Raw genomic sequence first — 56,977 nt, 5'->3', positions numbered from 1 at the left:
TGTACTGGCGCTCGGTGGTCGTCCGCAGCCCGAAGCCGCCGAAGGGCTACCTGGGCTCGCTGGCCCGGGCCACGGCGGAGGGGCTGAAGGCGCTCGGAGGCGGGGCGGATCGTCGGTGAGCTGCTCCTCACCCGCGAGCGACCGACGAGGGCCGATAATGCCGACCGGAGCAGGCGGCCCGGCAGGCGGACCGCCGGATGACGGCGGGCCGGGTCCGCCATGACCGCGGGAGGGTGGGCATGAGACGGACGTGGACGGGGCCCGTGCTGCTGTTGATCGCCGGGGCGGGCGCCGCGACCGGGCCGCTCGTCCAGGGGCGTCCGGGGACGGCTGCCGTGCTGCTGCTGGTGTTCGTGCTGCTGGCGGGGCTGAACTCGCCGCTGCTGTTCCCCAGGCCGATCGGCGCGCTGGAGGCGCAGCGGCGCAGTGCCGTCGACGGGCGGCCAGTCGTGTTCTGGCGGCCGGGCTGCACCTACTGCATGCGGCTGCGCATCCGGCTGGGCCGCAGGGCCCGGCGGTTGTACTGGGTCGACATCTGGCGGGACGAGGCCGGGGCGGAAGTGGTGCGAGGGATCAACGACGGCAACGAGACCGTGCCCACCCTGCTCGTGGCGGGCCGGGCCCACACCAATCCGGACCCGGCGTGGGTGCGCGAACAGCTCTCCTCGTCCCGGTGATCCGGAGATCTCCGGTCCGGTGACCGGGTGACCCGGCGTCGGCGCCCTCCGTGACGGCGTCGGAGGGCGCGCCCGGGGTCAGTCCCGCGCGGCCTCCGGGTGGAGCCGTACCCAGCCCGCCCACGCCGACGTGATCATGTCCTCGACGTCGTACTTGGCCTTCCAGTCCAGCTCGACGGCGGCGCGGTCGGCCGAGGCGACGACGCGGGCCGGGTCGCCGGGGCGGCGGGGGGTGACCGTCGGGGGCTGGTCGTGACCGGTGAGGGCGTTGATGCGGTCGATCATCTCGCGGACGGAGACGCCCTCGCCCCTGCCGATGTTGAGGGTGAGGCTGCGGCCGGGGGACGACTGCAGGGCGCGGGCCGCGGCCACGTGGGCCTCGGCCAGGTCGACGACGTGGATGTAGTCGCGCACGCAGGTGCCGTCCGGCGTCGCGTAGTCGTCGCCGAAGATCCGGGGGGCGGCGGACTCCGTCAGCTTCTCGAAGACCATCGGGACGAGGTTGAAGACGCCGGTGTCGGCCAGCTCCGGGCTCGCAGCGCCCGCGACGTTGAAGTAGCGGAGGGAAGCCGTGGCGAGGCCCGCCGCCTTGCCGGTGGCCCGGACCAGCCACTCGCCGGCCAGCTTGGTCTCGCCGTACGGCGACATGGGCACGCACGGCGTCTCCTCGGTCACGAGGTCGACGTCGGGCATGCCGTACACGGCGGCGGAGGAGGAGAACACGAAGGACGGGACCTCGGCCTTCGTGACCGCGTCGAGCAGGACGCGCAGGCCCTCGACGTTCTGCCGGTAGTAGTGCAGCGGCAGGTCCACCGACTCGCCGACCTGCTTCTTGGCGGCCAGGTGGACGACGCCGGTGACGGAGTGGTCGGCCAGGGCGCGCGCGACCCGCTCGCCGTCCAGGACCGAGCCCACCACCAGGGGAACGCCGTCGGGCACGCGGTCGGCGATGCCGGTGGACAGGTCGTCGTAGACGACGGCCTTCTCGCCCGCCTCGGTCATCGCCCTTACGACGTGCGCCCCGATGTATCCGGCGCCGCCGGTGATCAGCCAGGTCATTGCGGCCGTCCCCTTCGTTCGGTGGTCCTTGGTGCCCATGATCCGTCATCCCGGTGCCCGCCGGCACCGGCACCCGTCAGGACGGTGCGGGGGCCGGCTCGGTGCCGTACGCGTCCAGGGCGGCCGTGAGCCGGTCGAGACGGGCGCGCAGATCCTGGACCTCGGTGAGGTCGAGGCCGGTCGCCGCGGCGATCCGGCGCGGCACCCCGACGGCCCGCTCGCGCAGCGCCGTGCCCTCACCGGTCAGCCGCACCTCCACCGACCGCTCGTCGCGCGCGCTGCGCTCCCGCCGGACGAGGCCGGCCGCCTCCAGCCGCTTGAGCAGGGGCGACAGGGTGCCGGAGTCGAGACGGAGGTGCTCGCCGAGCCTCTTCACCGGCAGCTCGCCGTGCTCCCACAGCACCAGCATCACCAGGTACTGCGGGTACGTGAGACCCAGCTCCTTGAGGACCACGCGGTAGACGCCGCCGAAGGCGCGCGACGCGGCGTTCAGGGAGAAGCAGATCTGCTGGTCCAGGCGGAGCCAGTCGGTTGCGGGCGTGGTCATGTGTCCAAGGGTAGCGGACGGAATTTGCGCACAACTTAGTTGTGCACAATTGAATTGCGTGCTCTAATTGTGGGCACCGGGGGCCGCCGGTTCCCCGAGCCGGCCAGGCCCCGCAAGCCCGCACCAGAAAAGGACGGTCTCCCCATGGACGCGCTCTACACCGCCGCCGCCACCGCCACCCACGGCCGTGACGGCCGTACCGTCAGCTCCGACGGCAAGCTCGACCTCGCGCTCGGCGTCCCCGTCGAGATGGGCGGCAACGGGCAGGGCACCAACCCCGAGCAGCTGTTCGCCGCCGGTTACGCCGCCTGCTTCGGCAGCGCGCTGGGCGTGGTCGGCCGGGCGGCGAAGGTCGACGTCAGCGACGCCGCGGTGACCGCCGAGGTCGGCATCGGCAAGCAGGGCGAGGGCTTCGCGCTCGCCGTCACCCTCCGGGTCGAGCTGCCCGAGGGCCTGGACGAGGAGACCGGCCGCAAGCTGGTCGAGCAGGCCCACCAGGTCTGCCCCTACTCCAACGCCACCCGCGGCAACATCCCGGTCGACCTCGTCGTCGAGTAGTCCGCGGGGAGTGCTCAGCCGACCCGCGCCAGCACTTCGCCCGTCCGTTCGCTCCACGCCACCACCACCGCCTCCCGGGGCACCAGGTGCCAGCGGGTCAGCAGCAGCCAGCGGACGTGGTAGCGGCGGACGACGGCGGCACGCGCGGCGCGGGTCGAGTCCGGCGCGAGATACGCCCTGACGTCGGCCGCCCGCCGCCCGCGCTCCCGCTCGTCCAGCGACGGGTCCGGCCAGGCGGGCGCCGCGAGGTTCGGGCCGTACCCGGCGATGGCGTGCCCGGCGTAGTAGCCGTCGGTGATCACGACCTCGCCGGGGCCGATGTGCCGGGCGGCCCACTCGTACGTCGGCCACCGCGGCGGCTGCTCGAATCCGACCGGGTCGAGGGCGCGCGGCACCACCGCCCCCGCGTGCACCGTGAGGAAACCGAGCAGCGCACCGGCCGTCGCGGTCCAGCCCAGCACCGCCCGCCACCGCCCCCACGGCCGGGGCGCCGCCAGCTCCACCGCCAGGGCGAACTGCAGAGGCACCAGCGTGAGCCCGAGGATCCTGCCGTAGGTGTAGTGGCCGCTCAACCAGCCGTACGCCACCACCGCGCAGTCCAGCGCGAACATCAGCACCAGCGGGTCCCGGCGCGAGCGGCGTCCGCGCGCCCACAGCGCCGGCAGGCCGAGCAGCGCCAGCCAGAACTCCCCGGGCAGGTGGAGGTACAGGACCCGGTGCATCGCGTCCACGCTGTCGTCGCCGGCCAGCGCGAACACGTCGAAGTACGGCCAGGCCGCCGCCGCTCCCACCGCCACGGCGCCGGTCAGTGCCCAGCGCCCCACGACCGGCCCGCGCCACCCGCGCTGCCATCCGGCCACCAGCGCCACCGCGCCGAGCACCGCCGCCACCGAGGTGATCGGGTGGACGAGGAGGATCAGGCCGTACAGGGCGCCGAGGCCCGCGTACCCGGGCAGGCCGCGCAGCCCGCTCGGCCCCACGTACCGCACCCGGCGCGCGTCCCTCGCCCGCGCTCCCGTCAGCGCCCAGGCCCAGAAGGTGAGCCCGATCGCGAACGTCGACGGGTAGCCGAGGTTGCCCGTCATCGACATCAGCCCGAGGTAGCCGCTCCACCAGGCCCGCTCGGTGCCCCACAGCAGCGTCATCGCGCCCAGCGCGAGGACCGGGGCCCACGGCCGCGGGGTCAGCACCCGGACGAAGCGGTTCAGGCCGGTCAGCAGCACCAGCAGGTTCAGCGGCCCGGCGAGCCGCACCACCTCCCAGCCGCCCAGCCCCGTCAGCCGGGCGAACGCGCCCTCGGCCACCGCGTACGGCGAGTAGTACGCGCTGCCCGCGCCCGGCAGGTCGGCCATCGGGTGGCGGGGGTGGAGCAGGCCGGCCTTCAGGCGCTCGACGACGGCCGCGTGCTGGCCGGCGTCGCAGCACAGCGGCACCGCCCAGTACGCCAGCGTCATCACGAGGAAGAAGCAGAAACCGGCGGCCTGGTACGGGGTGGGACGCCAGGTGCGGCCGCCGCGCAGCGCCGTCGCGCCGCGAGCGGGCCGCCGGACGAGGACGCCGGCGCTCACAGGACGGTCAAGGAAAAGGGCATTCGGGGCATTTGCCGTATGTTCCCGATGGGGTCCGGCCCATGACCCCAAGTCACCTCAACGGGTGACGCTCAGCCGACCGCCCCCGCCCGCTCCGGCTGCCCCTGCGCCGGCAACGGCACCCGGCCGCCCCGCACCACCGGCTCCAGCAGCAGCGGCACCCCCACCACCGGCAGCAGCCACGCCAGCACGATCAGCCGCTCGCCCCAGATGTTGATGTCCGGATGCCCGGCCTGCGTCAGTACCCCGGTGAACGCCGCCGCGACCAGGAAACCGCCGACCGCGCCCCCGCGCCGCAGCGCACCCCACGCCCCGGCGGCCAGCGCCGCCGCGAACAGCGGCTGCCAGGCCTGCCGGCGCAGCCACTCCACCCAGAAGTTGCCCTGCAGCTGCCAGAACTCCGGCCACGGACGCGCACGGTCGGGACGGGCGTAGTGGTCGGTGAGCAGGTCCTGGAGGCTGTCCGCCTCGGAGGGGTAGTGCAGCAGCCGCGCCAGCAGCAGGGTGCCGGCCACGCCCGCCAGGCCCACGGCGGCGAGCGCCAGCACCTCGCGGGGCGCCGGACCGCCCGGCCGCCGGCGGCGTCGCCGGTGCCGGCGCAGGCCGATCACCCCGCCCGCCGCCGCCAGACCGAGGCCCAGGAAGAGCGCCTGGGAGTGCTTGACCGCGAACAGGGCGAGCAGCGAACCGGCGACCAGCGCGAGCCCGGTCCGCGGCCGCCCCGCCCGCAGCACCAGCGCGCAGCCCCAGACCGCCGCCAGGGTCAGCGCCATCAGCAGGCCCTCGGTCATCGGGCGCATCGCCGTCGTCCCGCACGGCAGCACGTAGTACAGCGCCTGCCCGGCCAGCGCGAGCGGCGCCGGCACCGCCAGGGCCCGCAGGATCAGGAAGACCAGGACGCCGCCCACGCCCGCGATCACCACCCCCGCCGCCCACAGGCCCCACGTCACCCCGAAGGCCAGGACGAACGGCACCAGGAACGCCGGGTAACCCGGGCGCGCCTCGAAGATCGCCATGAAGCGCTCCGACATGTACGGCACGGTGTGCCCGCCGGTCTGCCCGGCCGCCAGCCGCGGCTCGACCGCCGCCCACTCCTGCGCGCGGCACTCGGCCGTCACCTCGGCGGTGGGATCGGGGCGGTGGAAGCGGACCACGTGCACGCTCTGGTTGCGGCGGGCCTGCTCCGCCCGGCTCGCGCACACGTACTCGATGGTGGCCGTCGCCGCCCCGCGCTTGCTCTCACCGGCCAGGCTCAGCGCGTACGACAGGTAGTTCCTGGTGTCGGGGGTGTCCCGGCCGGTGACGTTCGCCAGCTGGAGCGCGGCGAACACGGCGACCAGCACCAGCCCGCCCGCGACCGGGCCGCGGGGTCTCATGTGGAGGGCAGCAGGTCGCGTCCGGACGGGACGCCCCGGGCGCCGGGGACGCCCGACGGTTCCGGGCCGGGCATCGGCTCGCCGAGGAGCAGCGTCCGCACCACCCGCTCGGCGGCCCGGCCGTCCTCGTACTCGCAGTACCGGGCCCGGAAGGCCGCCCGCAGCCGGGCCGCCTCCTCGTCCCGCCACGCCCCGGACGCCAGCAGCCACGCCAGCTCCCGGTAGGAACGCGAGACGTGACCGGGTGCCTCCTCGGTGACGTCGAAGTACGCGCCGCGGGTCGCCGTGTACGGGCCCCAGTCGTCGGCGTGGATCACGACCGGGCGGTCCAGGAGGGCGTAGTCGAACATCAGGGCGGAGTAGTCGGTGATCAGCAGGTCCGAGGCGAGCATCAGGTCCTCGACGTGCGGCTCGTCCGTCGCGTCGACCACCACGCCCCGCCGGTGCAGCTCCGACAGGCCCAGGCCGCGGGCCGGGCCGGTGGCGAGGGAGGGGTGCAGGCGGACCAGCAGGGTGTGGTCCTCGCCGAGGTCGGCGGCGAGCCGGGCCACGTCGAGGCGTTCGACGAGCCCGCCGCGCCGGTACTCGCGGCGGGTCGGCGCGTACAGCACGACGGTGTGGCCGTCGGGGACGCCGAGCCGCTCGCGGACCCGGCGGCCGTCCTCGGGACCGGCGTCGACCAGCACGTCGTTGCGCGGGCTGCCGGTGCGCGCGGACGCGAAGTGGCAGGGGTAGGCCCGCTCCCAGATCCGCTCCGCGTACCGGCCCGCGACCAGGCTGTGGTCCCAGCGGTCGGCCCGGCGCAGCATCTGCGGCACGTCCAGGCCGTGCCGGGCGCCGGGCCTGCCCAGCAGGTCGACGCCCATGTACTTGAGCGGGGTGCCCTGGTGGGTGTGGATGTGGACGCTGCCCTCCCGTTTCGCCACCGTGCCGGGCCAGTTGACGTTGTTGACGAGGAACGCCGCCCGCTCGGTCACCCGCCGGTAGGCGGCGCTGCCCAGGAGCACGTGCTCGGTGCCCGGCGGCAGCAGCGCGGGGTCGGCCGCGCACTCCTCGTCGCGCACCACCCACACCCCGCGCAGGTGCGGGGCCAGTTCCCGGGCCGCGCGGTGGATGGCCGCCGGGTCGCCCAGCACCCCACGGTGGGAGAACGCCGAGTACACGACGAGGTCCGGGTCGAGAGGACGGCGCACGTGCACGGCGCTCGCGGCCCGGCGAAGCCGCCCGGCGGCCGCGCCGCGCGCCTGCCGCGTCCGGCGCTCCAGCTCCCGGGCGGCCCGCCCGGACTGCCGGCGCAGCAGGTAGGCGGCGTACGGCCCCTCCAGCACCCGGAGTTCGGCGGGAACCGTGGCGCCCTTCGGCCGGTACGCGCGGAACATCCGGGCGGTGCGGTGGAAGAACTCGGCCCGGTCGGACGGCGGCAGCCGGTCCGGCTTGGACAGGATGTCCAGGCAGTGCTCGCCCATCTTGGCGTGCAGGAACGGCCGCCACCGGCTCGCCAGTTCCGGGCGGGCGTCGAGGAAGGCGAAGACCCGCTCGTACTGCGCGTGGACGTCGAAGTGCTTGCGGCTGGTGGTCGACAGGATGTTGCCCTGGCGGCGCTGCCGGTAGTTCAGGCAGATGCGGTCGAGCGCCGCGATCCGCTCCGCGCTGAACATGACCGGGAAGGTCCAGGGCGTGTCCTCGTAGTAGCCGGGCGGGAAGGTGAAGCCCTCCCGCTCCACGAAGTCGCGCCGGTAGACCTTGTTCCACACCACCATCAGCAGGTCGAGGATCTCGGGGTGCCCGGCCGCCGTGAACGTGCCGCCGCCCGCCTCCGCGAGCACCCGGGCCAGGACGTTGCGCCGGGTGCCGCCCCACCAGTAGGTGCGCGCGTAGTCGAAGACCAGCACGTCCGGATCGTCCGTCTCCGCGAGCCGGTCGGCCATGGCGCGCAGGGCGCCCGGGGTGAGGGTGTCGTCGCTGTCGAGGAAGAAGAGGTAGTCGCCCCTGGCGTGCGGCATCCCGGCGTTGCGGGCCCGGCCCAGGCCGACGTTCTCCTCCAGGTGCAGCACGCGCACCCGGTCGTCGCGGGCCGCGTACTCGTCCAGGATCGCCCCCGAACCGTCCGGGGAGCAGTCGTCCACGGCGATCACCTCGATGTCCCGGAAGCACTGGTCCAGGACCGAGTCGAGGCACTCGCGCAGGAAGCCCTGCACCTTGAAGCAGGGGACGATGACGCTGAAGCGGGGCACGGCGGGGTCAGCTCCTTACGAGGGTGGCGGCGGCGGGGGCCGGGACGCGCCGGGCGAGCGGGACCACGGGCGGCAGCGCCTCGGGCGGCTCGCCGAGCAGCACCCGGCGTACGACGCGCTCGGCGGCCCGGCCGTCGTCGAACTCGCAGAACCGTTCCCGGAAGGCCGCCCGCAGCGCCGTCGACTCGGCGTCCGCGTAGGTGCCGTCGGCGAAGAGGCGGGCCAGCTCCAGCGGCGTGCGCGCCACCGGTCCCGGCGGGGCCGCCATGAGGTCGAAGTAGACGCCCCGGGTCTCCCGGTAGACGTCCCAGTCGTCGGCGTACACGACGATCGGGCGGTCCAGGTTGGCGTAGTCGAACATGATGGAGGAGTAGTCGGTGACCAGGGCGTCCGCGGCCAGGCACACGTCCTCCGAGGAGCGGTGCGCGGTCACGTCGACGATCCGGCCGGTGCGGGCCCGCCGCCCGCCCCAGTCGTAGAAGTAGTGGGCGCGCAGCAGCACCACCACGTCCTCGCCGGCCGCCTCGCAGAACGCCTCCAGGTCCAGGCCGCCCGCGCCGAACCCGCTCTCGTAGTCCCGGTGGGTGGGCGCGTACAGGACCGCCGTCTTTCCCTCCGGGACGCCCAGTTCGCGCCGGACGCGGGCCACGTCCTCGGCGGTGGCCGTGCAGTAGACGTCGTTGCGCGGGTAGCCGTACTCCAGGTGCTCGTAGGAGCCGGGGAAGGCGCGCTCCCACATCTGGGTGGAGTGCCGGTTGGCGGACAGGTTGTAGTCCCAGCGGTCCACCCGGCCCAGGAGCTTGGTGAAGCTTCCGGTGGCCGCCGCCACCACCGGGTACGGCGACTGGTCCACGCCCATCGTCTTCAGCGGCGTGCCGTGCTGCGTCTGCAGGTGCACGCTGCCGGGGCGCTTGACGACGCCCTCGGCGAAGTTGGCGTTGTTCACCAGGTACGTGGCGCGGGCCAGCACCTCCCAGTACCGGTGGCTGCCGATGACGGCGTGCTCGACGCCCTCCGGCACGGTGTGCGCCTGGTCCGGCTCGACCAGGAACACCGACCTGAGGTGCGGGGCGAGTTCGCGGGCCCTGGCGTGGATCGCGGCGGGGTTGCAGGCGTAGCCGCGGCCCCAGTAGGCGCAGTACACGACGAGGTTCGGATCCAGCGGGCGGCGCAGATGGCGGCGGTAGCGCAGCCGGGTGCGCAGCCCGCGCGGCCACGGCAGGCGGCGCAGGACACCGGCCGCGGCCCGGTTGGCGGCGCGCAGGGCGCGGAAGCCGGTGTACGAGCCCGACGCCAGCAGCCGGTGCTGCACGCCGAGCCGCCCGCCCGGCGGCCGGAAGCCCGCGGGGCGGTGGCGCCGGTAGAGGCGGCTCGCCCGGCGGTAGAAGGCGCGGCGCCCCCGCCGGGGCAGGCGCCGGGGATGGGCGGCCGTCTTCAGGACCGCCGCGAAGAGCTGTTCGAACAGCGGACCGAGCCGCTGGACCGGCACACCTCGCTCGACGGCGTACGTGAGCGCCAGTTCGGCCTGGTCGAGCAGGTCCGCGTGGTGCTCGCCGGGCAGGTTCAGCCGGTTGCCCTGGCGTCGCACCCGGTGCCGCACGACCACGGAGCGCAGTACCGCCACGCGCTCGGCGCGCACCGCGACCCGGGCGCCGAAGCCGACGTCCGTGAAGTGCCCGTCGGTGAAGTCCAGCCCGCGCTCGGCGAGGAAGGTGCGGCGGTGCACCGCGCTCCACGCGGGCAGGTGCACGCCGGTCAGGTGCGGGGCGCGGTCGGGGGCGAAGGCGCCGTCCGGGGCCTTCGCCAGCAGCGGGGCGGCCGGGTTGGTGGTCTCGCCCTCCCACCAGGGCACGCGCTCGTGCTCGAAGTACAGGACGTCGACGCCGCCGGTGTCCGCTAGGCGCGCGTCGAGGTCCGCCAGCGCGCCCGGCACGAGGACGTCGTCGCCGTCGAGGAACAGCAGGTACGCGCCGGTCGCCGCCCGCATCCCGGCGTTGCGCGCGCCGGCCAGCCCGGCCGAGGGCGGCGAGTGCACGGGCGTCACCCGGGAGTCCCGCCCGGCGTGCTCCCCGGCGACGTCCGCGGCGGCGCAGTCCGGACCGTCGCAGACCGGGATCAGCTCGAAGTCGCCGAAGGACTGGCCGAGGACGGAGTCCAGTGCCTGGGAGAGCCGCCCCGCGACCCCATGGGACGGGACGATGATGCTGAAGCGGGGCATACTGCTCTTTCTCTTCTTTCGTGGTCCCTGCAGGTCGCGACGGCGGGCCCGGCCGCCCCGTCGGCCGCCACGTGGGCGGCCGGGTCGGAGTGGGCCGCGACGAACTGCGGGGCATGGGAACTCCCGTTGGGCAAACGGTGGTCAGAGGCTGTCGGTGACGGTGCGCGGCCCCGCGGGTTGCGGCACCGTGGTCAGCGGGGTGCGGACGAGGGCGGCCGCGGCCGAGGGGGCGGGGCGGCGTTCGGCGAGCGGCACGACCGGCGGCAGTCCGCTCTCGCCGAGGACGACCCGGTGTACGACGCGGTCGGCGGCGCGGCCGTCGTCGTACGGGCAGAACCGCTCGCGGAAGGCGGCCCGCAGCCGCGTGGACCGGGCCCCGCGCCAGTCGCCGCCCGCGAAGACGCCGATCAGCTCGTCCTCGTCGCGCGCGATGAGGCCCGGCGGGAAGGAACGCAGGTCGACGTAGGTGCCGCGGACCGCCTCGTACGCCTCCGGCTCGTCGGCGTGGAGCACGATCGGGCGGTCCAGGGCCGCGTAGTCGAACATCAGGGACGAGTAGTCGGTGACCAGGGCGTCCGAGGCCAGGCACAGCGTCTCCACGTGCGGGTGGTCGCCGACGTCCAGCACCCGGCCGCCGGAGGCCGTGAACGCCCCGCCGTGGGCGGGGTGGGCGCGGGCCAGCACCGTGAAGCGCGGGCCGAGACGGCGCACGACCCGCTCCAGGTCCAGGGCGGCGCGCTGGGTGCGCCGGTAGTCGCGGTGGGTGGGCGCGTACAGGATCGCGACCGTGCCCTCGGGGATGCCGAGGGTCTCGCGCAGGCGGGCCACGTCCGCCGCCGTCGCCCGCTGGAGGACGTCGGTGCGCGGCTGCCCGTACTCCAGGGTGGTCCAGCCGCCGGGGTGGACGCGTTCCCAGGTCAGGGTGGAGTGGCGGTTGGCGGAGACCACGTAGTCCCAGGTGCCGGCCTCCCGCAGCAGCCGGGCGAAGTCGGTGCCGCGGGCGGCGCCCGGGCGCTCCTGGAGGTCAAGGCCCATGTGCTTGAGCGGCGTGCCGGCCTGCGTCTGCACCAGGATTTGGCCCCGGCGCCGGACCAGACCGGGTTCGAAGGCCGCGTCGCACACCAGGTAGCGGGAGCGGGCCAGGGCCTTCCAGTGGGCGGCCGTGCCGGGGGTCAGGCGGCGCGTGTCCGGCGGGACGGTGTGGTGGTGTGCGGGGTCGGCGGCCCACGCCGTGCGCACGTGCGGGGCGAGGCGGCGGAACGCCTCCTCCAGCGCGCCCGGGTCGCGTCCGTACCCCCGGTTCCCCTCGACGGCGAAGACGGCGCGGTCGGCGCGCAGCGGCAGGCAGCGCTGGACGCGGTAGTGCAGGCGGAGGGCGCCGGTCCGCGCGGTGCGCAGGAGGGCCCGCGTGACCTTCGCCGTACGGCGGCGCAGGGCCGACGCGAGGCGCAGGGTGGCGTAGGTGCGGCGCAGGCCCAGGCGGAGCAGGGCGTGGCGCAGGCGGACGGGCAGCGGGGCGGGGGCGCCGGGGACCCGGTGGCGGCGGCAGTGGACGCGGGCCCGGCGCAGGAACTCGGCGCGCAGGGAGCGCGGGACGCGGTCGGGGTGGGTGTACACCGTCGTCAGGTGGTCGGCCATGCGGCGGTACAGGAGCGGCCGCCAGCGGGCCAGCTCCGCGGCGGACTCCGGGTGCGTCTCCACGCGCGCGTCCAGGAACGCGAAGACGCGGTCGTACTGCGTGAACACGTCCAGGTGCCGTTCGCTCGGCGTGCCGAGGATGCTCCCCCGCAGGCGCTGCCGGTAGTGCACGCAGACCCGGTCCAGGGTGGCGACGGACCCCGCCGTCATCAGGACCGGGTACGTCCACGGGGTGTCCTCGTAGTGGCCCGGCGGGAAGACGAGACCCTCGCGCTCGGCGAACTCCCGCCGCACCGCCTTGTTCCAGGCCACCATCAGCAGCCGCAGCAGCCCCGGCCGGTCGGCGAGCCGGAACGGCGCCGGGCCCTGCTCGGTGAGGTGCGCGGCGGCCTGGTTGCGGACCGTCTCGCCGGTCCAGTACGTGCGCGCGTAGTCGTAGACCAGGACGTCCGGCTCCCCGGTCTCCTTGAGCCGGTCCGCGATGCCCCGCAGCGCGTGCGGGGTGAGGGTGTCGTCGCCGTCGAGGAAGACCAGGTAGTCGCCGCCCGCCCGTTCCATCCCGGCGTTGCGGGCGGGCCCCAGGCCCTCGTTGCGCGGCAGGCCGAGGACGCGGACGCGCGGGTCGAGGGCCGCGAACTCGTCGGCGATCGCGCCGCAGGCGTCCGGCGAGCAGTCGTCGACCACGATCACCTCGAAGTCCGGGTACGACTGGGCCAGCACCGACTCCAGGCACGCGTGCAGGTACGCCTGCACCTGGTACGCGGGGACGATGACACTGAACCGGGGCACGGGGACATCCATGGGTCGGCGGGATCGGCGCGGGCGTTCTGCCCGGCAACGGCCCCCGGAGCGACTTGGTTACGGTCCCCGAGGCATTCGGGGGACGTTGTGCCCGTACGGATGAGGGGGCGCACCGGTGACCGGTACGCCCCCTCAAGGGTGGTGCCGCGGCGGTTACTTGACGGCGCCCGCCATGACGCCGGAGACGAACTGCCGCTGGAACGCGAAGAACACGGCCAGCGGGATCACCATGGAGATGAACGCTCCCGGTGCCAGCACGTCGATGTTGTTGCCGAACTGCCGTACCTGCGTCTGCAGGGCGACCGTGATCGGCTGGCTCCCGGAGTCCGAGAAGATCAGCGCGACCAGCATGTCGTTCCACACCCACAGGAACTGGAAGATGCCGAGGCTCGCGATCGCGGGCCCGCCGAGCGGCATCACCACCCGTGCGAACAGCCGCAGTTCGCCCGCGCCGTCCAGCCGGGCCGCCTCCAGCAGCTCCCTCGGGATCTCCGCGAAGAAGTTCCGCAGCAGGAACACCGCGAAGGGCAGGCCGAAGCCGACGTGGAAGAGGATCACGCCGAGGATCGAGCCGAACAGGCCGATCTTGCCGAAGAGTTCGGCGATCGGGATGAGGGCGACCTGCACGGGCACGACGAGCAGGCCGACCACGGCCAGGAACCACCAGTCGCGGCCCGGGAAGTCCATCCACGCGAAGGCGTATCCGGCCAGCGCCCCGATGACCACGACCAGCACGGTCGCGGGCACGGTGATCAGCGCGGTGTTGAGGAGGGAGGAGGTGATGTCGCCGTTCTTCAGCAGCTCCTCGTAGCTCTGGAAGGTCAGCTGGGACGGCTCGGTGAAGACCTTCCACCAGCCGCTCGCCGCCATGTCCTGGGGCGTGCGCAGCGAGGACAGCAGCAGCCCGATCGTCGGGACCAGCCAGAACAGGCCCACCACGATCAGGAACACCCGGACGAGCCCGCCGCTGACGGCCTCGGCGAGCCGGGACCCGAGCGACTGCTTCGCCCTGACGCTCCTGCCGGGCGCCGCGGCGGTGGTCCCGGTCCCGGGGCCGGGCCCCGGTCCGGTTCCGGTGAGGGAACCCGCGTCCGCGGTCATCGCCGCACCTCCCGCCTCAGTCGCCGTACGTTGAACCACATCACCGGGATCACCAGGAGCAGCAGGAACACCGCGATGGCGCTGGCGATGCCCGGCTGGTCGGAGGCGAATCCCTTGCGGTACAGCTCCAGTGCGAGCACGTTCGCGTCGTCCTGGGAGGAGCCCGGGGCGATGATGAAGACCAGGTCGAAGACCTTCAGCACGTTGATCATCAGGGTGACGACGACCACCGCGAGGACCGGTGCGAGCAGCGGCACCGTGACCCGTCTGAAGACCTGCCACTCGTTGGCGCCGTCCACCCGGGCGGCCTCCAGGAGCTCACGGGGCACGCCCGCCAGCCCGGCCGCGATCAGCACCATCGCGAAGCCCGCCCACATCCATACGTACGATCCGATGATCGCCGGGGTGACGAGGGAGGGGCCGAGCCAGTTCAGGCCGTTGTACGGCTCCTTGAAGTTGTCCGCGGGCAGTCTGAGCAGCGCCCCGTCGGCCGCGGCGGGCAGCGTGAAGGTGCCGTCCCCGGCCGCCCTGGTCGACGCGACGACCTTGCCGTCCTTGACCGCCTCGATCTTCATTCCGGCATAGCCCAGCTCGGCCGCGTCGACGGCGCCGAGCTTGCCGACGCCCTTGCCGCGGGTGAAGTCCTGCCAGGTGGTGCCGGTGACCTTGCCGTCCTCGGGCTCGGCGGCCACGGCGTTCTTCGCGGCGTCGGGCATCAGGTCGGGGGCGACGCCCACGAGGGGCAGGACGACGGGGGTGCCCGCGCCGACCGGCTGCTTCGTGATGAACGCGCCGCCGCCGGCCGCCTCCAGCGGCGAGTCCCGGCCCGGGTGCGCCTTCGGGAACGCGGACGACTCGGCGAACGTGTCGTGCACCCCCACCCACACCGCGTTGGCGACGCCCTTGTCCGGGTCCTGGTCGTACACCAGGCGGAAGATGATGCCGGCCGCGAGCATGGAGATCGCCATCGGCATGAAGACGACCAGCTTGAACGCCGTTCCCCAGCGGATGCGTTCGGTCAGCACCGCGAAGATCAGACCGAGCGCGGTGGCGACCGTCGGCGCGAACACCACCCAGATGATGTTGTTCTTCAGGGCGGTGCGGATGCCGTCGTCGGTGAACAGCGCCTCGTAGTTGTCGAACCCGGCGAAGGAGTCGCCGGACTGGTCGTAGAAGCTGCGGATCAGCGAGTACCCGATCGGGTAGACCACGAGCGCGCCGAGCAGCACCAGGGCGGGCAGCAGGAACAGCGCCGCCACGGACCTGCGGGTGCCGGTCACGCTCTTGCGCGACTTGGGTGACTTGGGGGCGGCGGGGCCCGGTGAGGCTCCCGCCGCCGTGGCCGACGTCATCGCGTCAGCCTCCGTAGGCGGCGGCCGCGTCCGCCTCCAGCTTCGCCTGGGCGCCCGCGACGTCCTTCGGGTTCTTCAGGAAGTCCTGCAGCGTCTTCCACTCGCCCTTGCCGGGGGTGCCGCCGAAGGCCTGCGGGGCCTGGTCCGACATGTCGAAGCGGAAGTCGTCACCGGCCGCGACCAGCGCCTCGGCGATCTTCTTCTGCACCTCGTTCGGGTAGGCCGATGCGTCGAGGCCCTTGTTCGGCGAGAGGAAGCCGCCGAGCTTCGCCTGGATCTCCGCCGCGTCCGGCGAGGCCAGCCAGGTGGCCAGCGCCTGCGCCGCCTTGGAGTCCTTGAGGACCACGGCCGCGTCGCCGCCGGACACCACCGGCGCGGTGTCGCCGACCGCCGGGAACGGGAACGCCTTCGCGTCCGTGCCGACCTTCGCCTCGGTCTCACCGATGTTGACCTGGACGAAGTCCCCCTCGTAGACCATGCCCGCCTTGGGCTGGTCGCCGCCGGTGAAGGTCTGCGTCACCGAGGCCGGGAACTCCGTCTGGAGCGCCCCGGAAGCGCCGCCCGCGACGAAGTCCTTCTTGCCCCAGACCTGGGCGAGGGTGGTCAGTGCCTGCTTGACGGACGGGTCCGTCCACTTGATCTCGTGCTTGGCGAGCCGGTCGTACTTCTCCGGGCCCGCCTGCGAGAGGTAGACGTTCTCGAACCAGTCGGTGAGCGTCCAGCCGTCCGCGCCGCCGACGGAGAACGGCGTGACACCCGAGTCGTAGACCGTCTGGGCCGTGTCGAGCAGCTCGTCCCAGGTCTTGGGCTCGGCGGCGCCCGCGTTCTCGAAGACCTGCGCGTTGTACCAGATCAGCGACTTGTTGGCGGCCTTGTAGTACACGCCGTACTGCTTGCCGTCGACCTTGCCTATGTCCTGCCAGCCCTGCGAGTAGTTCTCGCCGAGCTCCTTGGTGGCCTCGGCGCCCAGCGGCTTGGCCCAGCCCTTGTCGACGGCCTGCTTGATGGCGCCGGGCTGGGGGAGCAGCGCCACGTCCGGCGGGGCGCCGCCCGCGATCTTCGAGCCGAGGAAGTTGATGATCGGGTCCTGGGCGGGCACGAAGGTCACCTTGACGCCGGTGCGCTTCTCGAACTCGGCGAGGACCTTCTTGAAGTTGTCCTGCTCGGCGCCGGTCCAGACGGCGGCGACCTCCAGGCTCTCTCCGTCCAGTTTCGGGAGGGTGACGGAGGAGGCCGGCTCCTTCCCGCCGTCGGCCTTGTCGCCGTCGCCCTTGTCGTCATCGCCGCCGCCGCACGCGGTGAGCGAGAGCGCGAGCGCTCCCGCGGCGAGGGTGGCGGAAAGCCTCGTGGCCCTCTTGACGGTTCTGCGTGTCCGGATGGTGCTGCTCGTGCGCATCACTGCCCCGTTCTTCGTTCCTCGTCGAACGCTCGGCGCTGTCCCGTGGGCTCTGGTGTACGCCAGGGGGATGACAGCGGCAAGGGCGCGTCCGTGGTCAACGGGGGGATCGTGACCGCGTCGTGACCGTGATCAGAAACCCGGAGTGGGCGCGGGCGGCGCGGGTGCGGCTGCCCCCGGCGCCCCGATTCACGCCTTGGCCACTGCGATCTCGCGTGCCCGTACGGACAGCTCCCGTACACTCCGGGTCTCGGCGTACGGCGTCAGGTCCTTCCGCTGGCCGCGACCCGGTGCGGGCTGACCGTGCCGCGGAGCGTCATCACGAACGATTCTGACGCGGCCCGCAGCTTCGCGAAGGACGTGACCGGACCGCTGATCTGCAAGCCCGTCCTCGGTGGCCGACTCGATGTCGGCGGGGAACGGCGCCTGATGGTGGCCACGCACCGCGTAGACCCGGCCGACTTCGACGAAAGCATTCGCGCCACCGCGCACTACTTCCAGGAAGACATCCCGAAGGCGTACGAGGTGCGGCTGGTCGCCGTCGGCGGACAGGTCTTCGGCGGCAAGCTGATCACCACGAGCGAGGCTGCCGGTACTGACTGGCGCACCGACTACGACCACATCGAGTACGACACCGTGGACGTTCCCGGCGACATCGCCACCGCAGTCCGTCGGTTCCTCGCCCACTACGGCATCGCCTTTGGTTCCTTCGACTTCGCCGTGACTCCTGCGGGACAGTGGGTGTTGGTGTTCTTCGAGAACAACCCATGCGGCACCTGGAGTTGGGTCGAGAACCGTACTGGCCTTCCGATCGCCGCGGCGCACGCGGAGTACCTGATGGGAGACACCGCATGACCTGGCCCGACGACGGCGCCTCCGCCGCGGCCCGCCACCAGATGGCCGCTGACCTCGCCCGCGGTGGCGAGAGCGATTGGATCGACGCGTTCACCGCCGTCCCCCGGCATGTCTTCGTGCCCCGCTTCTACCGTCAGGACGCCGCCGGAGCCTGGCAGTCAGTAACCTGGGAAGACCCCGGCTACCTGGAGACGGTCTACCGTGACGACGCGCTGACGACACAGCTCGACGATCACGGCGTACCCACCAGCTCATCGAGCCAGCCGTCGATCATGCTGCGCATGCTCGAGGCCTTGGACGTCGACGGCGGGGACCAGGTGCTCGCACCGGCACCGGCACCGGCTACAACGCGGCCTTGCTCTCCCGTCGGCTCGGTGCTTCGAACGTGACCAGTGTCGACATCGACACCGGACTCGTTGAGGCTGCAGCGCGGCACCTGGACACAGTGGGCCTCCGGCCGACCGTAGTAGCCGGCGGCGGGTCGCGGGGCTGTCCCAGCAGAGCGCCGTACGGCCGGGTCATCGTCGTCCCGCTCGGGTACGGACTTGTCCGAGTGACAGTCACAGGCCCGGGTCACGCGGTCGGCAGCTTCCTCGACACTCCGGCGTTCTTCATGGCCCGACGTGCCGATGGAGAACCTCCGCAGTTCGAAGAGGTCGCCCGACAACCGACGACCATCAGCCGAGTGCCACTCACAGACCTGCTCGGACGGCTCAAGTTCCCCGCATCGGTGGCCCTGCCCGGATACCACTCGTGCTCCTGGAACAACGCCGAGGGAGAACTCGAAACAGTGGGACTCTGGACACCTGACGGCTCAACGGCCACCGCGCACGTGTCCGGAGCCGTGCGCCAGTGCGGCCCCCAACGGCTGTGGGACACCGTCGAGGCCCTGGCAGAAGTCTTCGACGGCGAACCGGCCCGCGAGGACTTCCGGCTGACCATCACCCCTACTCGACAGGTCATGTCCTACAAGGGCCCACACGGGCCCAGCTGGGAACTCCCGCCTTCTCCGTAGCCCGGGTGGTCCATGTGGGCCTGCCGTCCGGCGTGGAGGTCAGGCGTCGGGGTCGACGTCGGGGTGCGTGAACCGCACGGGCTTGCCCAGCGACCGGGCGTAGGTGATTTCGGCTCGGGTGCTGTCTCCGATGTAGGGGCCGACCACGAGCACCTCATCAGCGAGCCTGATCTTCGCTCGGTGCAGATCGTCGAGTCGAGCCTTCAGCGCCTCGGCCTCGGCGGGAACGGACCAGAGTTGGTGCGGTGACTTCATGTCGCAGCCCGGCTTGACGACAATCCTTCCGGCGCTGGTCTCCCGCAGATCGGCCTCGGTCATCTCGGTCATGAAACGGGTGGAGCCGCAGATCACGATGATACGCGGGAGGCCCAACTGCTGTTTCGCTTCGGCGAGTTTCTGCTCGGGAGTGAGCGGCGGCGGGTATGGCACTGGTTCCTCCGTGTTCCATCCGGAGAGGGTCGCCGCCTTCTGGTGCGAGGTCCTGGGCTTCGAGGCGATCGACCGGAGCGAGGGCAGGGTCGAGATCGGCTCCTGAGTGCCGACCGTCGAGGATGTCCGGGCCCGCCAGATGCCGTCCACCCCGCAGTTCATCCGGGTGCCCGAGGGAAAGACCGTGAAGAACCGGCTTCACCTCGACGTCAGCCCGATCGACGGCAGCACCGAGGACGAGGTCAACAGATTGCCCGGCCTCGGCGCCACCAAGACGGACGTGGGCCGGGGTGCGGACCGGAACTGGGTGGTCATGGCAGACCCCGAGGGCAACGAGTTCTGCGTCCTGCGCACCCTGGCACCGCAGAACCAGGCCGCGAGCGGACAGCCGTACCGCCTGCCCGCCCCGTCCCATCGCCGGACCCGCGCGAAACCGGACGCGGGTCACAGGAGCGACGGGACCTCCGCCGCCGAGACCTCGCGGGCCGCCCGCTCCAGGGCGCTGGCCAGCAGGGCCAAGTCGGTCGGGCCGTTGCCCAGTTCGCGGACCGGGCGGCGGGTGGGCGGGTCGCCCATGCGGTGCCACTCCAGGGGGACCACCGTGGGGCGCAGGGTCGCCGTGCGCGGGATGCGGCCCGTGACGCGGCCGCCCTGGAAGGCGGTGGTGCGTCCGTCGGGGTGGGTCAACCGGCCGCGTCCGGGCATCGGTTCGTCCGGGCCCGGCACGGGTGTGTCCAGGGTGACGCGCAGAGTCGCGCGCAGGGCGGGCTCCGTGCTCTCCGTACGGCCGCCGGGAGCGGTGGCGGCCACCAGGTGGACGCCGAGCCGCTCGCCCTCCCGCGCGACGGCCTCCAGGGCGCGCATCACCGACCCCGCGGCGGGGCGCCCCGGGGAACCGAGCGGGGGAGTGACCAGGGCGTCGAGGTCGTCGACGACCACGACCAGGCGAGGGAGGGGAGGAACGGGTCCTGTGCGGCGTTCGGCGGCGGGCCGCAGGCGCAGGGTGGAGCTGGGCGGGGACTCGACGTCACCGGAGCCGGAGACCGGCGCGGGCCCCGCCGGTGTCGGCGTGCGCTGGGCGACCAGGCGGCCCGAGACCTCGCGGCCGGTGTGCCACTCGGCGAAGTCCGACCGTCCGAGCAGCTCGGCGCGGCGCTTCAGCTCGGCGCTCAGGGACTGGGCGAACTCCCGCATGCGCACCGGGTCGTTGGCGGTGAGGTGGGTGGTGACGTGCGGTACGTCCGTGCACACGCGCAGACCCTCGCCGTGGGCGCCGCCGGAACTCACGCTGTCGCGGCCGTCCATGAGGACGATGCCGAGCCGGTCGGGGCGTTCGGCCGAGGCGAGCGAGGCGACGAGCGCCCGCAGCAGCTCGGTGCGGCCGCTGCCGGGCGGGCCCTCGATCAGCAGGTGCGGCCCCTCGGCGACCAGGTCGGCCGGGACGGGACCGCGCGGACCGGCGCCCAGCACCGCCTGCGCGCGTCCCCCGAGGGACGCCGTGTCGTCGGCCGCGGCGGCCCAGCGGGCCATCAGGGAGGCGGGGGTGGCGCGGGCCAGGCCCAGTTCGTCCAGGAGCCGGGCCGTCTGGGGGAGCGGTGCGGACACGCGCGCGTGGTGCTCGCCGCCGCCCGCGGCGGTGTCCGCGCGCAGCGGGGCCAGGGCGCGCGCGAAGCGCTCGGCCCAGGGCAGGGAGACGGCGTCCAGCGTGCCGAGGGTGCCGTGCCCGACCGGTCCTGCGGGAGCGGCCGGGGCGCTCGTCTCCGGGTCCGTGCCCGCGTTCGTGCCGGTACGGGCGACGCGCAGCAGCCGCAGGGTCGTCGCCACGTCGCCGCTGAGCAGCGCCACGGCACCGCACTCCCGGAACACCGGAGCCACCGCGCAGGCGGCCTCGTACGTCCGCGCCACCGGGGACGTCGGGGAGGCGGCGGCCGTCTCGGCGAGGCACACGACGTGGACACCGGCGCGCGGCCCCTCCAGGGCCAGCCGCGTCACCGCCTCGCGCACGTCGGCACCGCCGGGGTCCCCGTCCACGACGACCACGGTGTACGGGCCGGTGCAGCCGCCGGCCGGGTCGGTCCCTTCGCCGGGGCGCGCCCAGGAGGGCTGCCGCCGGGCGGACCCGGCTGCCGTGTCCGGGTGGCCGGCCGAGTCCTGGGGGTGTGCTCCGGACCGGGCCGCGTCCGCGAGGCGGTCGTCCAGGCGGCGCAGGAGTTCGTCGGCGCGGGCCGTGGCCTGTTCGCGGTCGTGGGCGAGCAGCAGGCGGCAGTCCTGGCTGTGTCCCGGGCGCACCTGGGGCAGCCAGCCGAGCCAGGACCACTCGGCGGTCCGCTCGGCGAGCGGACGGGAGCGGTCCGCGCTGATCAGAACGATCTCCAGGGTGTCGGCGGAGTGCAGCGCGGCGAGCTGGGCCAGCACCGAGCGGGCCAGCCCGGTGAGCCGGTCCCGCGGGCCCGCGAGGCCGAGTGCGCCGACCTCGCGCAGGTCGGCGGTGACCGGCACCGCCGGCAGCGGGGCGTCACCGCCCGGCGCCAGCCGGTCGGCCGTACCGAGCCGCACGGTGAGCGCCTCCGGGTGCCCCGGGCCGCGCTCCCACAGCCGGGGGCCCGGCCCCAGCGCCGTCAGCAGCAGCGAGGCGGGGTCCGGCCAGGTCTCGGGGGCGTGCGAGGTGCCGGCCGGGGCCGCCGGTGCCGGTCCGGTCACCGCGTCGTCGTACGGGTGGGCGCCGGACGCGTCGGTCTCCGGAGCACCGCCCCGGCCGCCGGCCAGCCGCCGTGCCCACGCCCCTATCCCACCGCGCCTGCGCACTTCCTGCGGCACGTCGGTGCCGCGCAGGGGAGTCCCCTTGCGGCCGGTCCGTGCGCCCGGTGCGGTACCGGTGCCGCTTCCGGTGCGGTCGTCCGGCGCGGCGCCGCCTCCCCGGCCGCGAGTGCCGACGGAACGGCGGTCCGTCTCCCCGGCCGCGCCCGTACGGGAACCGCGCGCACCGGAGGGGGCAGCACCGGCCCCGCCGACGCCGTACCCGCGCGGTGCGGCGGAACCGGGGCCGTGCGTGTCCCGCTCGGGCGTGCCGGCGCGGGGCGTGCCCTCGGCCGGGGTGCCCGCGCCGTACCCGCCCGGCGCGGAAGCGTCCCGGCCGTGCCCGTCCCCGCCCGGCGTGCCCGGTGGGGGAGTGCGGTGCCCCGCCGCGCGGTGTCCGCCGGTCGCGTACGACCCCGCGCCCTGCGCGCCGCCGTGCGTCTCGCCCACGGCGGGGGACTGCCGGGGCAGGCCCGCCGTGGGGCCGGTGCCGTGGCTCTCGATGCGGGGCGCGCCGCCCTGCCCGGGGACCTGCGGCGACTCGGCGGGCGCCGCGTCCGCGCCGTACGGCGAGGTGCCGTACGCGTGGTGGGTCCGCCCCCCGGGCGCGGTGGTGCCGTCGGGCCCCGTGCCCCGGGTGCCGTGGGCGGTGGCGTCCGGCGCGGCGCCCGGCCCGCCGCCCGCCCGCGCGGCTCCGGACGGACCCGTCGCGCGGGAGCGGTCGCACGCACCGCCGGGTCCCCCCGCGCCGTCGGTCACGCGCGCGTGGACCACCGCGTCTCCGTCGCCCGCTTCGGGCGCCCGGTACCCGGACAGCCGTACGTGTCCCTCCCCGTCCGGCGTCGTCGCCACCCGCACCTCCGCCGCCGGCGGCACCGGCACGAGCCGCAGGGCCGACTCGCCGATCCGCAGCAGCGCGCCCGGCGCGAAGCGGACCGGGCGCTCGCCGACGCGGACGCCGTCAAGGGTGGTGCCGTTGGTGGAGCCGAGGTCGGCGACCGAGACGCGGGCGTCGGGACCGACGGTCACCGCGCAGTGCATGCGGGAGACGTCCGGGTCGTCGAGCGCGACGTCGGCGTCGGCGGAGCGGCCGAGCCGGATCTGGCCGCCGTGCAGGAGGTGGACGCCGCCCGCGTCGGGACCCGCGACCACGTGGAGCTGGGCGGGGACGTCCGCCGGCTCGGTGTGCGGGTCGGGCTCGCCCGGGGCGCCGAGGCAGAGCACGGCACCGTCGATCAGCGGGGGCTCGCCCAGGGTGCTGCGCTGGGCGTCGAGGCGCTGCGCACCCGCGTACAGCACCACCTGGCCGGAGCCCGCGCCCTCGCCGGGGAGTGTGGCGGCCAGCGCGGAGGCGACCGCGGCCAGGGCCGTGCCGGCCGGCGCGGTGACGAGCACGTCACAACGCGCGGCGCGGCCCCCCACCCAAGCGTTCGGAGCAGCCGAGTCGGCGGGAGCAGCCGGGGCATGCGGGCCCAGCGGGTCTACGACGGTCAGCCGGATCTGCATCGCCGTAAGCGGTCCCTTCGCGCGGGCGCCCGCACACCGGGACGGAAGCCGCCACCACGGTCCCCCACCGCGGACTTCCCCCACCGTCACACGAGCACGTCGGCCAGTACTGCAGGCATCCTCGCACCTGCCACTGACAACGCGCCCGCCGCCCGCCGCCAAATGATCTTGATTGGTCGGCTCTGCCCCCAAAAATGCCTGACGAGTGCGCTGCGGATGATCGAATGCCGTCCGCTTGAGATCGGTCACGTTCGGGCATCGGCAACCAAGGGACCGGGTCGCGCGTCTTTCCTTCGAACGTGGTCCGGAGGCGGCATTACAGTTGGGTCCGACTGGGACCGACCGATTCTGCGACAGTGGGTCCGAACAGCCAGCAAGCAACTAGGAGCGCATGACGTGCGGCCGGTAGGCAGCAAGTACCTCCTCGAGGAGCCCCTCGGCCGCGGCGCCACGGGCACCGTCTGGCGGGCCCGCCAGCGCGAGACCGCGGGCGCCGAGGCGGCCGTGGCCGGACAGCCCGGCGAGACCGTCGCGATCAAGGTCCTCAAGGAGGAGCTGGCGAGCGACGCCGACATCGTGATGCGCTTCCTGCGCGAACGGTCCGTCCTGCTCCGGCTCACCCACCCCAACATCGTCCGGGTCCGCGACCTGGTCGTCGAGGGCGAGCTGCTGGCCCTCGTCATGGACCTCGTCGACGGCCCCGACCTCCACCGGTACCTGCGCGAAAACGGGCCGCTCACCCCGGTTGCCGCGGCCCTGCTCACCGCGCAGATCGCCGACGCCCTCGCCGCCAGCCACGCCGACGGCGTCGTCCACCGCGACCTGAAGCCGGCCAACGTCCTGCTGAAGCAGACCGGCGGCGAGATGCACCCGATGCTCACCGACTTCGGCATCGCCCGCCTCGCCGACTCGCCCGGCCTCACCCGCACCCACGAGTTCGTCGGCACGCCCGCGTACGTCGCGCCGGAGTCCGCCGAGGGCCGCCCGCAGACCTCCGCCGTCGACGTGTACGGCGCCGGCATCCTGCTGTACGAGCTGGTCACCGGCCGTCCCCCGTTCGGCGGCGGCTCGGCCCTCGAAGTGCTGCACCAGCACCTGAGCGCCGAACCGCGCCGCCCCTCCACCGTCCCCGACCCGCTGTGGACGGTCATCGAGCGCTGCCTGCGCAAGAACCCCGACGAACGCCCCAGCGCCGAGAACCTCGCGCGCGGTCTGCGCGTCGTCGCCGAGGGCATCGGTGTGCACGCGAACAGCGCGCAGATCGGCGCTGCCGAGAGCGTGGGCGCCCTCCTCGCTCCCGACCCGGCGCCCGCGCAGGTCCCCGGCGACCCCGGCGCCGCCTACGACCCGAACGGCGCGACCAGCGTCCTGCCGCACACCGGAGGGCCGGCGGGCGCCGCCGACCCCACCGCCGTACTCCCGCACACCGGGGCCGCCGACCCGACCGCGGTCATGCCTCCGGTGCCGCCGGGACAGCCCGGCGCCGCTGGACCGGGCGGACCCGAGGACCCGCACCCCTGGCAGAACCAGCTGCGCGCCGCCCGCGACCGCAACGAGCAGACGCAGGTCCAGTACCTCGACCCCAACCAGGACCCGCTGCGCCGCCGCCCCCAGCGGCAGGTCTCCCGCCCGCAGCAGCAGCCGCGCCAGGCCCCCCAGGGCCCGCCGCCCCAGCAGCCCGGTTACGGCTACCCGCAGCAGCAGCAACCGCAGCGCTACGCCACCCCGCAGCCCCAGCAGCCGCAGCGGTACGCCCCGCCGCCCGTGCCCGAACCGCAGCAGCCCCGGCGCGAGCCCAGGCCGCCGCGGCAGCGCAGCGCCAACCCCATGCGCATCCCGGGCCTCGGCTGCCTCAAGGGATGCCTGTTCACGATCGTCATCCTGTTCGTGGCCGGGTGGCTGATCTGGGAGCTGAGCCCGCTCAAGGACTGGATCGGCACCGGCCAGGGCTACTGGGACCAGCTCACCGACTGGTTCACCACCGTGACCGACTGGATCGGGGACCTGGGCGGCTCCGGACAAGGCTGAGTCCGGAGACTTGTCGACATCCGGAGGGTGATTTCCGCCTCCGCGGTGAAGGCCGGCTCCTCGGGCGCGTACTTTTAGGCGCAACACGCGTCGGTAGGAGCAGTCTTGGCACGGAAGATCGGCAGCCGGTACACCGCCCACCAGATCCTCGGGCGGGGCAGCGCCGGCACGGTGTGGCTGGGCGAGGGTCCCGAGGGGCCCGTCGCGATCAAGCTGCTGCGCGAGGACCTGGCGTCCGACCAGGAGCTCGTCTCCCGCTTCGTGCAGGAGCGCACCGCCCTGCTCGGGCTGGAGCACCCGCACGTCGTCTCCGTGCGCGACCTGGTGGTCGACGGCAACGACCTCGCGCTGGTCATGGACCTGGTCCGCGGCACCGACCTGCGCACCCGGCTGGACCGGGAGCGGCGCCTGGCACCCGAGGCCGCGGCGGCCGTCGTCGCCGACGTCGCCGACGGACTGGCCGCCGCGCACGCCGCCGGGGTCGTGCACCGCGACGTCAAGCCCGAGAACGTACTGCTCGACATGCAGGGCCCGCTCGGTCCCGGCGGCGCGCACCCGGCGCTGCTGACGGACTTCGGGGTGGCCAAGCTCATCGACACCCCCCGCCGCACCCGCGCCACGAAGATCATCGGCACGCCCGACTACCTGGCCCCGGAGATCGTCGAGGGCCTGCCCCCGCGCGCGGCGGTCGACATCTACGCGCTGGCCACGGTCCTCTACGAGCTGCTCGCCGGCTTCACGCCGTTCGGCGGCGGCCACCCCGGCGCGGTGCTGCGCCGCCACGTGACCGAGACCGTCGTCCCGCTCCCCGGCATCCCCGACGAGCTGTGGCAGCTCCTCGTCCAGTGCCTCGCCAAGGCCCCGGCCTCCCGGCTGCGCGCCTCCGAGCTGAGCACCCGGCTGCGCGAGCTGCTGCCGATGCTCGCCGGAATGGGCCCGCTGGACGTGGACGAGCCCGACGCCGAGCAGCAGGAGGACGACCCCGACGAGTCCCCGGCGTCCCCGGCCGCCCCCGCGTCCGGCGACGCCGGGGAGCCCGTACGGCGCCGGGGGGCGGTGCCCCTGGTGCCGGGGGCCAAGCCTGCCGACTCCAACCGCGACACCCACACGTCGATGCGCGTCCCCGCCCCGGACGAGCTGGCCGGCGGCGCCCGCGGCACCGCCCGCGCCCCGCGCGCGGCGGGCGCCCCGCGTCCCGGATCGGCCCGCAACCGTGCCGCCGCGCGGCGGCGCCGGATCGCGGTGGGAGCGGGCGCGGTCGCCCTGGTGGCGGCGATCGGCGTCGGTACCTGGCTGGCCACGGGCGGCGACGAGGACGGCACCGGACCCCAGGACACACGGAACTCGGCACCGGCCTCTCCCTGAGGCCCGGACCGCCCCCGGCGCCCCTGCCCGCACCCGCAGGGCATGGACCGCGGGCCGGAGCCGTTACGCTGGATGCGTGGCAGTCGTCGATGTATCCGAAGAGCTGAAGTCCCTCTCCTCGACCATGGAGTCGATCGAGGCCGTCCTGGACCTCGACAAGTTGAGGGCAGACATCGCCGTGCTCGAGGAGCAGGCGGCAGCGCCCTCGCTGTGGGACGACCCGGAGGCGGCGCAGAAGATCACCAGCAGGCTCTCGCACCTCCAGGCCGAGGTCAGGAAGGCCGAGGCGCTGCGCGGCCGGATCGACGATCTCGGTGTGCTCTTCGAGATGGCCGAGGAGGAGGACGACCCGGACACCCGTGCCGAGGCCGAGTCCGAGCTCACGGCCGTCCGCAAGGCGCTGGACGAGATGGAGGTCCGCACCCTGCTCTCGGGCGAGTACGACGCGCGTGAGGCGCTCGTCAACATCCGCGCCGAGGCGGGTGGCGTGGACGCCGCCGACTTCGCCGAGAAGCTCCAGCGCATGTACCTGCGCTGGGCCGAGCAGCACGGCTACAAGACCGAGATCTACGAGACGTCGTACGCGGAGGAGGCCGGCATCAAGTCGACCACCTTCGCCGTGCAGTCGCCGTACGCCTACGGCACCCTCTCCGTCGAGCAGGGCACGCACCGGCTGGTGCGCATCTCGCCCTTCGACAACCAGGGGCGCCGCCAGACCTCCTTCGCGGGCGTCGAGATCCTCCCCGTGGTCGAGCAGACCGACCACATCGAGATCGACGAGTCCGAGCTGCGCGTGGACGTGTACCGCTCCTCCGGTCCCGGCGGCCAGGGCGTGAACACCACCGACTCGGCGGTGCGCCTCACCCACATCCCCACCGGCATCGTCGTCTCCTGCCAGAACGAGCGCTCCCAGATCCAGAACAAGGCCACCGCCATGAACGTCCTCCAGGCCAAGCTCCTGGAGCGGCGCCGCCAGGAGGAGCAGGCCAAGATGGATGCCCTCAAGGGCGACGGGGGCAACTCCTGGGGCAACCAGATGCGTTCGTACGTGCTGCACCCTTACCAGATGGTCAAGGACCTGCGCACGGAGCACGAAGTGGGCAACCCCGAGGCCGTGTTCAACGGCGAGATCGACGGTTTCCTCGAGGCCGGCATTCGCTGGCGCAAGCAGCAGGAGAAGTAACGCCAGGCGGAATCGCCGCTTTGTCGACAAGGCAACTGCCGTCCCTCGGGCGGCAGTTGCCTTTTGTCTGCCCGCTGTTCGCCGGTGATGTCTGGGTTTTGCATCACACTCACACGCTTTGTGTCCGGCATACATCCCGTACCTGGACATCGCGTACGCAATGGCCTTGACGTTGCTTTGAACATTCGGAATGGTGAGGCGCGGCATGCGTATTTCTGGGGCGCATGTGAACCGGGGGGCTTGAGCACACATGCAGCCGCCCCCCGTCGATCACGGCCCCCGAGTGCGGCCTCACCGACTAATCGGCTACTGGGGGTAGCAACTACATGACGAAGAAGACGCGCATCCGTGTCGCGCGCATCGCGGCCGGCGCCGTGATCGCGGCCGGCGCCTCGCTGACCGCCGCGGGTGCCGCATCGGCGCTCGAGATTGGCGTCAGCGCGGGCTCCAGCGGCAGCGGTATCGGCCTCGGCGTGAGCGTCCAGGGAGACGACGACCCGACGGACGACCCCACCATCCCGACGGACCCGAACGACCCGACGGACGACCCGACGGATCCGACCGATCCCACGGACGACCCCACCATCCCGACGGACCCGACGGATCCCACGGACCCGACCGATCCCACGGATCCGACGGACCCCACCGATCCCACGGACCCGACCGACCCGGGGACGACCGACCCGACCGACCCGGGCACCACTGACCCGACGAACCCGACCGACCCGGGCAACGGCGGCGGCAACGGTGGCGGCGGCAACGGCGGGGGCGACAACACCTCCCCCGACGGTGGTGGCAACGACAACGTCGCCCAGGACCAGGGCTCCTCGGCCCTGACCGACACCGGCGAGCAGGCCCCGGCCTCCGACACCTCTGCCCAGGGCAACGGTGAGGAGCTCGCCGAGACCGGCGCCGCGGAGACCACGTTCCTGCTGGTCGGCGCCGCGACGATGATCGCCGGCGGCATCGGCTTCCGCTTCCTGCCGCGTCTGATGAACGGCCGCGGCGGGGCTGCTGCCTGACGGTAGTCGTCCGCGTACGCACCGCGCACGCAGACGAAGGGGCCCGGAGCGTCACCGCTCCGGGCCCCTTCCGCGTCTTCAGGGTCCGCGTCGTCCCCGCGAGTCCGTGTCCTGGGGGCGCTGAGGGCCGCTCCAGGCCCGTCAGGCGGCCCGCTGGGCCAGCAGGGCCACCGCCGCGACCAGCACCGCCAGCAGCGCGACCAGCGCCACCGGGTTCAGTCCCGCGAAGAAGTTGCTCTCCTGCTGCAGCCGCTCGCGATTGGCCCGGCACACCGGGCACCTGCCCTCACTCACGGGCGCCGCGCAGTTCGCGCACACCAACCGGTCGTACGTCATGCGCTCGCCCTCCTTGCCACCGGCTCCCTCTGAACAACGCCCGCGACGGTACGAACGTTCCCCTTCCACTGTGCCAGGTTCCATGGGGCCCCGCGCGCCCTCCCGTGGGGACAAAACACGCAACTGATACGCAACCCCGACCGGTGACTGCGGTCGGCTCCCCGGTTCGCGTATGGTCACGCACATCTACCCCCGGCGACCCGTGGTGCATCCGTGATCCGATTCGACAACGTCTCCAAGGTCTACCCCAAACAGAGCCACCCAGCCCTCAGGGATGTCTCCCTGGAGGTCGAGAAGGGCGAGTTCGTCTTCCTCGTGGGATCCTCCGGTTCGGGAAAGTCCACCTTCCTGCGGCTGATCCTCCGCGAGGAGCGGTGCAGCCACGGACAGGTGCATGTGCTGGGCAAGGACCTCGCCCGCCTGTCCAACTGGAAGGTGCCGCAGATGCGGCGCCAGCTGGGGACGGTGTTCCAGGACTTCCGCCTGCTGCCGAACAAGACGGTCGGCGAGAACGTCGCCTTCGCGCAGGAGGTCATCGGCAAGTCCCGCGGGGAGATCCGCAAGTCCGTGCCGCAGGTCCTCGACCTCGTCGGACTCGGCGGCAAGGAGGACCGCAGGCCCGGCGAGCTGTCCGGCGGTGAGCAGCAGCGCGTCGCCATCGCCCGCGCCTTCGTCAACCGGCCCAAGCTGCTGATCGCCGACGAACCCACGGGCAACCTCGACCCGCAGACCTCCGTCGGCATCATGAAGCTGCTCGACCGCATCAACCGGACGGGCACCACCGTGGTGATGGCCACGCACGACCAGAACATCGTGGACCAGATGCGCAAGCGCGTCATCGAGCTGGAGAAGGGCCGCCTCGTCCGGGACCAGGCACGCGGTGTCTACGGCTACCAGCACTGACGACGAGGAACGAAAGGCTTAACGAGACGCCATGCGCGCCCAGTTCGTAGTCTCGGAGATCGGTGTCGGTCTTCGCCGCAACCTGACGATGACCTTCGCGGTGATCGTATCGGTCGCCCTGTCCCTGGCCCTGTTCGGCGGTTCGCTGCTGATGAGCGACCAGGTCAACAACATGAAGGGCTACTGGTACGACAAGGTCAACGTCTCGGTCTTCCTCTGCAACAAGAGCGACGCGGAGTCCGATCCCAACTGCGCCAAGGGCGCGGTGACCGAGGACCAGAAGAAGCAGATCATGTCCGACCTCGACGAGATGACCGTCGTCGACAAGGTCACGTACGAGTCGCAGGACGAGGCGTACAAGCACTACAAGGAGCAGTTCGGCGACTCGCCGCTGGCCAGCTCCCTCACGCCGGACCAGATGCAGGAGTCCTACCGGATCAAGCTCAAGGACCCGGAGAAGTACCAGGTCATCGCGACCGCCTTCGACGGCCGTGAGGGCGTGCAGTCCGTGCAGGACCAGAAGGGCATCCTGGACAACCTCTTCGGCCTCCTCAACGGCATGAACTGGGCCGCCCGCGCGGTGATGGCCCTCATGCTCGTCGTCGCCCTGATGCTGATCGTCAACACCGTGCGCGTCTCGGCGTTCAGCCGGCGCCGCGAGACCGGCATCATGCGCCTGGTCGGCGCGTCGGGCTTCTACATCCAGGCGCCGTTCATCATGGAGGCGGCGGTCGCCGGACTCATCGGCGGTGGTGTCGCCTGCGGATTCCTGGTGATCGCCAGGTACTTCATCATCGATCACGGACTGGCGCTGTCCGAGAAGCTGAACCTGATCAACTTCATCGGCTGGGACGCCGTCCTGACGAAGCTGCCGCTGATCCTGGCCACGAGTCTGCTGATGCCCGCGTTGGCGGCGTTCTTCGCGTTGCGCAAGTACCTGAAGGTGTGACACATACCAAGGGGGTCGCACGGTCAAGCGACCGTGCGGCCCCTGTGCGTTGTCCTAGACTCACCGGCATGTCAGGTCGTGACCTGTTCTGTCAGCCCCGTCGCGCACGCCACGGGGCCGCCCTGACCTTGGTGTTCGCGAGCGTGCTCGTCGCGGGCGGGGCCACCGGGTCGCTCCCCGGCACGGACCGCAAGTCCGAGCCCGGCGCCGCCCGTTCGGCCTCCCAGGCCGGCCGGCAGGCACCGCACGACGACGTCGCCCGCGCGGCGGCCGAGGCCATGGCCGACGGCAAGTCCCCCGTGGAGGCCGCCGAACGCGCGGTCAGCCGCAGCGGGGACCGCTGGGGCGCCATCTACTCACAGGGCGAGTACGAGGAGTTGGAGGACGCCCTCGACGGCCGGTACACCGGCGTCGGGCTCTCCGCGCGCCGGGAGCGGGACGGCCGTATCGAGGTGACCCGGGTGCGCACCGGCTCGCCCGCCGCCGACGCCGGAATCCGCGAGGGTGACCGCCTGCGCAGCGTGGACGGCGAGCGGGTCGACGGGCGGCCCGTCACCGAGGTCGTCTCCATACTCCGCGGCGACACCGAGCGGGAGCCCGCAGGCACCGCCGTCCGGCTGGGCCTGGAGCGCGGCACGCGCGCGTGGACCGAGACCGTGCGACGCGCCAGGCTGTCCACGGACCCCGTGAGCGTCCGCACGCTCGCCGACGGCCTCACCGTCGTCAAGGTCACCTCCTTCACCAAGGGCGTCGGCGCACAGGTGCGCGGGGCCGCGGCGCGGGTGCCGTCCGGCGCCGGCCTCGTCCTCGACCTGCGCGGCAACTCCGGCGGCCTGGTCACCGAGGCCGTGACCGCGGCCTCCGCCTTCCTCGACGGCGGCCTGGTCGCCACGTACGACGTCGACGGCGACCAGCGGGCCCTGCACGCCGAACCCGGCGGCGACACCACCAGACCCCTGGTCGCGCTCGTCGACGGTGGCACGATGAGCGCCGCCGAGCTGCTCACCGGGGCCCTCCAGGACCGCGGCCGGGCGGTCGTCGTGGGCTCCCGCACCTTCGGCAAGGGCTCGGTGCAGATGCCGAGCAGGCTGCCCGGCGGCTCGGTGGCCGAGCTGACCGTGGGCCACTACCGCACCCCGTCCGGCCGCGGCGTCGACGGCACGGGCATCACGCCCGACCTGGAGGCCGACCCGACGGACCCGGCCGCCCTCGAGCGGGCCCGGACGGTGCTGAGCGGGCTGGGGCGCGAGGCGGACGACCCCGCGTAATCGGCTTTCCGAAGGACCCCTCCGTAGTGCCAAAATGGACCGCACTATGGCTAAGGAAAAAGGGCGCAAGCTGATCGCGCAGAACAAGAAGGCGCGGCACGACTACCAGATCCTCGACACCTACGAGGCCGGCCTCGTGCTGTCGGGTACCGAGGTGAAGTCGCTGCGCCAGGGGCGGGCCTCGCTGGTCGACGGCTTCGTGCAGTTGGACGGTCACGAAGCGTGGCTGCACAACGTGCACGTGCCGGAGTACAGCCAGGGCACCTGGACCAACCACAGCGCTCGACGCAAGCGGAAGCTGCTGCTGCACCGCGTGGAGATCGACAAGCTGGAGTCGAAGTCCCAGGAGACCGGTCACACGATCGTGCCGCTGGCCCTCTACTTCAAGGACGGGCGGGCCAAGGTCGAGATCGCGCTGGCGCGCGGCAAGAAGGAGTACGACAAGCGGCAGACCCTCCGGGAGAAGCAGGACCGTCGCGAGGCGGAGCGGACGATCTCCGCGATCCGGCGCAAGCAGCGGGCCTGAGCCGCGGGAATAGGCTGGCACGTGCGTGCGTTGGTCACGTACGATGGCAAGCGCACCTCACAGCAGGTGTGACTGTGATTGAAAAATCAACATGGGGATGATCGGTTTCGACAGCGGCTGTCGAAGCAGGGGAAGCGTGTCGAGGAAGCGGCCATGATCTCGTAAACCACAGGCCGAAAAAAATAATCGCCAACACCAAGCGCGATTCCTCCCAGCAGGCCTTCGCCCTCGCTGCCTGATCTCAGGTAGCGAAGCGAGCCTCCTACTAAGGGAGTGTCAGCCCGGGGCTGTTCCCGACCCGGATCCTGGCATCAGCTAGGGGACTAAACCTTGATCCCGGTCACGGGGTGAAGAGGGAAACCAAACAGTGACTGGGCCCGTCGGAGACTTGTTCGCGTGATCTCCGGGGCCGAGAAAATCGAAGCGGACTGCACACGGAGAAGCCCTGGTTCCGCACCGTTGGACGCGGGTTCGATTCCCGCCATCTCCACGAGGTCGAGGGCGACGTGTGCTCGCGGTAAGCGCGAGCACACGTCACCCTCGACGTTTTTGCGCGGCTTCGCCGCGCGCCGCGGGGGCTCCGCCACCCGCACCCCCTTTACAGAGGGAAACCCCCTGGGTCACCGGCCACGTGCCGGCGGCCCGGGGGGTTTTCGCGTTCTACGGTGTCCGGCGGGTGGGCAGGAGGGCGAGGAGCAGGGCCAGTGCCGCCGCCGTGACCGGTACGCCGTAGGCGGCGGTGGGGGAGAGGTGCTCCACCGTCCAGCCGCCCGCCGCGCTGCCGCAGGCGATGCCGCCGAGCAGGCCGGTCACCGCGAGGGTCATGCCCTCGTTCAGGCGGCCCTCCGGGGTGCGGTGCTGGACCAGGGTCATCGTGGTGACCATCGTCGGGGCCGTCGCCATCCCGCCGATCAGGAGGGTGAGCGCCAGCAGGGGCAGCGAGCCGCTGAGGGAGGCCGCGAGCAGCGGCAGCGTCAGCAGGGCCGTCATCGCGGCCACGCACCACGGCAGGCGGTGCTCGGCGGGTCCGGCGGGCTTGACGGCGCCGTAGAGCAGACCCGCGGCGCAGGAACCGGCCGCCTGCAGGGCGAGGACCGCACCGGCCGCCGCGCGGTGGCCCTGTGCGTCCGCGAACGCGATGGTGGTGACCTCCATGGCGCCGAAGACGCCGCCCATCGCCAGGCACACCACCAGCAGCGACGGGATGCCCGGGGCCCGGAAGGGCGCCTTCGCCGTGGGGCGCGGGCGGGCCGGCGGCTCGGTCGAACGCCGGGCGGTGAACAGCAGCATGCCGGTCACCAGCAGCACCATGCCCACGAGCGTGCCCGCCTCGGGGAACAACGCGGTGCACAGGAACGCCGCGAGGACCGGGCCGAGCATGAAGCACAGTTCGTCCGTGGCCTGCTCGAAGGAGTTCGCGGTGTGCAGCGCGTCCGCGTCGCCCCTCAGCAGGTGGGACCAGCGGGCGCGGGCCATGCCGCCGGTGTTGGGCGTCGTCGCGGTCGCGGCGTAGGCGGCGAACAGGGTCCAGGCGGGGGCCCCGTACCGGACGCACAGCAGCAGGGCGACCGAGCCCAGCGCGGCGAACAGGGTGGCGGGCACGGCCACCCGGGCCTGGCCGTACCGGTCCACGAGCCGCGCGGTCCACGGGGCGACCAGCGCCGTGGCCGCCAGCCCGGTCGCCGTGACCGCGCCGGCGAGGGCGTACGAACCACGGGTCCCGGCGATCATCACGACCGCACTCACGCTGAACATGCCCATCGGCAGCCGGGCGACGAGAGTCCCGATCGTGAAGGCCCGGGCGCCGGGTGTGGAGAGGAGGCGCCGGTACGGCCCGGGTGGCCGGCGCCGGATGCGGGGGCGGAAGTCGGCCGCGACCACGGTGTCGGCGGTGACGGCCAGGAAGGGGGCGGGCGGAGCGGGGCGGGAGGGGCGCGGTGGGGTCGGCGTCGGCATGCGTCCACCGTCGCCCGGCGGTGATCAGGGGGTCCAACACCTGCTCCGTGGCCATTCACGCACCCTCGTTGTAAATTCGCCGGATGCCCGCACCCGCCCACCTCGACCCCCGCCTCCTGCGCGCCTTCGTCGCCGTCGCCGAGGAGCTGCACTTCACCCGTGCCGCCGCCCGTCTCTACGTCGCCCAGCAGGCGCTCAGCAGGGACGTGCGACGCCTGGAGCGTGAGCTGGGCGCCGAACTGTTCGTCCGGACCACCCGGCAGGTGACGCCGACGGCGGACGGCGAGCGGCTGCTCCCGCACGCCCGCCGGGTCCTCCAGGCGCAGGACGACCTGCTCGCCGCCTTCGGACAGGCCCGCCCACTGCTGGTGGACCTCAACTCCCCCGGGCTGGCCACCGGCCGTCTCGTCCTGGAGCGGGCCCGTGCGCTCGCGCCCGAGCAGGAGCTGATGGCGCGTTACGAGAGCGGGCTGACCCACGCGGCCGGCGAACTGGTCGCGGGCCGTCTCGACGCTTCCTTCGGCCGGTTCGCGGGCCTCCCGGCGGCGCTGCGGGCGGGGCTCGGCCACCAGCCGGTGCGCTACGAGCCCATGGCGGTCGTGCTGCCCGAGGACCATCCGCTGGCCCGGCTGGCCCGGGTGCCGCTCTCCGCGCTCGCCGGGGAGAGCGTGTACGCGGGGGCCGGCAACCCGCGCACGACGGAGTGGACCGACCTCGCGCACCGCCTGTTCGAAGGACGCGGCATCCATGTGGCGCCCCCCGCACCGCTGGCGGTCGGTGACGAGGAGTTCCAGCGCATCATGGACAAGACGCGCAACCCGGTCCTGGCCGTGCAGAGCTTTCCGGCCATGCCTTCGACCGTGGTGCGCCCGCTCGTCGACCCTGTGCCGCTGTCGCCGGTGTCACTCGTGTGGCGAAAGGGACTGGTGCATCCGGCGCTCGACGCGCTGCGCCGGGCTGCGTCCCAGGTCGCGACCGAAAAGGGTTGGCTCGGGGCCCTCGGCGGAGGGTGGATTCCGGCCGCCGACGCCGCTGTGATGTCCGTCCACAAGTGACACGCGACAACCACACATCCTCCGCGTGCGCTACATTCTTTGCCTGAGCACGGTGTGATACAGGGGGCGCTCGAACCTGGTGGGGGCCGGTTCGGCCGACGAGTGCTCGGAGTCGTATGCGCACCCGGAAGTGTCCGTGGGGGGAAGTGCGCGCGCGTGAAGAATTGGCAAAAAGACGCCCAACCGGAGTGGCCCGAGGTCGAGTCCGGGGCTCGTGATCTCTCGGAGGCAGGACGACATGCTGACGCCACCGAGGTGTTGCCCTCGACCCGGGTCCACCCGCAGGCCGGGGGGTCTCCGATGAGCGCGAGGGAGCCCGGTGGGGCCGAGGGGTCCACCGGATCCGGCCACACCGGTTCCTCCGGGCCGACGGATTCCTCCGGGTTCGCCGGGGCCGCGTCGGGTCCGGGGTGGTTCGGGGAATCCAGTGAGGGCCCGAGCGGCCACGGGGGTCCCGCCGCGGACCGGACGGAGGTCCTCGGTGCCCGAATAGGAGGCCACGGCCGCCGCGTTCCGGGCCAGGACCCGTCGGCCCAGGGCCGGATAACGTGGGGCACGACCGGCCCGGCCGGGGCGAACCCCGGCGCCGCCGCCCCGGACAACGTTCCGAACGCCGCCGCCGCGCAGGGGCCCGACCTGTTCGGCAAGGCTCCCTACGCCGCCCAGGCGCCCGGCGCCGGCGTTGGCACTGGCCACGCCCACGGCACCGGCAACGCCCCGGACCCCGACCGGACGGACGTCCTTCCGTCGGCCGGTCCCACCCGTGCCTTCACCGCAGCCGCGGCCACATCCCCGCCCGGCCCCGCCACCGCCGCGCTCCGCGACCCCTGGCAGGAACTGCCGGACACGGGCGGCGACGCGGGCACCGATGCCGCCGGTCACACCCACGACCCGCACGAGGTGACGGTCCAGCTCGACGCCGTCCACCTCGGCGACGGCATGGTCCTGCGGGCCGACGGCGGACACCGCAAGAGCAGCCCGGAGCCCTCCGAAGGACCCGTCTTCGTCGACGCGTCGGGCCGCCGCAGCCGCCTGTACCGCCGCATCGGCATCCTCGTCGGCATCGCCTGCGCGGTCTACGCCGTCGTCATCGTCTCCACGCTGCTCTCCGGCAACTCCGACGCGCCCTGGATGCCCGTACCGGGCCAGGAGGAGGGCGCACCGGCCGGGCAGGTCGACACCACCCCGCTGCCCTCGCAGTCGGCGCAGCCCTCCGGCACCGGCGCCGCCGTGCCGCAGACCAGCCCCTCGGCCGACGCCGGAGCGGCGACCGCACCGGGAGCCGAGGCACCCGCGCCCGGCACGTCCGGCACGACGGGCGGCACCGCGGTGCAGCCCGGCACGAGCGCCGGGCCCCGGTCCTCGGCGTCCGGGACCGGCCGGGACCCGGGCGGTTCCGGCGCGACCGGCCCCGACCCGGCCCAGTCGACGCCGGCCTCGCAGCCCGCCACCACCGACCCGTCGACCCCGGCGGGCGGCGGTGGGGACACCCCCGTCGGCCCGACCGAGCCCACCGGCGGCGCCACCACGGGCCCCGCCCCGGGCGAGGGCGGTGCCAACGCCAACGGTGCGGGCGACCCCGACCCCGTCGCGGGTCCGGCCGGCGCACCCGTCGTGGTCGCCGACCCCGCCGACACCTCCACGTCCGCTTCCCTGTCCCCGGAGAACACCCTCTGATGGCATCCCGCACCCGCCGTCACGGGGCCGCGCGCAGCGTCCGTGAGGGCTCCCGCCGTCGCCTGCCGTTGCGCCTGCTGCTTCCGCTGCTCGTCCTGGTCGCCCTGGTGGCGATGCTGATGCTGCGCGGATACGTCCACAGCGAGATCCTCGCCGACCACCGCGTCCAGCCGCCCGCCGCGACCACCCACGTACCCGAGAAGATCCTCGAGGGCGGCCCGGTCATCGACGCGCGCGGCGGCCGCGCCGACAGCCTCAGCGTGCCCGACCACCGGCTCGTCCTCACCTTCGACGACGGCCCGGACCCGACCTGGACGCCGCGCGTCCTCGACGTGCTGAAGAAGCACGACGCGCACGCGGTCTTCTTCGTCACCGGCACCATGGCCTCCCGCTACCCCGACCTCGTCAAGCGCATGGTCGACGAGGGTCACGAAGTGGGCCTGCACACCTTCAACCACCCCGACCTCTCCTTCCAGTCCAAGAAGCGCATCGACTGGGAGCTGTCGCAGAACCAGCTGGCCATCACCGGCGCGGCCGGCGTGCGCACCTCGCTGTTCCGCCCGCCGTACTCCTCCTTCGCCGACGCCATGGACAACAAGTCCTGGCCGGTCACCGAGTACATAGGCAGCCGCGGCTACCTCGTCGTCGTCAACAACACCGACAGCGAGGACTGGCAGAAGCCCGGCGTCCACGAGATCATCCGGCGGGCCACACCGCACGGCGGCAAGGGCGCCATCGTCCTGATGCACGACTCCGGCGGCGACCGCCACCAGACCGTGCGGGCGCTGGACAAGTTCCTGCCCGACCTGAAGAAGAAGGGCTACGAGTTCGACAACCTCACCGAGGCCCTGGACGCGCCCAGCGCCATGACCCCGGTGACCGGCGCCGAACTGTGGAAGGGCAAGGCGTGGGTCTTCCTGGTCCAGGCCTCGGAGAAGCTCACCGACGGCCTGGTGGTGGGCCTGGCGATCATCGGCACGCTGGTCATCGGACGCTTCGTCCTGATGCTGCTCCTGTCCGGCGTCCACGCCCGCCGGGTGCGCCGCAGACGCTTCCGCTGGGGACCGGCCGTCACCGAACCGGTGACGGTGCTGGTCCCGGCGTACAACGAGGCCAAGTGCATCGAGAACACGGTCCGTTCCCTGATGGAGAGCGACCACCCGATCGAGATCATCGTCATCGACGACGGCTCCAGTGACGGCACCGCCCGGATCGTGGAAGGGCTCGGCCTGCCCAACGTGCGGGTGATCCGGCAGCTCAACGCGGGCAAGCCGGCCGCGCTCAACCGGGGCCTCGCCAACGCCCGTTACGACATCGTCGTGATGATGGACGGCGACACCGTCTTCGAACCCTCCACCGTCCGCGAACTCGTCCAGCCCTTCGGCGACCCGAAGGTGGGCGCCGTCGCGGGCAACGCGAAGGTCGGCAACAAGGACAGCCTCATCGGCGCCTGGCAGCACATCGAGTACGTGATGGGCTTCAACCTGGACCGCCGGATGTACGACGTCCTCGGCTGCATGCCGACCATCCCCGGCGCGGTCGGCGCCTTCCGCCGCTCCGCCCTGGAGCCCTTCGGCGGCATGAGCGACGACACGCTCGCCGAGGACACCGACGTCACCATGGCGCTGCACCGCGCCGGCTGGCGGGTCGTCTACGCCGAGAACGCCCGCGCCTGGACCGAGGCCCCGGAGTCCGTCAGCCAGCTGTGGTCCCAGCGCTACCGCTGGTCGTACGGCACCATGCAGGCCATCTGGAAGCACCGCCGCGCGGTGATCGAGAAGGGCCCCTCGGGCCGTTTCGGCCGCGTGGGCCTGCCCTTCGTCTCCCTGTTCATGGTCGTGGCCCCGCTGCTGGCCCCGCTGATCGACGTCTTCCTGCTCTACGGCCTCGTCTTCGGCCCGACCGGCAAGACGGTCGTGGCGTGGCTGGGCGTCCTCGCCATCCAGGCGGTGTGCGCGGCGTACGCCTTCCGGCTCGACCGGGAGAAGCTGACCCCGCTCATCTCGCTGCCCCTCCAGCAGATCCTGTACCGCCAGATCATGTACGTGGTGCTGCTCCAGTCCTGGATCACGGCGCTCACCGGCGGCCGGCTGCGCTGGCAGAAGCTGCGGCGCAGCGGCGGTGTGTCCGCGCCGCCGCCCGGTGCCGACGGCGTGCCGCCCCAGCGGCGCTCCGGTGCCATGGACGGGAGGCGGCCGGTCGGATGACCACCCCGTCGTTCGATCCGGCGCGGCCGACTCCCGCCGCGCACGTCCCGCCCCCAGCGCCCGCCCCGGCCGCCTCCGCGCCGGCCGCCACCCGGAGAGCCCCGAACGTGACCGCACCACCACCCTCGTATCCGCCCTTCGGCGCGGATCCGGCCGCCCCGTTCGCGCCGCCCGCCCCGGTCGAACCGGCCGTGCCCCGGCAGAAGCAGGCGCGGCGCGGACCCGTCCGCGACCGGTACTTCGACCTGCTGCGGGCGGTGGCCCTCTTCCGCGTGGTCCTCTACCACCTGATGGGCTGGGCCTGGCTGCCCGTGGTGTTCCCGTCCATGGGCGTCATGTTCGCCCTCGCGGGCAACCTGATGGCCCGTTCCCTCAAGCGCCCGGCCGTCCAGGTCGTCCGCAGCCGCATGCGCCGCCTGCTGCCGCCGCTGTGGCTGCTGGGCGTCGTGGGCGTGACCGGCATGGTGCTGCAGGGCTGGGGACCGAACGAGGACGGGCACCCCGGCTGGTGGTGGTTCCACCTCCTCTACTGGATCCTGCCGCTGAGCGACCCGCCGTTCGCCGAGAGCGTGCCGGGCATCCACGGCATCCTGGGCGAGGACTGGGCCGCGGAACTCGGCGGGCCGCTGTGGTACATCCGCGCCTACCTCTGGTACGTGCTGCTCTCCCCGGTCCTGCTGCGCGCGCTGCGTTCCCTGCCGTGGCTGACGATCATCGCGCCGCTCGCCCTGTCGGCCGCCTTCCAGTTCGGCTACCTCGAACTGCCGGGCGAGCGCTTCCCGTCCGCGCTCACGGACTTCAGCACCTTCGGCGCCTGCTGGATCCTCGGCATGGCCCACCAGGAAGGCGTACTGAAACGGCTGCCGCGCTACGTGGTGCCCTCGGTCGCCCCGGTGATCGCCGCACTGGGGCTGTGGTACGCCTTCAGGGAGGGCTTCAAGACCGGGTACGACCTGGACTCCATCCCCTTCGCGCAGGCCGTCTGGTCCTTCGCGACGGTGCTGCTGCTCCTGCACGTCAGCCCGTCGTGGTCCGAGTGGCCGCGCCGGCTGCGCCGCTGGGACCGGCTGATCACCCTGCTCAACTCGCGCGCCGTGACGATCTACCTGTGGCACAACGTCTGCATCCTGATCGCGGCCACGCTGTGGGACCAGCTGTGGGGCTTCGACGTCGTCTACGAGAACGTCCCGTGGCTGCTGGAGAGCCCCTGGCCGGTCCTGGTCCTCGCCTGGCTGCTCATCGGGAGCTGCATCGTCTGGTTCGGCTGGATGGAGGACGTGGCGGCCAAGCGCAGGCCGCAGCTGTGGCCGGACGGCAAGCGCCCGGCACAGAAGAAGCCCAGGGCCCGCGCGGCGCACCGGAGTTGACATCGCGGCGGAGGCGGCCTCCGCACCGGGGCTGACGTGTGTCGGCCCTCCGTGCGAGACTGCCCCGGTTGCGGGAGTGAACAGGGTGGCGTGAGCCGATCAGGGGGAGCAGCGGGATGAGCAAGCGGCAGACGCAGAAGATGCTGCAGTTGATGGCGAGCGGGGAGCCGGTCCAGCTCACCAGCCGGATGTCCTCGGTGAAGAAGCTCGCCAAGCTCGCCTTCGTCGCCCAGCAGTTCGGGTACGAGTACGCCGACGTCCGCCAGAGCGGCGGGAACAATGCCGCGCTCACCATGCTGCTGGTCCCCGACCCCGCCCCGCAGGCCCGCACCCGGGCCGCGCAGAACTGGGCGCAGTACCCGAACGCCGGCGACGGCGTGTCCCTGCCGCCGCTGGTGCCGGACGCCTTCGAACTCCTGAAGGCCCGGATCAACTTCGACCTCACCGGCAAGAACGCCCAGAAGAACATGGGCTACGGCGCGCTCGGCGGCACCGTCGCGTGTGTGGTCCTCGCCTACCGCGAGGGCGGTTCGTCCGACGACTTCGTCCTCTCCGGGATCATCTGGCTGGTCCTCATGGCGGCCCTGGGCATCGGCTTCCTCGTCACCCGGGGGCGCAACGCCAAGTTCGCCGCCCGGTTGCAGGCCGCCGGCTTCGTGCCGATGGCCGACGAGACGGGACGGGTGCGGTACCTGCCGCCCGGCGGACAGCTGCCGGGGCACGGCAACCCGTTCGGCGCCGCGCCCGGCGGCTACGGACAGCCGGCCCCCGGCCAGTACGCCGCCCAGCCGCAGCAGCCGTACTACGCACCGCCGCAGCCGCCGCAGCCGTACGCCCCGCAGCCCTACGCGCCCCCGCAGGTCCAGCAGCCCTACCCGCCGCAGCAGGCCCCGCAGCCGTACGCCCCGCAGCAGCAGCCGTACCCGCCTTCGCAGCCGCAGCAGCCGTACCCGCCGCAGGGGCACCCGCAGCAGAACCCGCACTGGCAGCCCCAGCCCCCGCAGGGCTGACCGCGATCTCTCACCCCGTGTCCGTGCCGGGTGAGAGCGACGTTCCCTCCCGGTCATCCACAGCCCCACCGGCCCGAAACGCGTCCTGCCTAGCGTCGCTGCCACCGAGCTGTGGAGCACCGTGGAGGCGCGATGAAAGCCCGTGGCGGACGCTGGATCGAGTACTGGGATCCCGAGAACGAGACCTTCTGGAAGGAGACGGGGCGGCGAACGGCCCGGCGGAACCTGCTCTTCTCCGTCCTCGCCGAGCACATCGGGTTCTCCGTCTGGACGCTGTGGTCGGTGCTGGTGCTCTTCATGGGCCCGGAGTACGGGCTGACACCGGCCGACAAGTTCCTGCTGACGTCCGTGGTGACCCTGGTCGGTGCCGTCGTGCGGGTGCCGTACACCTTCGCCGTCGCGGTCTTCGGCGGCCGCAACTGGACGGTCGTCTCGGCGGGCATGCTCCTCGTCCCGACGCTCGCGGCCTTCGTCGTGATGGAGCCCGGGACGTCCTTCTCGACGTTCCTGCTGGTCGGGCTGCTGGCCGGGATCGGGGGCGGCAACTTCGCCTCCTCCATGACCAACATCAACACCTTCTTCCCGCTCAGGGAGAAGGGGTGGGCGCTGGGCCTCAACGCCGGCGGCGGCAACGTCGGAGTGCCGGTCGTCCAACTCGTCGCGCTCGCGGTCATCGGGGCCTCCGGAGGCCCTCGGGTGCTGCTCGGCGTCTACATCCCGCTGATCCTCGTCGCCGTGGTCCTGGCCGCGCGCTTCATGGACAACCTCACCACCGTGAAGAACGACACCGGAGCGGCCAAGGACGCCGCCGGGGAAGCCCACACCTGGATCATGTCGGTGCTGTACGTCGGCACCTTCGGTTCCTTCATCGGCTACAGCTTCGCCTTCGGACAGGTACTGACGACCCAGTTCGGGCGGACGCCGCTCCAGGCGGCGTACCTCACGTTCGTCGGCCCGCTGCTCGGTTCCCTGGTCCGTCCCCTGGGCGGCAGGCTCGCCGACCGGTACGGGGGTTCGCGGATCACCCTGTGGAACTTCGTCGCGATGGCCGCGGCCACCTCGGTCCTCGTCGTGGCCGGCATGCAGAGGTCACTGGCCTTGTTCGTACCCGTGTTCGTGGCGCTGTTCGTGCTCAGTGGACTCGGGAACGGCTCGACGTTCAAGATGGTCCCGGGCATCTTCCACGCCAAGGCGCTGGCCCGGGGGCTGACGGACGAGGAGGCCGTGCGGCACGGGCGGCGCCTGTCGGGCGCGTCGATGGGGCTGATCGGTGCGGTGGGCGGTCTGGGGGGCGTCGGGATCAACCTCGCCTTCCGGCAGTCCTTCCTCTCCTCCGGCTCGGGCACCGGTGCCTTCGTCGCCTTCCTGGGCTTCTACGCCCTGTGCATCGTCGTGACATGGGCGGTATACCTTCGCCGTCCCGCCGTGCGCGGCGGTACGCGGGTGGGGGCGGCGGAGACGGGGAGGCGGCTCAGTCATGCGGAGGTGTGACGTAACACTGGTGACATGAGGTGGAACCGGGCCCGTCACGCACGGTTGACAGGCTCGGTCGCCACGTGACTGTGCACGTGGGTGCGAACGGAACGGAGCGCGGCGAGCGATGGACGACGTGAGCGACGTGGGCGACGCGGACGGCGGAGTGCGGCGGGCCGACCACGGGCCCCTGGCCGGGTTCACCGTGGGCGTGACCGCCGCCCGCCGGGCCGACGAACTGGGCGCGCTGCTCCAGCGGCGCGGAGCCGCCGTCCTGCACGCCCCGGCGCTGCGGATCGTGCCGCTCGCCGACGACAGCGAGCTGATGGCCGCCACCAAGGGAATCGTCGACCGGGCGCCGGACGTCGTCGTCGCCACCACCGCCATCGGGTTCCGGGGCTGGATCGAGGCCGCCGACGGCTGGGGGCTCGGCGGCGCCCTGCTGGAGCGGCTGCGCACGGTGGAGCTGCTGGCCCGCGGGCCCAAGGTCAAGGGCGCGGTGCGGGCCGCGGGACTGACGGAACGGTGGTCTCCCGCCTCCGAGTCCATGGCCGAGGTGCTCGACCGGCTCCTGGAGGAAGGCGTGGCGGGCCGCCGGATCGCCGTACAGCTGCACGGTGAGCCGTTGCCGGGCTTCGTGGAGGCGCTGCGGGAGGGCGGCGCCGAGGTGCTGGGGGTCCCCGTGTACCGGTGGCTGCCGCCGGAGGACCTCGGCCCCGTGGACCGGCTGCTGGACGCCGCGGTGTCGCGGGGCGTGGACGCCGTGACCTTCACCAGCGCGCCCGCCGCGGTCTCCCTGCTGGGCCGGGCCGGAGAGCGGGGCATGCTGCCGGAGCTGCTCGCCGCGTTCGGTCACGACGTGCTGCCCGCCTGCGTGGGACCGGTCACCGCGGTGGCGCTCCAGGCGCACGGCGTCGACACGGTCCACCCCGAGCGCTTCCGGCTCGGGCCCCTCGTCCAGCTGCTGTGCCAGGAGCTGCCGGCCCGCGCCGGTGCCCTGCCGGTAGCCGGGCACCGGCTGGAGATCCGCGGTCACGCGGTGCTCGTCGACGGGGAGCTGCGGACCGTGCCGCCGGCCGGCATGTCCCTGCTGCGCACCCTCGCCCGGCGGCCCGGCTGGGTCGTGCCCCGCGCGGAGCTGCTGCGCGCCCTGCCGGGCACCGGCCGCGACGAACACGCCGTCGAGACGGCCATGGCCCGCCTGCGCACGTCCCTCGGCACCCCGAAGCTGATCCAGACGGTGGTCAAACGCGGCTACCGCCTCGCCCTGGACCCGGCGACGGACGCCAAGTACACGACCGACTGACCCCGCCCCCCCCGTGCGGGCGCGGACGCATGAGCGGCGCGACGTCCACCACGAGACCGCGGCTCCCGGACAGCCCGGGTTGGGCGTGAGCGACGCGGTCTTCGGGTGCCGGGTGCCGGGTGCCGGGTGCCGGGTGCGTGGGCGGCCGGGCGGTCCCGGCTGCTCCCCGTGTTCGCGGCGGCTCTCTCCTGGTCGCCGTGCCGCTGCCGCGCACCCCCGTCCGGGCCACGGGGCGGCCGGTCGTCCGGCGGGTGCCCCGGCCCGGCGACGCCCTCCGCCGGTTCGCCGGTGCCGTGCGTGCGGGACGCCGGGTGTTCGCCGGCCGTACGGGTGCCCGGGGCCGGGGTGCGCCTGCCGGGGACCCGGCGTTCACCGGCCGGTCGGGTGGGGCGTCCCGTGCGACGCCGTAGGGCGTCGCGGCGGCAGCGGGGTCGATCGTGTCCGCCGTCCCCAGGGCGCCAGGCCCGTGGCCAGGCAGGCCGTCGCCACCGTCGACAGTACGGCGCGTACGACGTTCCAGGCCACCCACGCGTCCTCGAACCGTTCGCGCAGCGCCGCCGGATCGCCGGGCCGTGCGAGGGCGTCGTTGAGGGGCACGTTGCCGCCCACGGTGACCAGGAAGGCGAGCGCGTAGGCCGTCGCTCCCGCCCAGACCCACCAGCGGCCCGGCCGGCCGCGCGACTGCCACCCCGCGACGCCCGCGAGGACGAGCGCGCCCATGAAGACCAGCAGGAACACCGGGTTCTCGATCACGTCGTTGATGTCGCGCATCACGTCGACGTACACGCGGTTGTCGCTGCGCGCCAGCGCCGGCATCACGGCACAGGCGAAGACGTAGAAGGTCCCGGCCATCAGGCCCGCGGCGACCGTGGCCGCGACCAGCACTCCACCGGCGGTGCGGGACCGCCGTTCCCCGTTGATGTCTGTCATGCGTCCAGTCAACGCGCGCTGCGGCGCACCGGACATGGCCCGGACGCGCGGGCGCATGCGTGAGCGTCCACGCGGGAGCGGTACGAGGGGTTCCGGGCGCGGGGACGGGCAGGCACTGTAGAGGGAGCGGTTCCCCTGCTCCCCTCTCCGGCCCGCCCCACCGGGCAACTCAAGGCGGTGACAGGAACATGGCACTGGGCACGGCCACCGACCCGTACGAGCTGCGCTTCGACACCGGGCGGATCTGCCTGGACCTCATCGCCACCACCCACCCCGTGGAACGCCTCGGCTCGCTGGACGCGCTGCGCGCCTGGATCACCGGCTCCGGACTCGTCCCGCCCGGCACTCCGCTGGCCCACGCCGACCCCACCTGGCTGACCGGCTTCCGCGAACTGCGCGGCGAGACCGCGCGGTTGGTCCGCACCCGGCCGGCGCCCCCGGCCCGCGCGTACGACCTCGCGCTCGCCCGCGTCAACGAACTCGCCCTGGCCGCACCCCCCGCGCCCCGCGCGGTGCCCGGCGAGGACGGCGCACTGGTGCGGGAGCTGACCGGACCGCCGCGGTGCGCGGCGCTGCTCGGCGCCCTCGCCCGGGACGCGGTGGAACTGCTCACCGACCCCGTCGCGCGGGCGGGCCTGAGGCAGTGCGCCGGCGACAACTGCCCCATCGTGTACGTCGACACCTCCCGCGGCCGCCGCCGGCGCTGGTGCTCCAGCGAGGTCTGCGGCAACCGGGAGCGCGTCGCCCGGCACCGGCGCCGCGCCGCCCTGGCTCGGTAAGTACCCGTAGGTACCCTCGCGCCCCGTTCGTCACACCGCTCCGAGAAATCTTTCATCTCGTTTTGAACACGCCGCACTTCGCGTCCGTACCGAATGGGCGAGCGACCGACTGGGGGAACCCCCGGACATCGGAGGTGGGCGTGCGCAAGGATTCCGTCGTGGCCAATGAACGTGGTGCGAGGGCCCGACATCGCATGTCGCAGTCGTCCTCGGAACCCGACGAGGAGCTGATGCGCGCGCTGTACCGCGAGCACGCCGGCCCCTTGCTGGCCTACGTGCTGCGGCTGGTCGCGGGGGACCGCCAGCGCGCCGAGGACGTCGTCCAGGAGACGCTCATACGTGCCTGGAAGAACGCCGGTCAGCTCAACCGTGCGACCGGATCGGTACGCCCCTGGCTGGTGACGGTCGCCCGGCGCATCGTCATCGACGGCCACCGCAGCCGGCAGGCCCGGCCGCAGGAGGTCGATCCGTCGCCGCTGGAGGTCATCCCCGCGGAGGACGAGATCGACAAGGCGCTGTGGCTGATGACGCTGTCGGACGCGCTCGACGACCTGACCCCGGCCCACCGGGAGGTTCTCGTCGAGACGTACTTCAAGGGGCGTACCGTCAATGAGGCGGCGCAGACACTGGGCATACCCAGCGGCACCGTTCGCTCCCGGGTGTTCTACGCCCTGCGTTCGATGAAGCTGGCACTGGAGGAGCGGGGGGTGACGGCGTGATGAGCGAGTACGGGGGAACTCACGGATTCGGCGGGGGATTCGGCCCGGGGGACACGGGTAATCCTGTCCCCATGCAGGGAACACCGGCGCCGAACGAGCACGAGACCGTCGGCGCCTACGCCCTCGGAATCCTCGACGACGCCGAGGCGACGGCCTTCGAGGCACACCTCGCCACCTGCGAGTGGTGCGCCCAGCAGCTCGACGAACTGGCCGGCATGGAGCCGATCATGGCCGCGCTGGCCGACCTGCCGGGCACCGGTACGCCCGAGATCGCCGAGTCGCTCACCGTGAAGCCCGGCCCGCGGCTCTCGGAGAAGCTCGTCGACGAGGTCGCCGAACGCCGTGCGAGCAAGCGCCGCCGCAACTTCTACCTGGTGGGCACCGCGGCCGCGCTGATCATCGGCGGCCCGTTCGCCGCCGTGGCGACCACGGGCGGCGCGGGAGGCGGCGGTGACGACGGCGGCGGCCGCAGGGCCGAGGCGTCGCAGCAGGCCGCGAGCCCCGCGGAGTCCGCGTTCGCCGCCATGCCGGACCGGGTCACCGCCACCGACCCGGCCACGCAGGTCAGCGCGACCGTGGCGCTGGAGAAGAAGGCCTGGGGCACCGAGACGGTCCTGGAGCTGAAGAACCTCAAGGGCCCCCAGAAGTGCTCCCTGGTGGCCGTCGGCAAGAACGGCGAGCGGGAGACCCTCAGCTCCTGGACGGTCCCCGACTGGGGCTACGGCATCCCGGACGCCACCACGGAGAAGGCCAAGAAGCCGCTCTACGTGCACGGCGGCGCCGCCTTCGAACCCAACCAGATCTCCCACTTCGAGGTCATGACCTTCGACGGGAAGCGACTGGTGGAGGTCGACGCGTAGCCCGCTCCGGGCGCGCCGTGGCTTCCCGGGCCCCCTTGGCGTATTTTTGACGGCTGCCCAGCACGTCAGAAGGGGGCCCGGTGGCCGCACAGGCTCAACAGGATTCAGCGGTCGACTCGGAGCACGACCCCGTACGGGGGGACTCCGCGCGGGAGGACTCCGTACGCGACCGAGAGATCGACGTGGAACAGGCACACCTCGACCGGGTGTACCGACGCCTCGAGGAGAAGATCCACGAGGCGGAGTTCCTCATGCACGACGCCGCCCAGCGCGGCCACGTCGGCACGCCCGGCGCCCTCGCCGAGCGCGACGCGCAGGTCTTCCGGGCCGGCATCCACCTGAACCGCCTGAACAACGAGTTCGAGGACTTCCTGTTCGGCCGCATCGACCTGCTGCTCGGCAAGGACGGCAAGAAGGGCCCGGACGGCGCGTACACGGCGGTCGAGCCCGCCGAGGGCGCCCTCGGGCCCGACGGCACCGCCGACATCGCCGAGACCCTGCACATCGGCCGCATCGGCGTCCTGGACGAGGACTACGCCCCGCTGGTCATCGACTGGCGGGCGCCCGCCGCCGCGCCCTTCTACCGGTCCACGCCGGTCGACCCGGGCCGGGTCGTGCGCCGCCGGGTGATCCGCTCCAAGGGCCGGCGCGTCCTCGGCGTCGAGGACGACCTGATGCGGCCCGAGATCACGGCCCGCCTGGACGGCGAGGAGCTGGCCGTCGTCGGCGACGGCGCCCTGATGGCCGCGCTCGGCCAGGCCCGCACGCACTCCATGCGGGACATCGTGGCCTCCATCCAGGCGGAGCAGGACCAGGTGATCCGCGCCCCCGCCGCCTCCGTGACCTACGTCGAGGGCGGCCCCGGCACCGGCAAGACCGCCGTCGCGCTGCACCGGGCGGCGTACCTGCTCTACCAGGACCGGCGCCGGTACGCGGGCGGCATCCTCATCGTCTCGCCGACGCCGCTGCTCGTGGCGTACACCGAGGGCGTGCTGCCCTCCCTCGGCGAGGAGGGCCAGGTCGCCATCCGCGCGATCGGTTCCCTGGTCGACGGCGCGGAGGCCACGCTGTACGACTCCCCGGCCACCGCCCGCGCCAAGGGCTCCTCCCGCATGCTCAAGGTGCTGCGCAAGGCCGCGCGCGGAGCGCTCGAACCGGCCGGCTCGCCGACCCTGCTCCGGGTCGTCGCCTTCGGCCGCCGCCTCGAACTGGAGGCCGGGGAGCTGGACGGCATCCGCCGCACCGTCCTCGGCGGCACCGCGCCCGTCAACCTGCTGCGCCCCCGCGCCCGACGACTGCTCCTGGACGCCCTGTGGGAGAAGTCCGGCGCCGGGGCCCGGCACACCGACCCCGAGCTGGCCGCCGAGCTGCGCTCGTCCTTCGACGAGGACGTCAGCTCCGAGGACCCCTTCATCGCCTTCCTCGACGCCTGGTGGCCCGAGCTGACCCCGGGCGCCGTGCTGGCGGCCATGTCGGACGAGCGCCGCCTGGGGCGCTGGGCGCGGCGCGTGCTGAACGCGGGCGAGGTCCGCAAGGTGGCCCGTTCGCTGCGGCGCGAGGGCCACTCCGTGCACGACGTCGCCCTGCTCGACGAGCTCCAGGCGATCGTCGGCACCCCGGCCCGCCCCCGCAAGCGGCGCGAGCAGGATCCGCTGGACCAGCTCACCGGCCTGGAGGAGCTGATGCCGCAGCGCGAGGAGACGCAGTGGGAGCGTGCCGAGCGCCTGGCCCAGGAGCGCACCGAGTACGCCCACGTCATCGTCGACGAGGCACAGGACCTCACGCCCATGCAGTGGCGAATGGTCGGCCGCCGCGGCCGGCACGCCACCTGGACGGTCGTCGGCGACCCGGCCCAGTCCTCCTGGTCCGACCCCGACGAGGCCGCCGCCGCCCGTGACGAGGCCCTGGGCACCAGGCCGCGCCGCCGCTTCGAGCTGACCGTGAACTACCGCAACCCGGCCGAGATCGCCGAGCTGGCGGCGAGGGTCCTCGCCCTGGCCATGCCCGGCTCGCGGTCACCGTCGGCCGTGCGCTCGACCGGCGTGCGGCCGCGTTTCGCGGTGGTGGAGGACTCCCTCGCGCGGACGGTCCGCGCGGAGGCGGCCCGGCTGCTCGGCCTCGTCGACGGCACCGTGGGCGTCGTGGTCGCCATGAACCGGCGCGAGGAGGCCCGGCGCTGGCTGGCCGGGCTCGGCGACCGCGTGGTGGCGCTGGGCAGCCTGGAGGCGAAGGGCCTGGAGTACGACGCCACGGTCGTCGTCTCCCCGGCCGAGATCGCCGACGAGTCGCCCGCCGGACTGCGCGTGCTGTACGTCGCCCTGACCCGGGCCACGCAGCAGCTGACGGTCGTCTCCTGCGAGCGGGACGAGCCGGACGCCTCGGGGGTGCCCGACCTGCTGCGCGACTGAGCGCACGGGGTGCGAACGTGCGAGAGGCCCGCGCCGTCGGACGGCGCGGGCCTCTCCTCCCGTTCAAGTGGCACCGACCCGCCATGCTCGCCTCGCGGCAAGTGGTCGCTCGTAGCGACGATGGTTGGGCCCGGGGGCTTGGATCGAGCCGGTGCCACGTCCAAGGTAACAAACGATCCCCGCAAGACAATTCCCGTCCCGCGGGTTCCTCCGGCGATCGGAACCCGCCCCCTCCGTGTCTTCCGGTGACCCCTTCCCCCGACGGGCTCATTCTCGTATGGTGGAAGTCGTTTTCCGAAAACGGAGCGAACAAAAAGTTCGCAATCCGGGGCGGCTACCGCGTACTCGGTGGTAGGTGCGACGATCGGACGGCACAACCCAGTAACACGGTGAAAGCAGAGGAAGTCGGCCATGGCAACGGCGCCCAGCGTCTCCTACTCGATGACGGTCCGACTGGAGGTGCCCGCGGGCGGAACCGCCGTCTCGCAGCTCACCACCGCGGTGGAGTCCGCCGGCGGCTCGGTCACCGGCCTCGACGTCACGGCCTCCGGCCACGACAAGCTCCGCATCGACGTCACCATCGCGGCCGGCTCGACCTCCCACGCCGACGAGATCGTGGAGCAGCTGCGCGGCATCGAGGGCGTCAGCCTGGGCAAGGTCTCCGACCGTACCTTCCTCATGCACCTCGGCGGCAAGATCGAGATGGCGTCCAAGCACCCCATCCGCAACCGCGACGACCTGTCCATGGTTTACACGCCCGGCGTGGCCCGCGTCTGCATGGCGATCGCCGAGAACCCCGAGGACGCCCGGCGCCTGACCATCAAGCGCAACTCCGTTGCGGTCGTGACGGACGGCTCCGCCGTGCTGGGCCTCGGCAACATCGGCCCGAAGGCCGCGCTGCCGGTGATGGAGGGCAAGGCGGCCCTGTTCAAGCGGTTCGCGGGCATCGACGCCTGGCCGCTCTGCCTGGACACCCAGGACACCGACGCGATCGTCGAGATCGTCAAGGCCATCGCCCCGGGCTTCGCGGGCATCAACCTCGAGGACATCTCCGCCCCCCGCTGCTTCGAGATCGAGGCCCGGCTGCGCGAGGCCCTGGACATCCCCGTCTTCCACGACGACCAGCACGGCACCGCCATCGTCGTCCTCGCCGCGCTCACCAACGCCCTGCGCGTGGTGGACAAGCCGATCGAGAACGTACGGGTCGTCATGTCCGGCGCCGGCGCCGCCGGTACGGCCATCCTGAAGCTGCTGCTGGCCGCGGGCGTCAAGAACGCCGTCGTCGCCGACATCCACGGCGTCGTGCACGCCGGCCGCGCCGACCTGGTCGACGCCGCCCCGGAGTCCGCGCTGCGCTGGATCGCCGACAACACCAACCCCGAGGGCCTCACCGGCACCCTCAAGGAGGCCGTGCACGGCGCCGACGTCTTCATCGGCGTCTCCGCCCCCAACGTCCTCGACGGCGCGGACGTGGCGGCCATGGCCGAAGGTGCGATCGTGTTCGCGCTCGCGAACCCGGACCCCGAGGTCGACCCGGCGGTGGCCCGCGAGACGGCCGCGGTCGTCGCCACCGGCCGTTCCGACTTCCCGAACCAGATCAACAACGTGCTGGTCTTCCCCGGTGTGTTCCGCGGTCTGCTGGACGCCCAGTCCCGCACCGTCAACACCGAGATGATGCTCGCCGCCGCGCACGCCCTCGCGGACGTGGTGACCGAGGACGAGATCAACCCGAACTACATCATCCCGAGCGTCTTCAACGACAAGGTCGCCGGTGCCGTCGCGGGCGCCGTGCGGGAGGCGGCGAAGGCCGCCGGAGTGGTGGCGTAGTTTCCCCCGGCCGGGGAAGGCGGCTCGTGGCGTGGTGGTGAGGATCACCACGGCGGGCCGCCCCTCCGGCGCGTCGCGGGATGTCGGGCCTCGGATCGCCCTCTAGGGTTGCGCAAGGCTCAGGCCCTCTCGGCGTGTGACTCCCAAGGGTGTTCTCACGACCTCCTGGGGGTGCCGGATTGGCTTTACCGCCGCAGGTGGAGGCAGGATGCCTCCCTGGGCGCGAGGGCCTGACGACCGACCCGGGTCCGGGGAATGTCAGAGGGCCCTGGCAGCATCGGCATCGCTGTGCCCAATGTGCGGCTCCGCCGCGTGGCACGCCTCAACGGCAAGTAGAACACGGGAGTAACAACATGAACCGCAGTGAGCTGGTGGCCGCGCTGGCCGACCGCGCCGAGGTGACCCGCAAGGACGCCGACGCCGTGCTGGCCGCGTTCGCCGAGGTTGTCGGCGACATCGTCTCCAAGGGCGACGAGAAGGTCACCATCCCCGGCTTCCTGACCTTCGAGCGCACCCACCGTGCCGCTCGCACCGCCCGCAACCCGCAGACCGGCGAGCCGATCCAGATTCCGGCCGGCTACAGCGTCAAGGTCTCCGCGGGCTCCAAGCTCAAGGAAGCCGCCAAGGGCAAGTAATCGCTCCGCTTGGAGTGCCGGGGGCTGCGCGGATCGTTCGTTCGGGATGCGGTCGTTTCGCGGCTGCGGGCCGGGTGTGGCTGGTCGCGCAGTTCCCCGCGCCCCTTGCAGGGGCGTTCCACTCAACGCCGATGGGGCGGTCACCCGGACTCGGGTGACCGCCCCATCGGCGTTCTCGCAGAGGTTCAGCCCAGGGCCTTGCCCGGGAGCTCCACCTTCGCGCCGAGCTCCACGAGCTTGTCCATGAAGTTCTCGTAGCCGCGGTTGATCAGGTCGATGCCGTGGACCCGGGAGGTGCCCTGGGCCGCGAGGGCGGCGATCAGGTACGAGAAGCCGCCGCGCAGGTCGGGGATGACCAGGTCGGCGCCCTCCAGCTTGGTCGGCCCCGAGACGACGGCCGAGTGCAGGAAGTTGCGCTGGCCGAAGCGGCAGTCCGAGCCGCCCAGGCACTCGCGGTAGAGCTGGATGTGGGCGCCCATCTGGTTGAGCGCCGAGGTGAAGCCCAGCCGGGACTCGTAGACCGTCTCGTGGACGATGGACAGGCCCGTGGCCTGGGTCAGGGCGACCACCAGGGGCTGCTGCCAGTCCGTCTGGAAGCCGGGGTGCACGTCCGTCTCCAGGGCGATGGACTTCAGCCGGCCGCCCGGGTGCCAGAAGCGGATGCCCTCGTCGTCGATCTCGAAGGCGCCGCCGACCTTCCGGAAGGTGTTCAGGAACGTCATCATCGAGCGCTGCTGGGCCCCGCGGACGTACACGTTGCCCTCGGTGGCCAGCGCCGCGGAGGCCCAGGAGGCGGCCTCCAGGCGGTCCGAGAGGGCACGGTGGGTGTAGCCGCCCAGCTCGTCCACGCCGGTGACGCGGATGGTGCGGTCGGTGTCCATGGCGATGATCGCGCCCATTTTCTGCAGGACGCAGATCAGGTCCTCGATCTCGGGCTCCACGGCCGCGTTGGACAGCTCCGTGACGCCCTCGGCGAGCACGGCGGTCAGCAGGACCTGCTCGGTGGCGCCGACGGACGGGTACGGCAGCCGGATCTTCGTGCCGCGCAGCCGCTGCGGAGCCTCCAGATACTGGCCGTCCGCCCGCTTCTCGATCTTCGCGCCGAACTGCCGCAGCACCTCGAAGTGGAAGTCGATGGGCCGGCCGCCGATGTCGCAGCCGCCCAGACCCGGGATGAAGGCGTGCCCGAGGCGGTGCAGCAGCGGGCCGCAGAACAGGATCGGGATGCGCGACGAGCCCGCGTGGGCATCGATGTCGGCGACGTTCGCGCTCTCCACGTGGGAGGGGTCCATCACCAGCTCGCCGGGCTCCTCACCCGGCCGGACGGTCACCCCGTGCAGTTGCAGCAGTCCGCGTACGACCCGCACGTCGCGGATGTCCGGCACATTGCGCAGCCGGCTCGGCGCACTGCCCAGCAGGGCGGCCACCATGGCCTTCGGCACGAGGTTCTTCGCACCGCGGACCCGGATCTCGCCCTCCAGCGGGGTTCCGCCGTGGACAAGCAGTACGTCATCAGCGCCGTTGACGGTCATGAATCTCGCGTTCCGTGGGGTTGGGCAGGGGCCAGAAGGGAAAGGGTAATCGTCTTGTACCCCCCTTCATGGCGCCTCCGCACGGTCGGAGAACGTCATGGATTTGTCACAACACGCCGTGTTCACCGGCGCGTACAGGGGGTCACGATCCAAGAGCGTGCGCGGGTGCGTGTTCACCCCCGTGCCTCCGATTGCCTCCCCACGGGAGGGGAACATGCGGGATCATGTCTGGCATGACCGAGGTGTCCTCGCTCACGGGGCGGCTGCTCGTGGCAACGCCCGCCCTGGCGGACCCGAACTTCGAGCGTGCGGTGGTGCTCCTTCTCGACCACGACGAGGAGGGCTCCCTGGGTGTCGTCCTCAACCGGCCCACGCCGGTCGACGTGGGCGACATCCTGGAGGACTGGGCGGACCTGGCGGGCGAGCCGGGCGTCGTCTTCCAGGGCGGCCCGGTCTCGCTGGACTCGGCCCTCGGCGTCGCCGTCGTCCCCGGCGGGGCGTCCGGCGAGCGCGCGCCGCTGGGCTGGCGCCGGGTGCACGGCGCGATCGGCCTGGTCGACCTGGAGGCGCCGCCGGAGCTGCTGGCGTCCGCCGTGGGCGCCCTGCGGATCTTCGCCGGGTACGCGGGCTGGGGACCCGGCCAGCTGGAGGACGAGCTGACCGAGGGCGCCTGGTACGTGGTCGAGTCGGAGCCCGGCGACGTCTCCTCGCCGTTCCCCGAGAGACTCTGGCGCGAGGTGCTGCGCCGCCAGCGGGGCGACCTGGCGATGGTGGCGACGTACCCGGACGACCCGTCGCTCAACTGAAGCGTGTGAGCTTCAGTACCCTTGGCGGTTATGAGCACTCTCGAGCCCGAGCGCGGGACAGGTACGGGAACCCTCGTCGAGCCGACGCCGCAGACGTCCCACGGCGACGGCGACCACGAGCGCTTCGCGCATTACGTCCAGAAGGACAAGATCATGGCGAGCGCCCTCGACGGCACCCCCGTCGTGGCGCTGTGCGGCAAGGTCTGGGTGCCGGGCCGCGATCCGAAGAAGTACCCCGTGTGCCCCATGTGCAAGGAGATCTACGAGTCCATGAGCGGCGGCGGGGACGAGGGCAAGGGCGGCGACAAGAAGTAGCGCCTGTGTCCGTACGGACCTCTTAGAACTTCCCGAAGGCCCCCGGAGTGTGCCCGCGCGCACTCCGGGGGCCTTCGGGCGTCACGGCTGGTTGACGAAGAGGTTTACGAACTGGTTCAGACCTCTTGTGGACGGGTTCATGTCTCCCTACGCTCCTGGGTGTTGTGCAGAGCGAAACCGTCATTGCATATGTTGCAACGCACGCCCGGAGGAAAGACTCCATGAAGCTCGCCCCCCGCTTGGCCGTACTGCTGGCCGCGGCCGTCGTCGCCGCGACCGCCTGCGCACCCCAGACGTCCGACAACTCCTCCTCCGGCAAGGACGAGAAGAGCGGCACGCTGCGCGTCTGGCTGTTCCAGGAGGTCAACAACAAGCCGAAGGAGAAGGTCGTCGAAGCGGTTCTCGCCGACTTCGGGAAGGCGCACGAGAACACCGAGGTCACCGTCGAGTACATCCCGGTCGAGACCCGCGCCCAGCGCATCAAGGCCGCCTTCAACGACCCGAAGTCCGCCCCCGACGTCATCGAGTTCGGCAACACCGACACCGCCGGCTACGTGAAGGACGGCGGACTCGCCGACGTGACCGAGGACTTCGCCGCCTGGGACGAGGCCAAGGACGCGGACCCCACCGCCCGCCAGTCCGTCACCGTGGACGGAAAGGTCTACGGCGCCCCCTACTTCGTCGGCGTCCGCGCCCTGTACTACCGCACCGACGTCTTCGACGAACTGGGCCTCAAGGCGCCCGAGTCGCTCGACGGACTGGCGTCCACCGCCAAGCAGGTGCACGCCGCGAAGCCCGACCTCTACGGCATAGCCGTCGGCGGCGCCTACACCTACGGCGCGATGCCCTTCATCTGGGCCAATGGCGGCGAACTCGCCACCGGCAAGGGCGGCTCCTACGCCTCCGCCGTCGACAGCGCCGCCGCACAGAAGGGCATCAAGGCGTACACGTCCCTGTTCGGGGACGGCAACTGCCCCGCCGCCAAGTGCGCCGGCATGGGCGGCAACGACACCGTCACCGCCTTCGCGTCCGGCAAGGCGGCCATGGCCATCGGCGGCGACTTCAGCCACCAGGCCGTGGAGGCGGGCAAGGTGAAGGGCAAGTACGCGGTCGTGCCGCTGCCCGGCGTCGAGTCCGGCTCCATCGCCCCCGCCTTCGCGGGCGGCAACAACATCGGTGTTCTGAAGAGCACCTCGCACCGCACCCTCGCCGTCGACCTGATGAAGCGGCTCGCGTCGAAGAAGGCGCAGGGCGAACTGTTCGACGCGATGGGCTTCCTGCCGACCTTCGCGGACGTACGGCAGCAGGTCGCGGCCAGGGAGCCGTTCGTGAAGCCGTTCGTCGACACGCTCGCCGCGGGCACGAAGTTCGTCCCGGCCTCTCCCGCC

The 56,977-nt window shown here is 72.8% G+C and carries 46 protein-coding genes, 1 other RNA gene and 2 pseudogenes (2 of these 49 only partly in view); 33 read left to right on the top strand and 16 right to left on the bottom strand.

Annotation, left to right across the window (positions count from 1 at the left end; translation table 11 throughout):
• Together ACIQFU_RS02685 and ACIQFU_RS02680 are read left to right on the top strand one after the other, a co-directional pair.
• Positions 1–119, top strand: partial view of a TetR/AcrR family transcriptional regulator gene (locus ACIQFU_RS02685; RefSeq protein WP_402548436.1) — the 3' end only. The gene continues 535 nt to the left of window position 1, outside the view; 119 of the gene's 654 nt are visible here — the last part of the coding sequence; the start codon falls outside the window, past its left edge; it ends in the stop codon at positions 117–119.
• Positions 120–239: 120 nt separating this feature from the next.
• Positions 240–677 (top strand): glutaredoxin domain-containing protein, encoded by a 438-nt coding sequence (locus ACIQFU_RS02680; RefSeq protein ID WP_402548435.1) that lies wholly within the window; start codon positions 240–242, stop codon positions 675–677.
• A 78-nt stretch (positions 678–755) separates the two neighbouring features.
• Here the strand turns inward: ACIQFU_RS02680 and galE are convergent, their stop codons facing one another.
• Complete coding sequence (galE, locus tag ACIQFU_RS02675; protein WP_402548434.1) at positions 756–1,736, bottom strand: UDP-glucose 4-epimerase GalE; 981 nt, start codon at positions 1,734–1,736, stop codon at positions 756–758.
• Positions 1,737–1,812: 76 nt separating this feature from the next.
• Entirely contained in the window at positions 1,813–2,283 is a 471-nt protein-coding gene (locus ACIQFU_RS02670) for a MarR family winged helix-turn-helix transcriptional regulator (RefSeq protein ID WP_402548432.1), read from the bottom strand.
• 144 nt (positions 2,284–2,427) lie between these two features.
• Between ACIQFU_RS02670 and ACIQFU_RS02665 the strand changes: the two genes are divergently transcribed.
• Complete coding sequence (locus tag ACIQFU_RS02665; RefSeq protein WP_402548431.1) at positions 2,428–2,841, top strand: organic hydroperoxide resistance protein; 414 nt, start codon at positions 2,428–2,430, stop codon at positions 2,839–2,841.
• A 14-nt stretch (positions 2,842–2,855) separates the two neighbouring features.
• Here ACIQFU_RS02665 and ACIQFU_RS02660 read toward each other — a convergent pair whose 3' ends face one another.
• The 8 genes from ACIQFU_RS02660 to ACIQFU_RS02625 form a co-directional block, all read right to left on the bottom strand.
• A complete protein-coding gene (locus ACIQFU_RS02660) occupies positions 2,856–4,409 on the bottom strand; it encodes a hypothetical protein (protein WP_402548429.1) in 1,554 nt (517 codons plus the stop codon).
• Between the two features lie 92 nt (positions 4,410–4,501).
• Entirely contained in the window at positions 4,502–5,806 is a 1,305-nt protein-coding gene (locus tag ACIQFU_RS02655; protein ID WP_402548427.1) for a hypothetical protein, read from the bottom strand.
• A complete protein-coding gene (locus ACIQFU_RS02650) occupies positions 5,803–8,040 on the bottom strand; it encodes a CDP-glycerol glycerophosphotransferase family protein (protein ID WP_402548425.1) in 2,238 nt (745 codons plus the stop codon). The genes ACIQFU_RS02655 and ACIQFU_RS02650 overlap by 4 nt, the downstream gene beginning before the upstream one ends.
• A gap of 7 nt (positions 8,041–8,047) precedes the next feature.
• Positions 8,048–10,258 carry a CDP-glycerol glycerophosphotransferase family protein gene (locus ACIQFU_RS02645; RefSeq protein WP_402548423.1) on the bottom strand — a complete coding sequence of 737 codons (2,211 nt, stop codon included), beginning with the start codon at positions 10,256–10,258 and terminating at the stop codon, positions 8,048–8,050.
• 141 nt (positions 10,259–10,399) lie between these two features.
• On the bottom strand, positions 10,400–12,685 hold the full coding sequence (locus ACIQFU_RS02640; RefSeq protein WP_402548422.1) for a CDP-glycerol glycerophosphotransferase family protein: 2,286 nt from the start codon (positions 12,683–12,685) through the stop codon (positions 10,400–10,402).
• Between the two features lie 165 nt (positions 12,686–12,850).
• Positions 12,851–13,798 (bottom strand): carbohydrate ABC transporter permease, encoded by a 948-nt coding sequence (locus ACIQFU_RS02635; RefSeq protein ID WP_402548421.1) that lies wholly within the window; start codon positions 13,796–13,798, stop codon positions 12,851–12,853.
• On the bottom strand, positions 13,795–15,150 hold the full coding sequence (locus ACIQFU_RS02630) for a carbohydrate ABC transporter permease (protein ID WP_402548419.1): 1,356 nt from the start codon (positions 15,148–15,150) through the stop codon (positions 13,795–13,797). The genes ACIQFU_RS02635 and ACIQFU_RS02630 overlap by 4 nt, the downstream gene beginning before the upstream one ends.
• A gap of 4 nt (positions 15,151–15,154) precedes the next feature.
• Complete coding sequence (locus ACIQFU_RS02625) at positions 15,155–16,546, bottom strand: ABC transporter substrate-binding protein (protein WP_402548418.1); 1,392 nt, start codon at positions 16,544–16,546, stop codon at positions 15,155–15,157.
• A 360-nt stretch (positions 16,547–16,906) separates the two neighbouring features.
• On the opposite strand from ACIQFU_RS02625, the gene ACIQFU_RS02620 reads away from it, so the two are divergent.
• The 4 genes and pseudogenes from ACIQFU_RS02620 (at position 16,907) to ACIQFU_RS02605 (ending at position 18,416) form a co-directional block, all read left to right on the top strand.
• A complete protein-coding gene (locus ACIQFU_RS02620) occupies positions 16,907–17,401 on the top strand; it encodes a hypothetical protein (protein WP_402548416.1) in 495 nt (164 codons plus the stop codon).
• A complete protein-coding gene (locus tag ACIQFU_RS02615) occupies positions 17,398–17,790 on the top strand; it encodes a hypothetical protein (RefSeq protein ID WP_402548414.1) in 393 nt (130 codons plus the stop codon). The genes ACIQFU_RS02620 and ACIQFU_RS02615 overlap by 4 nt, the downstream gene beginning before the upstream one ends.
• A pseudogene (locus tag ACIQFU_RS02610) lies at positions 17,787–17,867 on the top strand (hypothetical protein); the annotation flags it as partial. The gene ACIQFU_RS02615 and the pseudogene ACIQFU_RS02610, both read left to right, overlap by 4 nt.
• 219 nt (positions 17,868–18,086) lie before the next feature.
• Entirely contained in the window at positions 18,087–18,416 is a 330-nt protein-coding gene (locus tag ACIQFU_RS02605; protein ID WP_402548490.1) for a hypothetical protein, read from the top strand.
• A 39-nt stretch (positions 18,417–18,455) separates the two neighbouring features.
• Here the strand turns inward: ACIQFU_RS02605 and ACIQFU_RS02600 are convergent, their stop codons facing one another.
• Positions 18,456–18,845 carry a hypothetical protein gene (locus ACIQFU_RS02600; protein ID WP_402548488.1) on the bottom strand — a complete coding sequence of 130 codons (390 nt, stop codon included), beginning with the start codon at positions 18,843–18,845 and terminating at the stop codon, positions 18,456–18,458.
• Between ACIQFU_RS02600 and ACIQFU_RS02595 the strand changes: the two are divergent.
• Positions 18,823–19,209, top strand: a pseudogene (locus tag ACIQFU_RS02595) (VOC family protein); the annotation flags it as partial. The gene ACIQFU_RS02600 and the pseudogene ACIQFU_RS02595 overlap by 23 nt on opposite strands.
• 80 nt (positions 19,210–19,289) lie before the next feature.
• Here ACIQFU_RS02595 and ACIQFU_RS02590 read toward each other — a convergent pair.
• The gene (locus ACIQFU_RS02590) at positions 19,290–23,147 is read right to left on the bottom strand and encodes an FHA domain-containing protein (protein ID WP_402548413.1); all 3,858 of its coding nucleotides are present in this window, start codon (positions 23,145–23,147) and stop codon (positions 19,290–19,292) included.
• A gap of 396 nt (positions 23,148–23,543) precedes the next feature.
• On the opposite strand from ACIQFU_RS02590, the gene ACIQFU_RS02585 reads away from it, so the two are divergent.
• The 4 genes from ACIQFU_RS02585 (at position 23,544) to ACIQFU_RS02570 (ending at position 28,745) form a co-directional block, all read left to right on the top strand.
• Complete coding sequence (locus ACIQFU_RS02585; protein ID WP_402548412.1) at positions 23,544–25,175, top strand: serine/threonine-protein kinase; 1,632 nt, start codon at positions 23,544–23,546, stop codon at positions 25,173–25,175.
• A gap of 105 nt (positions 25,176–25,280) precedes the next feature.
• Positions 25,281–26,540, top strand: coding sequence for a serine/threonine-protein kinase (locus tag ACIQFU_RS02580; protein ID WP_402548411.1), 1,260 nt, complete (start codon positions 25,281–25,283; stop codon positions 26,538–26,540).
• A gap of 76 nt (positions 26,541–26,616) precedes the next feature.
• Complete coding sequence (gene prfB, locus ACIQFU_RS02575) at positions 26,617–27,723, top strand: peptide chain release factor 2 (protein ID WP_402548410.1); 1,107 nt, start codon at positions 26,617–26,619, stop codon at positions 27,721–27,723.
• A gap of 326 nt (positions 27,724–28,049) precedes the next feature.
• Positions 28,050–28,745 (top strand): hypothetical protein, encoded by a 696-nt coding sequence (locus ACIQFU_RS02570; RefSeq protein WP_402548408.1) that lies wholly within the window; start codon positions 28,050–28,052, stop codon positions 28,743–28,745.
• A 141-nt stretch (positions 28,746–28,886) separates the two neighbouring features.
• On the opposite strand, the gene ACIQFU_RS02565 is transcribed toward ACIQFU_RS02570, so the two are convergent.
• On the bottom strand, positions 28,887–29,081 hold the full coding sequence (locus ACIQFU_RS02565) for a hypothetical protein (RefSeq protein ID WP_402548407.1): 195 nt from the start codon (positions 29,079–29,081) through the stop codon (positions 28,887–28,889).
• 213 nt (positions 29,082–29,294) lie between these two features.
• On the opposite strand from ACIQFU_RS02565, the gene ftsE reads away from it, so the two are divergent.
• The 5 genes from ftsE to ssrA all read left to right on the top strand — a co-directional run bounded on the left by ftsE (position 29,295) and on the right by ssrA (position 33,220).
• Positions 29,295–29,984 (top strand): cell division ATP-binding protein FtsE, encoded by a 690-nt coding sequence (ftsE, locus tag ACIQFU_RS02560; RefSeq protein ID WP_003975843.1) that lies wholly within the window; start codon positions 29,295–29,297, stop codon positions 29,982–29,984.
• Positions 29,985–30,015: 31 nt separating this feature from the next.
• Positions 30,016–30,933 (top strand): permease-like cell division protein FtsX, encoded by a 918-nt coding sequence (gene ftsX, locus ACIQFU_RS02555; protein WP_402548406.1) that lies wholly within the window; start codon positions 30,016–30,018, stop codon positions 30,931–30,933.
• 68 nt (positions 30,934–31,001) lie between these two features.
• A complete protein-coding gene (locus ACIQFU_RS02550) occupies positions 31,002–32,201 on the top strand; it encodes a S41 family peptidase (protein WP_402548405.1) in 1,200 nt (399 codons plus the stop codon).
• Between the two features lie 46 nt (positions 32,202–32,247).
• Positions 32,248–32,727 (top strand): SsrA-binding protein SmpB, encoded by a 480-nt coding sequence (gene smpB, locus ACIQFU_RS02545; RefSeq protein WP_007450171.1) that lies wholly within the window; start codon positions 32,248–32,250, stop codon positions 32,725–32,727.
• A gap of 93 nt (positions 32,728–32,820) precedes the next feature.
• Positions 32,821–33,220: a transfer-messenger RNA gene (gene ssrA / locus ACIQFU_RS02540) on the top strand.
• 167 nt (positions 33,221–33,387) lie between these two features.
• Here the strand turns inward: ssrA and ACIQFU_RS02535 are convergent.
• Positions 33,388–34,683, bottom strand: a complete 1,296-nt coding sequence (locus tag ACIQFU_RS02535) for an MFS transporter (RefSeq protein ID WP_402548404.1) — start codon at positions 34,681–34,683, stop codon at positions 33,388–33,390.
• An 83-nt stretch (positions 34,684–34,766) separates the two neighbouring features.
• On the opposite strand from ACIQFU_RS02535, the gene stgR reads away from it, so the two are divergent.
• From stgR to ACIQFU_RS02500, 7 genes are all read left to right on the top strand, one after another.
• Positions 34,767–35,738, top strand: a complete 972-nt coding sequence (gene stgR, locus ACIQFU_RS02530; protein ID WP_402548402.1) for a LysR family transcriptional regulator StgR — start codon at positions 34,767–34,769, stop codon at positions 35,736–35,738.
• Positions 35,739–36,038: 300 nt separating this feature from the next.
• Positions 36,039–37,415: a hypothetical protein gene (locus tag ACIQFU_RS02525; protein WP_402548400.1), complete on the top strand. Its 1,377-nt coding sequence runs from the start codon at positions 36,039–36,041 to the stop codon at positions 37,413–37,415.
• Positions 37,415–39,622: a polysaccharide deacetylase family protein gene (locus ACIQFU_RS02520; protein ID WP_402548399.1), complete on the top strand. Its 2,208-nt coding sequence runs from the start codon at positions 37,415–37,417 to the stop codon at positions 39,620–39,622. The genes ACIQFU_RS02525 and ACIQFU_RS02520 overlap by 1 nt, the downstream gene beginning before the upstream one ends.
• Positions 39,619–40,989, top strand: coding sequence for an acyltransferase (locus tag ACIQFU_RS02515; protein WP_402548398.1), 1,371 nt, complete (start codon positions 39,619–39,621; stop codon positions 40,987–40,989). The genes ACIQFU_RS02520 and ACIQFU_RS02515 overlap by 4 nt, the downstream gene beginning before the upstream one ends.
• A gap of 116 nt (positions 40,990–41,105) precedes the next feature.
• Positions 41,106–41,999, top strand: coding sequence for a hypothetical protein (locus ACIQFU_RS02510; RefSeq protein ID WP_402548397.1), 894 nt, complete (start codon positions 41,106–41,108; stop codon positions 41,997–41,999).
• A gap of 132 nt (positions 42,000–42,131) precedes the next feature.
• Entirely contained in the window at positions 42,132–43,490 is a 1,359-nt protein-coding gene (locus ACIQFU_RS02505) for a NarK family nitrate/nitrite MFS transporter (protein WP_402548396.1), read from the top strand.
• A 109-nt stretch (positions 43,491–43,599) separates the two neighbouring features.
• Complete coding sequence (locus ACIQFU_RS02500; protein ID WP_402548395.1) at positions 43,600–44,778, top strand: uroporphyrinogen-III synthase; 1,179 nt, start codon at positions 43,600–43,602, stop codon at positions 44,776–44,778.
• A gap of 369 nt (positions 44,779–45,147) precedes the next feature.
• Here ACIQFU_RS02500 and ACIQFU_RS02495 read toward each other — a convergent pair whose 3' ends face one another.
• Positions 45,148–45,708, bottom strand: coding sequence for a DUF1772 domain-containing protein (locus tag ACIQFU_RS02495; RefSeq protein ID WP_402548393.1), 561 nt, complete (start codon positions 45,706–45,708; stop codon positions 45,148–45,150).
• 188 nt (positions 45,709–45,896) lie between these two features.
• On the opposite strand from ACIQFU_RS02495, the gene ACIQFU_RS02490 reads away from it, so the two are divergent.
• The 6 genes from ACIQFU_RS02490 to ACIQFU_RS02465 all read left to right on the top strand — a co-directional run bounded on the left by ACIQFU_RS02490 (position 45,897) and on the right by ACIQFU_RS02465 (position 52,936).
• Positions 45,897–46,487: a CGNR zinc finger domain-containing protein gene (locus ACIQFU_RS02490; protein WP_402548392.1), complete on the top strand. Its 591-nt coding sequence runs from the start codon at positions 45,897–45,899 to the stop codon at positions 46,485–46,487.
• A gap of 194 nt (positions 46,488–46,681) precedes the next feature.
• Complete coding sequence (locus ACIQFU_RS02485; protein WP_007450155.1) at positions 46,682–47,206, top strand: sigma-70 family RNA polymerase sigma factor; 525 nt, start codon at positions 46,682–46,684, stop codon at positions 47,204–47,206.
• 71 nt (positions 47,207–47,277) lie between these two features.
• Positions 47,278–48,066, top strand: coding sequence for an anti-sigma U factor RsuA (gene rsuA, locus ACIQFU_RS02480; protein WP_402548391.1), 789 nt, complete (start codon positions 47,278–47,280; stop codon positions 48,064–48,066).
• A gap of 80 nt (positions 48,067–48,146) precedes the next feature.
• On the top strand, positions 48,147–50,474 hold the full coding sequence (locus tag ACIQFU_RS02475) for a HelD family protein (RefSeq protein ID WP_402548390.1): 2,328 nt from the start codon (positions 48,147–48,149) through the stop codon (positions 50,472–50,474).
• A gap of 411 nt (positions 50,475–50,885) precedes the next feature.
• Positions 50,886–52,301 carry an NAD-dependent malic enzyme gene (locus ACIQFU_RS02470; RefSeq protein WP_402548389.1) on the top strand — a complete coding sequence of 472 codons (1,416 nt, stop codon included), beginning with the start codon at positions 50,886–50,888 and terminating at the stop codon, positions 52,299–52,301.
• A 353-nt stretch (positions 52,302–52,654) separates the two neighbouring features.
• Entirely contained in the window at positions 52,655–52,936 is a 282-nt protein-coding gene (locus tag ACIQFU_RS02465) for an HU family DNA-binding protein (protein WP_003950507.1), read from the top strand.
• Between the two features lie 185 nt (positions 52,937–53,121).
• Here ACIQFU_RS02465 and murA read toward each other — a convergent pair whose 3' ends face one another.
• The gene (murA, locus tag ACIQFU_RS02460) at positions 53,122–54,468 is read right to left on the bottom strand and encodes a UDP-N-acetylglucosamine 1-carboxyvinyltransferase (protein WP_007450161.1); all 1,347 of its coding nucleotides are present in this window, start codon (positions 54,466–54,468) and stop codon (positions 53,122–53,124) included.
• A gap of 233 nt (positions 54,469–54,701) precedes the next feature.
• Between murA and ACIQFU_RS02455 the strand changes: the two genes are divergently transcribed.
• The 3 genes from ACIQFU_RS02455 to ACIQFU_RS02445 all read left to right on the top strand — a co-directional run.
• The gene (locus tag ACIQFU_RS02455; protein ID WP_042826249.1) at positions 54,702–55,274 is read left to right on the top strand and encodes a YqgE/AlgH family protein; all 573 of its coding nucleotides are present in this window, start codon (positions 54,702–54,704) and stop codon (positions 55,272–55,274) included.
• A gap of 30 nt (positions 55,275–55,304) precedes the next feature.
• On the top strand, positions 55,305–55,589 hold the full coding sequence (locus ACIQFU_RS02450; protein WP_030402030.1) for a DUF3039 domain-containing protein: 285 nt from the start codon (positions 55,305–55,307) through the stop codon (positions 55,587–55,589).
• 221 nt (positions 55,590–55,810) lie between these two features.
• Positions 55,811–56,977: the 5' portion of an extracellular solute-binding protein gene (locus ACIQFU_RS02445; RefSeq protein ID WP_402548388.1), read on the top strand. 132 nt of this gene lie beyond the right edge of the window; 1,167 of the gene's 1,299 nt are visible here — the first part of the coding sequence; it begins with the start codon at positions 55,811–55,813; the stop codon falls past the right edge of the window.

The sequence above is a fragment of the Streptomyces sp. NPDC093065 genome (assembly GCF_044754585.1).
Classification (GTDB): Bacteria; Actinomycetota; Actinomycetes; order Streptomycetales; family Streptomycetaceae; genus Streptomyces.
The sequence above is the reverse complement of the archived record's forward strand: the minus strand, read 5'-3'. Positions and strand labels throughout refer to the sequence as shown.

What these genes read in the sequence shown, in the direction of transcription:
- ACIQFU_RS02680 (WP_402548435.1), top strand. Translation starts at nt 240, where the DNA reads ATGAGACGGACGTGGACGGGGCCCGTGCTGCTGTTGATCGCCGGGGCG.
- galE (WP_402548434.1), bottom strand. Translation starts at nt 1,736, where the DNA reads ATGACCTGGCTGATCACCGGCGGCGCCGGATACATCGGGGCGCACGTC.
- ACIQFU_RS02670 (WP_402548432.1), bottom strand. Translation starts at nt 2,283, where the DNA reads ATGACCACGCCCGCAACCGACTGGCTCCGCCTGGACCAGCAGATCTGC.
- ACIQFU_RS02665 (WP_402548431.1), top strand. Translation starts at nt 2,428, where the DNA reads ATGGACGCGCTCTACACCGCCGCCGCCACCGCCACCCACGGCCGTGAC.
- ACIQFU_RS02655 (WP_402548427.1), bottom strand. Translation starts at nt 5,806, where the DNA reads ATGAGACCCCGCGGCCCGGTCGCGGGCGGGCTGGTGCTGGTCGCCGTG.
- ACIQFU_RS02645 (WP_402548423.1), bottom strand. Translation starts at nt 10,258, where the DNA reads ATGCCCCGCTTCAGCATCATCGTCCCGTCCCATGGGGTCGCGGGGCGG.
- ACIQFU_RS02635 (WP_402548421.1), bottom strand. Translation starts at nt 13,798, where the DNA reads ATGACCGCGGACGCGGGTTCCCTCACCGGAACCGGACCGGGGCCCGGC.
- ACIQFU_RS02630 (WP_402548419.1), bottom strand. Translation starts at nt 15,150, where the DNA reads ATGACGTCGGCCACGGCGGCGGGAGCCTCACCGGGCCCCGCCGCCCCC.
- ACIQFU_RS02625 (WP_402548418.1), bottom strand. Translation starts at nt 16,546, where the DNA reads ATGCGCACGAGCAGCACCATCCGGACACGCAGAACCGTCAAGAGGGCC.
- ACIQFU_RS02615 (WP_402548414.1), top strand. Translation starts at nt 17,398, where the DNA reads ATGACCTGGCCCGACGACGGCGCCTCCGCCGCGGCCCGCCACCAGATG.
- ACIQFU_RS02590 (WP_402548413.1), bottom strand. Translation starts at nt 23,147, where the DNA reads ATGCAGATCCGGCTGACCGTCGTAGACCCGCTGGGCCCGCATGCCCCG.
- ACIQFU_RS02570 (WP_402548408.1), top strand. Translation starts at nt 28,050, where the DNA reads ATGACGAAGAAGACGCGCATCCGTGTCGCGCGCATCGCGGCCGGCGCC.
- ACIQFU_RS02565 (WP_402548407.1), bottom strand. Translation starts at nt 29,081, where the DNA reads ATGACGTACGACCGGTTGGTGTGCGCGAACTGCGCGGCGCCCGTGAGT.
- ftsX (WP_402548406.1), top strand. Translation starts at nt 30,016, where the DNA reads ATGCGCGCCCAGTTCGTAGTCTCGGAGATCGGTGTCGGTCTTCGCCGC.
- ACIQFU_RS02550 (WP_402548405.1), top strand. Translation starts at nt 31,002, where the DNA reads ATGTCAGGTCGTGACCTGTTCTGTCAGCCCCGTCGCGCACGCCACGGG.
- smpB (WP_007450171.1), top strand. Translation starts at nt 32,248, where the DNA reads ATGGCTAAGGAAAAAGGGCGCAAGCTGATCGCGCAGAACAAGAAGGCG.
- ACIQFU_RS02535 (WP_402548404.1), bottom strand. Translation starts at nt 34,683, where the DNA reads ATGCCGACGCCGACCCCACCGCGCCCCTCCCGCCCCGCTCCGCCCGCC.
- stgR (WP_402548402.1), top strand. Translation starts at nt 34,767, where the DNA reads ATGCCCGCACCCGCCCACCTCGACCCCCGCCTCCTGCGCGCCTTCGTC.
- ACIQFU_RS02525 (WP_402548400.1), top strand. Translation starts at nt 36,039, where the DNA reads ATGAGCGCGAGGGAGCCCGGTGGGGCCGAGGGGTCCACCGGATCCGGC.
- ACIQFU_RS02520 (WP_402548399.1), top strand. Translation starts at nt 37,415, where the DNA reads ATGGCATCCCGCACCCGCCGTCACGGGGCCGCGCGCAGCGTCCGTGAG.
- ACIQFU_RS02515 (WP_402548398.1), top strand. Translation starts at nt 39,619, where the DNA reads ATGACCACCCCGTCGTTCGATCCGGCGCGGCCGACTCCCGCCGCGCAC.
- ACIQFU_RS02510 (WP_402548397.1), top strand. Translation starts at nt 41,106, where the DNA reads ATGAGCAAGCGGCAGACGCAGAAGATGCTGCAGTTGATGGCGAGCGGG.
- ACIQFU_RS02505 (WP_402548396.1), top strand. Translation starts at nt 42,132, where the DNA reads ATGAAAGCCCGTGGCGGACGCTGGATCGAGTACTGGGATCCCGAGAAC.
- ACIQFU_RS02500 (WP_402548395.1), top strand. Translation starts at nt 43,600, where the DNA reads ATGGACGACGTGAGCGACGTGGGCGACGCGGACGGCGGAGTGCGGCGG.
- ACIQFU_RS02495 (WP_402548393.1), bottom strand. Translation starts at nt 45,708, where the DNA reads ATGACAGACATCAACGGGGAACGGCGGTCCCGCACCGCCGGTGGAGTG.
- ACIQFU_RS02490 (WP_402548392.1), top strand. Translation starts at nt 45,897, where the DNA reads ATGGCACTGGGCACGGCCACCGACCCGTACGAGCTGCGCTTCGACACC.
- ACIQFU_RS02485 (WP_007450155.1), top strand. Translation starts at nt 46,682, where the DNA reads ATGTCGCAGTCGTCCTCGGAACCCGACGAGGAGCTGATGCGCGCGCTG.
- rsuA (WP_402548391.1), top strand. Translation starts at nt 47,278, where the DNA reads ATGCAGGGAACACCGGCGCCGAACGAGCACGAGACCGTCGGCGCCTAC.
- ACIQFU_RS02470 (WP_402548389.1), top strand. Translation starts at nt 50,886, where the DNA reads ATGGCAACGGCGCCCAGCGTCTCCTACTCGATGACGGTCCGACTGGAG.
- ACIQFU_RS02465 (WP_003950507.1), top strand. Translation starts at nt 52,655, where the DNA reads ATGAACCGCAGTGAGCTGGTGGCCGCGCTGGCCGACCGCGCCGAGGTG.
- murA (WP_007450161.1), bottom strand. Translation starts at nt 54,468, where the DNA reads ATGACCGTCAACGGCGCTGATGACGTACTGCTTGTCCACGGCGGAACC.
- ACIQFU_RS02455 (WP_042826249.1), top strand. Translation starts at nt 54,702, where the DNA reads ATGACCGAGGTGTCCTCGCTCACGGGGCGGCTGCTCGTGGCAACGCCC.
- ACIQFU_RS02450 (WP_030402030.1), top strand. Translation starts at nt 55,305, where the DNA reads ATGAGCACTCTCGAGCCCGAGCGCGGGACAGGTACGGGAACCCTCGTC.